The organism is Planomonospora antibiotica (assembly GCF_014647955.1).
Taxonomy (GTDB): Bacteria; Actinomycetota; Actinomycetes; order Streptosporangiales; family Streptosporangiaceae; genus Planomonospora; species Planomonospora parontospora.
Map to the genome: position 1 here is coordinate 55044 of NZ_BMQE01000024.1, position 57671 is coordinate 112714.

The window sequence follows — 57671 nt, forward strand, 5'->3', positions numbered from 1 at the left end:
TGGTGCTGCTGTTCGGCACCGCGCCCGGCTGGTGGGGCGCCTCCGCGGTCGCCTACCTGCTCCTGAGCCTGGCCGTGTTCGTCGCGCTCCATGCCTGGACGCCGTCGAGCGTGACGGTGGCACAGCGGGTCGTGAGCGTCCGATGATCGTCATCGATGCGGCCTCTCCGGTCCCGCCGTTCGAGCAGCTGCGGGCCCAGCTCGCCCGGCAGATCCAGGACCGCACGCTGGCCGTGGGCGCCCGGCTGCCGACCATCCGCCATCTGGCGGCCGACCTCGGCCTGGCCGTCAACACGGTCGGCCGGGCCTACCGGGAGCTGGAGGAGGCGGGGCTGATCGAGACGCGCGGGCGGGCGGGCTCGTTCGTGTCGGCCGCCGGCGAGGAGGGCCGGGAGCGGGCCCGCCGGGCCGCCGCCGACTACGCGGCCGTGATCGCCAGCGTCGGCCTCGACGCGGGTGAGGCGCTCCGCATCGTGCAGGCGGCCCTGGCGGCCGGCGCGGCGGCACCGGCCTCGTCGTGACCGCGCCCCGGCCGCGGGAGCCGCAGGAGTCCGCCGCGCCTGTCAGGATCGGCTCAGAGCGGGATCTCCAGGTGGACGGTCCGGAGGCGGGACCGATCACCGGCGGCGGGGGAGGACTCCTCGGTCAGGCCGGTGAGGGCGCGGGTGACGGGGTGGGAGGGATGGCGGAGCACCCGCTCGGCCGGGCCGTGCTCGACCAGGCGCCCCTCGTGGACGACCGCGACCCGGTCGGCGATCCGCACGGCCATGGGCAGGTCGTGGCTGATGACGATCAGGGTCAGGTCGAGGCCGGTGAGCAGGTCGAGGGTCTCCGCCTGGGTGACGGGGTCCAGCCCGGAGGTGATCTCGTCGCAGATCAGCACATCGGGGCGGGCGAGCAGGGCGCGGGCCAGGGCGGCGCGCTGGAGCTCGCCCCCGGACAACGCGTCCGGGCGTCGCAGCGCGGTCTCGTGGTCCAGTCCCAGGGAGGCCAGGCTCGCGAACGCCTCCTCGCGCGCGGTGGGAGCGGCCTGGCCGCGGAGCCGTACCGCGGTCCTGGCGACCTGCTCCACGACGGCGCGCCGGGGATCGAACGAGGCCCGGGCGTCCTGGAAGACGTACTGCACTCGGGCCAGGTCGGCGCGACCGCGTCTGCGGGGGGAACGCGGCAGCGGCCGGCCGGCCAGCCGTACGGTCCCGGACGTCCAGGGGCGCAGGCCGGCGATGCAGCGGGCGAGGGTCGTCTTCCCGCTGCCCGAGCGGCCGACGACGGCCAGCCGCTCACCGCGGGCGACGTCGAGGTCCACCTCGCGCAGGACCTCCGTGCCCAGACCCGCGACCTGAAGGAGCGGCAGCGGCTCCAGGCGGGGCTCCCGGCGGGGCTCCGTCCGGCCGGCGGGCGTGCGGGGCCGTGCGGCGACCAGCGCCCTGGCGTAGTCGCTGCGCGGGGCGTCCAGCACCGCGGGCCCGGACTCCACGACCCGCCCGTCCTTGAGCACGACGACCTGGTCGGCCAGCTCCCGCACCAGGTCGAGGTCGTGGCTGAGCAGGACGACGGCGACGCCGAGCCCGGACAGCTCGGCGGCCACCTCGGCCCGGGTGACGGCGTCCTGGCCGGTGGTGGGTTCGTCGGCGACGATCACGGACGGGCCGGTCAGCAGCGCGTGCGCCAGGACGAGCCGCTGCTGCTGCCCACCGGACAGCTGGTGGGGGAAGCGCCGCAGGAAGGCTCGGTCGCCGGGGAGCCGCGCCCGGTGCAGGGCGTCCTGGACGCCGCCGCCGTGCCGCGCCGCGATCCGGCGGAGCACGGTCCCGATGCGCAGCACCGGGTTGAGCACGGTGGAGGGGTGTTGCGGGATGAAGGCGACGGTCCCGGGCGGCGGAGGCTGCGCGGGGGTGACCTCGTGCCCGGCCACACTGACGCGGCCGGTGACGCGGGCGCCGGGCGGATGCTCGCCGAGCAGGGCGAGCGCGGTGGTCGTCTTGCCGCTGCCGGACGCGCCGACCAGGGCCAGCGTCTCCGCGGCGGGCAGGGTGAGGCTGACCCCGTCCACCAGGGTCCGGCCGGGGACGGCGACCGTCAGCCCGTCGACGTCGATCACGGTGCCGCCTTTCTCAACGCGCGGTCGGCGGTGAGGTTCAGTCCGACGGCGAGCATGACGATCAGCAGGGCGGGGGCGAGGACCGCCCAGGGGTTGAGGAAGAGGCCGCCCCGGTTGCGGTCGACCATCACCGCCCAGTCGGCGGCGTCCGGCGGCACACCGACGCCGAGGAAGCTCGCGGCCGCGACGAGGTACAGCGACCCGGTCAGCCGGGTGCCGGCGTCGGTGACGAGTACGCGGGCCATGGAGGGCACGACGAACCCGGCGGTGATCCGCCACCGGCTCTCGCCCTGCAGCCGCATGGCCTCCACGGCGGGCCGGGTGCCGATCTCCAGCGCGCAGGCGCGTACCAGCCGGGCGATGTCGGGCAGGTGGATCAGCAGGACGATCCAGACGAGCGCCCCGCCGGGGGCCAGGGCCGCCGTCACCAGGAGCAGCAGCAGGGAGGGCACCGCCATGAGCACGTCCAGCGGCCGCATCAGCGCCTCGTCGGCCATCCGGGGCGCACGCGCCGCGGCCAGGCCCCACCCGGTGCCCAGCAGATAGGCGCCGGCGGTGGCGAGCACGGCCGTCAGCACCAGGGACCGCCCGCCCAGCAGCACCTGGTGCCACACGTCGCGCCCGGCGAAGTCGGTGCCGAGCAGGCCCGCCCCGGTGTAGGAGACGCCGTGGACCACCTCGCCGGGGACGAACCACGGTCCGGCCAGGGCGATGGCCAGGGGGACGGCGAGCAGGAGGAGTCTCATGCGCGGGGAGCCAGCCGGAAGGCCGCGACGTCGGCGAGCAGGTTCACCAGGACGGTCGTGGCGGCGAACAGCAGCGCGAGCCCCTGCAGGACGGGAAGGTCGCGCTGGCCGACCGCGTCGGCCAGCGCGCTGCCCAGGCCGGGGATGACGAAGACGGCCTCCACCACGATGACGCCTCCGAGCAGCCAGTCGACGGTGCGGGCCAGGTGCTGGACGGCGGGTGCGAGCGCGTTGGGCAGCGCGTGCGCGAGCCGGCCGAGTCCCAGGCGCCGCGCGTGCCGCACGTACGGCGCGGCCAGCACGTCGATCAGCGTGGAGCGGATCAGCCGCCCGGTGGAGCAGACGGGCCGGACCAGCAGCACCGTCACCGGCAGCACCAGGGTGGCGGCGGTGAGCCCGCCGAGCCCGGTCGGCGGCAGCCACGCCAGCGCCACGCCGAAGACCGCCACCAGCACGATGGCCAGCGCGAACTCCGGGACCGCGTAGAACGCGGCGCCGGCGGCGGTCAGCGCCCGGTCCGGCAGGCTGCCCTCGCGCAGCGCGGCGGCCACCCCGAGCAGGACCGACAGCGGGATCAGGAGCAGCAGGGTGAGCCCGGCCAGCACGGCGGTGGGGGCCAGCGCGTCCAGCATGATCTCGGCGACCGGGCGGCCGGAGACGAGTGACGCGCCGAAGTCGCCCCGCGCCATCCCGGAGGCCCACGCGGCGAAGCGTTCGGCGAGGGGACGGTCCAGGCCGAGTTCGGCGCGGATCTGCGCGATCCGCGCCGGGTCCGGCTGGTCGCCCGCCAGCACCACCGCGGCGTCGCCCGGCAGCGCCTCGGTCATCAGGAACACCAGGCCGGTGACCGCGGCGACCTGCACGGTGCCCACGGCCAGCCGCCGCGCGGCGTAGCGGGTCAGGTTCACCCCAGTCTCACCTTGTCGAACCGAGCCCAGTCCAGGGTGTTGGCGGGTGCCGCCTGCACGCCGCTCACCTTCGGCGAGGTCGCGACGATCCAGTCGGCGAAGCCCCACACCAGCAGTCCGCCCTCGGCGTGCAGCATCTGCTGCATCTTCAGGTAGGCGGCCTGGCGGTCGGCGGCGTCGCGCGCCGAGACGGCCGTCTCGTAGAGCGCGTCGAACTCCGGTCGCGCCCACTTGGTGGCGTTGGTCGTGGAGGCCGACAGCAGCCGCTGCGCGATGTGGGTCTCGATCGGCATGGCCCCGGAGCGGAAGCTGGCGATGGAGCCCTTGGTGAGGATGTCGGCCCAGTAGGTGTCCTTGCTGCCGCTCGTGACGGTGGCCTTCAGCCCGGCGGCGCGCAGCTGGCCGGCGAAGACCGTGGCCGCCTCGACGAAACCGGCGGCGGCGGTGGAGGTGGTCAGCTCGACGGTGAGGCCGTCCGCGCCGGCCTTCCTGATCAGCGCCTTGGCCCTGTCGAGGTCGAACGCGCGCTGGGGGATGCCATCGGCGTAGTGCAGGTAGCCCTTGCCGAACAGGTCGTTGCCGATCTGCCCGGCACCGGGCATGACGGCGTCGACCAGCTGCTGCCGGTCGGTGAGCAGGAACAGCGCCTGGCGCAGGTCCCGGTCGTCGAACGGGGCGCGGTCGGTCTTCATCGCGAACGCCTGCATCGCGCTGTTGGGGGCGCGGACGACCGTGACGCGTCCCTCGTACTGGCGGGCGGAGGCCGGGCTGAGGTCGTGCGCGTACTCGACCTGCCCGCCCAGCAGCGCGTTGATCCGCGCGGACTCCTCGTTGGCGATGAGGAACTCCAGTTCCTCGATGTACGGCGCGCCGTCCCAGTGGTCGGGGTTGCGCCTGAGCAGCACGGAGCTGCCCGGCTTCCACGACACGAAGGAGAACGGGCCCGAGCCGACCGGCTCGCTGAAGTCCGTGGCCCCCTCGGGGACGATGTAAGTGCCGAACGCGGCCAGCACGTTGGGGAACTCCGCGAACGGCCGCTTGAGCCGGAACTCGACCGTGCGGTCGTCGACGGCCCGGCTGCCGGGCAGGTCGATGAGCGCGAGGCTGGACTTGGCGCGGAAGGTCTTGCCCGGGTCGGCGATGCGGGCGTAGCTGGCCAGCACGTCCCGGGCGCGCACCGGCCGCCCGTCGTGGAAGTGCGCCTGCCGCAGGGTGATCCGCCAGACGGTGAAGTCGGCGTTCGGCTCCCACTTCTCGGCCAGGCGGGGCTGCGGGGAGACGTCCGGGCCGAGATCGGCGAGCTTGTCGTAGAGGGCCTTGGCGCGTGCGGCCTCGTTGAACAGGTTGGCCAGGTGCGGATCCAGCACTTCGGTGGCGCCGCCGCCGGCGAACACGGCACGCAGTCTCCCGCCGGAGCCGCCGCCGGGGGACGCCGGGGATGTGGTGGCGGTGCCGGTGCCGCATCCGGCGAGCAGGGCGGCTCCGGCGGTCAGACCGAGGAAGCCGCGGCGGCTGAGATGGTCACGCATGGTGGGGGTCCTTCGCGAGTCGGGCGATGAGGTGGAGCCGGTCGGCGGACAGGGGCGGGCCGTCGTGCGGCTCCGCCCGGGGCCCTGGCCGGTCGAACAGGTCGAGGACCTCGAACCCGGCGACGGTCAGGAAGTAGGCGAGCTCCTGGGGGAAGAGCAGCCGCCAGGCGGAGTGCTGCTCCAGCGGCCCGCCGCCGGGCCATCGCCACCGGCGGCGGCGCCGCAGCAGCTGGGCGGCGTGGTCGAGCCACAGCTCCGTACGGGAGGTGTAGGTGACGCCCGCATGGGTGACTGTGCGGGTGAAGGGCGCCGGAACCGGGTGGGTGAGGAAGTGGGCACCGTTGCGCATCTCGGCGATCAGCAGCCCGCCGGGGCGCAGGTGCGCGCGGCAGCGGCCCAGGAACGCGGCCAGGTCGGCGTTGGTGTGGCAGTACAGCATCGCGCTGTCCAGGCACGTCACCACGTCGAAGCGGCGGCCGAGCGCGAAGTCGCGCATGTCGCCGCGGGCGAACACCGCCTTCGGGTGGTGCTCGCGCGCGTAGGCCAGCATCGCCTCGGACACGTCGATCCCGGTGGCGTCATAGCCGAGACCGGCCAGGTGGCCCGCGTCGCGGCCCGTACCGCAGCCGACGTCGAGGAGGCTTCTCCCGCCGCCGAAGCGCCGTACCTGCTCGTCCAGGAAACGGGCGGCCCTGCGGTCCGGATCGGGGAACTGCGCCTCGTACAGGGCGGGGTTGTCGGTCAGGAAGTTCACGCCGGCACCGCCGTACGCCGCTCCTGGACCAGCACGGCCGCCGCGCAGCCCAGCCCGATCGCCGCGCACACGGCGGCCCCGGCCGCGCCCGCCCAGCCGACCAGCGCGGTGCTGGCGGCGGCGACCACCCCGGATACCAGGTAGAACACGCCGAAGTAGGTGCCGGCCAGCGACTCGCCGCCGAAGTGGCCGATCCGCTCGTACACGAACGGCTGCGCCATCATCACGCCGAAGGCCAGCGCCAGTACCGCGACCAGCACCGGGACGATGCCCGGCAGCAGGGCGGGGGCGAGGAATCCGGCCCCCATCACGGCCAGGCCCGAGGCCATCGCGCGGCCCCGGCTCGTCGCCGCCTCCAGCCACCGGGTGATCCGCAGCTGGAAGAGCAGGGTCGCCACGGTGGACGCCAGGAACAGCAGCGCCACCGAACCCGCCGTGCCGGTCGCCTGCTCGGCGGCCAGCGGCAGTACCAGGTAGAGCTGGTTCTGCAGCGCGAACATGCCGCTGAGCGCGAGGGTGAAGGCGAGGAAGCGCCGGTCGGCCAGGCAGCGCCGCCAGTCCCCCAGCACCGACGAGCCGCTGGGCGGCACCTCGCGCGCGGGCAGGACGAGCGCCTGGGCGACGGTCAGGACCGCGAAGATCGCGGCCGCGGTGAGCGCGGCGGCCCGGAAGTCCACCAGCAGCAGCACGCCGCCCAGCACCGGCCCGCACAGCGCTCCCGCCTGAGCGAACACGTTGAACAGCGCGAACGCCCTGGCCTTGTCGGGAGCCGCCACGGCGACGTACGCGCGGACGGCCGGGTTGAACAGGGCGCCGGCCAGCCCGCTGAGCACGGCGGCCGCCAGCAGCAGCGGCACCGTGGCGCCGAACGCGAACAGGGCGAACCCGACGGTGCGCAGCGCGCAGCCCGCGATGATCACACCTCGGGCGCCGAGGCGGTCGGCGGCGGAGCCGCCGATGAGGAACAGTCCCTGCTGGCTGAGGTTGCGCACCCCCAGGATGACGCCGGTCACCGCGGCGGACAGGCCGAGGTTCCCGGTGAGGTGGCCGGCGAGGTAGGGCACCAGCAGGTAGAAGCCGGTGTTGACGCCGAACTGGTTGACCAGCAGCAGCCGCACGGTCCACGAGAGCTCTTTCACGCGGCCCGCACCCCCAGCCCGGGTTCCCCGCTCAGCCGCAGCACGCCGTCGTGCCCGCCGATGCCGGTCCACGGGTCCTCGGCGAGCAGCAGGTGCCCGTCCAGATCGGCCCAGCGGGCCGCCGGTGCCAGGTGCACGGCGGGTGCGATGCCCAGGCTGCTGGCCACCTGGCAGCCGAGCATGACGTGCAGGCCGTGGCGGCGGGCGAACTCGATGATCCGCCGGGCGGCCGTCGGGCCGCCGCACTCGGCGAGCTTGACGTTGACGCCGTGGACGGCGCCCCGCAGGTTCTCCACGTCCCGCAGGGTCCGTGCGTCCTCGTCGGCGACCACCGGGATCGCCGAGCGCGCCGCCACCCAGGCGAGGTCGTCCACGGCTCCGGGCGCGACCGGCTGCTCGACGGCCTCGATCTCCAGCGGCGCGACCTCGTCGAGGATCCGCACCGCCTGCTCGGCCGTCCACGCCCCGTTGGGGTCCAGGAGCAGCCGCGCGCCGGGGGCGGCGCGGCGGATCGCGCGGACCCGCGCGACGTCGTCTCCGCCGCCCAGCTTGATCTTGATCAGCTGGAAGCCCCGGTCGAGGACGGGGGCGGGATCCTGGCCGATGCCCACGGTGAAGGCGGTCGCGGTCTCGGACCACCGCCGTCCCCAGAGCGCGTGGACCGGCAGGCCGCGCCGCTTGCCGACCAGGTCGTGCAGGGCCGCGTCCACGGCGGCGAGCACGCCGGGGGCATCGGGCAGGAGACCGGGGGCGGCCGCCAGGGCCTCCTCCGGGCCGGGCAGCTCCTCCAGCGCCGGGCGCAGCCGCCGCAGCAGGCCCGTGATCAGCTCGACGTCGAGCCGGTGGTGGACGCTGGTCACCGCCTCCCCGTGGCCGCGCAGTCCTTCGTGCGCCACGGTGAGCTGGACGGCGTCCCGGCGGGCCATCACCGACCTGGAGATCCGCAGCGGTTCGCGCAGCACCAGTGGCGTCACGGTCCAGGTGAGCCTCACGCGGGCACCTCCGCGAGCAGGGGGTCGGCCACCGTGCGGCAGCGGGCCCAGCCGGACACCTCGACGGCGCGCGGATGCGCGATCTCCACGGGCTGGTCCTCGGGCCGCCCCAGCAGGCCGCGGGCCCGGCAGTACTCGTCGTCGAAGATCGAACCCAGGTAGCGGTCCGGCCCGTCGGGGAACACCGCGACCACGACGGCGCCGGCCTCCCGGCGTGCCGTCCAGGCGGCGACCCGGGCGACCGCGCCGGTGCTCCACCCGCCGGTGACGAAGGATCCGCGTGCCAGCCTGCGGCAGGCGTCGACGGCCTCGACCGGGCCCAGCCAGTGCACCTCGTCGAACAGCTCGTAGGCCACGTTGCGCGGGTGGATGCTGCTGCCCAGGCCGCGCATGAGCCGGGGGCGCGCGGGCTGGCCGAAGACGGTGGAGCCCACCGTGTCCACCCCGATCAGGCGCAGGCAGGGCCAGTAGCGGCGCAGGCCCTGGAAGATCCCGGCGCTGTGGCCGCCGGTGCCCACGCTGCACACCAGCACGTCGGCGTGGCCGAGCCGCTCGGCCAGCTCCCGCGCGAGCGAGGCGTACCCGTCGGGGTTGTCGGGGTTGTTGTACTGGTCGGGCCAGTACGCGCCGGGGAGCCGCTCCAGCAGCTCGCGCAACCGGTCCAGCCGGGCCTGCTGCCAACCGCCTTGCGGGTGCGGGCGGTCCACGACCTCCAGACGCACGCCGTACGCGCGCAGGAGGGTGCGCATGGCCGGCTCGAGCTCGTCGTCGACCACCAGCACCACGGGATGCCCCAGGCACTGACCGGCGAAGGCCAGCCCGATCCCGAGCGTCCCGCTGGTGGACTCCACGACGGGGGCGCCGGGGTGCAGCTCGCCGCGGGCTCGGGCGGCGGTGAGCATGGAGACGGCGGAACGGGCCTTCATCCCGCCGACGCCGGAGCCTTCCAGCTTCGCCCAGAACCCGCCGTGCGGGTGGGGCAGCGGGGCGGTGATCCGGGCCAGCGGCGTCCGGCCGACCAGGGACAGCAGGTCGTTCATGCCTGCTCCCGGTAGCGGAAGAGGACGGTGTCGCCGCCGTCGAGCCAGAAGAAGGGGTACGGCTCCGCCGATACCGCGGTGACGCCCGCGCCGAGGAAGTGCGGCAGGATCGCGCTGCCCGTCTGGGCGAACACCACCAGTGGCTTGCCGTGCACGCGGGCGTGGTCCAGGAGGCCGTCGAAGCTCCCGTTGCCCAGGGTCATCCCCGAGGCCAGCACGGCGTCGCAGCCGTCGAGGGCGGCGACGGCGTCGGCGGTCACCGGCTCGCCCCACTCGGTCGAGCCGCCTTTCAGGTCACACGGGACGTAGCGGACGCCCCGCTCACGCAGGCGGTGCAGCAGCGAGTTGACCACGCCGACCACGAGGACCCGGCGCGCGCCGTCGGGCAGCAGGTCGACCACGGTCGCGGCCCGGGCCAGGGATTTCTCCAGGGACGTCCCGGCCGGCAGGGTGACCCGCTCGCCCCAGTGGGGGCGGGCCGACATCAGGTAGGCGTCGAGCGCGGCCACGCGGACCGCCGGCGCCGGATGGGCCAGCAGGTCGGCGACGGCAGTGCCGGCGCACTCCTCGACGATCCCGTCCGCGACCTCGCCGGGCTCCACCGCGCAGGAGCCCACGGCCCGGCCGACCCGCAGGCTGACCACCTGGTTGCGGTAGGTGCGGCCGCGGGAGTCGTGCCGTGCCCCCTGCCGCGTGGTGAAGGCGGTGCTGACCCGCTCCCGGGCGGGGTCGGGGCCCAGCTCTCCGGTGAGCACCCGCTTGGTGAGCGTCGTCAGGTTCACCGCTCGTACTCGACCTTCAGGCCCGCGACCAGTTCCTGCGCCCGCGCCCCGGCGCCGCCGCCGGAGGTGTCGGTCACCATCACGTGGCCGAGGTAGTGGTTGTTGCTCGTGGGCTCGCCCGCCTGGTGCCCGGCCGGCTTGACGGACCAGTCGACGGCGTCCGGGGCGGCGGCGAGCCCGTCGGTGCCGTGCACGGCGGCGATCCGGCCCGCGTGTTCGGGCAGCAGGAAGGCGATGGCCGCGCTGCGCACCCCGGTGTCGGCAGGGGTCAGATCCGGTTGCTGTCCGGCGGCGAGCCTGGCGTGGGCCATCGGCAGGTCGATGCCGGTGATCTGGTTGCCCGCGGGGCACGGATTGACCTCGATCAGCGCCGGGCCGTCCGGGGTGAGCCGCAGTTCGGTATGGGCCACTCCCCTGTCCAGACCCAGCGCCTGCACGGCGGCCACCGCGGTCCGCTCCACCTGACCGGCCAGGTCGGCGTCCAGCGCGGCGGGGAACAGGTGGCCGCTCTCGACGAACCACGGCTCACCGGCCAGGCTCTTGCCGGTCACCCCCACCACGTGGACGTCGCCGTCCGCGCTGACCGTCTCGACGCTGACCTCCGGCCCGGTGAGCAGTTCCTCCAGCAGCACGACCGGTGTCCGCCGCTGGCCGCGCGCGTTGACGGGGAACTCCTTCAGGGCGAGGAAGGCGGTGCGCAGCTCGGCCGGGTCGCGCACCTTGCGCACGTACATCCCCGCGCACAGGTCGACCGGTTTGACGACCAGGGGATAGCCCAGACCGGCCGCGGCTTCCACGGCCTGCTCCCAGGAGGAGGCCGCGGCGAACCGCGGGCCCGGGACCCCGGCGCCCTGGAGGGCGGCGCGGGCGAGGTCCTTGCGGCAGGCCCGCCGCACGGCCTCCGGGGAGGGGCCGGGCAGACCCAGGTGTGCCGCGACTTCGGCCACGGCGGGCAGGTAGTAGTCGCAGGACGACAGGACGCCGTCGAAGCCGAGCGCGTCGTGCAACCGCTCCACCTGGGACAGCAGCGCGGACAGGTCGTTGGTCTCCGCGGTCAGCACGTTGTCGGCGGCCAGCAGCGGATGCGGGCGGGTGCTCGGCGCGGAGCGCAGGTAATGGTGCAGGTCGCGGGTGAGGAAGGTGAACCGGTGCCCTGCGTCGCGGATGGCGCGGGGCAGCAGCGTGCTCATCGCCCCCACCCAGCTCTCGATCACCAGCAGATGGGCCATGCCGCCCCCTTCGGCCGTGCATATCGATGGACCGGGGCGGCAGTCGGGTCGGAGGCCCTTTTTCATCGCTCCTCCTCGAGGAGAACGTGCTTGCGGATGACGGGGTCGTACTTGCGCAGGCGAGCCGGTCGGGACCGTTTCGCAGGTTCTCGCGGGTCACGCAGGCGCGGGCGGCGCCCGCGCCGGACCGGAGTCCGATCACGGGGCGGGGTGCGTTTCCGGCCGTGGGGCTCCTCTCGGGCGGCCGGGACGTGTAATGATAATGGCAATGGTTTTCATTTCGTCAACCCCTGCCGGACCGCATCCCCGCGGCGACCCCCGATTGCCCGACAAGATCACATGAGGAGATTTATAACGCTTTGCACTGAATTGACCCTTATGTCATCTTTATGGGTGATTCTTAACCCCTCCCCAGGAGCGATGCGGTGTACGGCGACCAGTTCCACGATCCCCGCGGGCCCCATCCGGTGCCCCCCGCACCCGCCGCCCCGGAGGCCGTGCGGCCGATCCGCGGTCTCGCGACCGCCGTGGTCGCCATGCTGGCCGTCAACGCCCTGGCCGACCTGGTCGCACTCGCGATCACCGTCGACCGCACCTTCCTGATCTCCGCCCTCATCGACTCCCCCGACACCGTCGACATGGGCGCGGTGGACGCCAACGACCGCCTCTACGGGATGTCCGGACTGGCGCAGACCCTCTCCTACGTCGTCACCGCGGTCCTGTTCGTGCTCTGGCTGCTGCGGGCCCGCTCCAACGCCGAGGCCATGCTGCCGGTCCCGCACCGCCGCCACGCCGCCTGGGCCGTCTTCGGGTGGGTCGTGCCGATCGTCCACCTGTGGTATCCCAAGCAGATCGTCGACGACGTCTGGACGACGTCCCGGCTGGGCGCGGCGGGCTTCCGCGGACCGGGCCACACCACCCTGCACACCGCCCGGCGTGCGGGGCTGGTCCGGGCGTGGTGGCTGTTCTGGCTGATCGGCATCGTGATGTCCGGCTTCGCCTACCGGACCTTCGCGGACGGCGACGACCTGGAGGCCTACCTCGTGGCGACCAGGATCGAGATCGGTTTCGCCGCCCCGACCCTGATCTGCGCCGCCCTGGCCGCCACGGTGGTCCTGAAGATCACCGCTTTCCAGACCCGGGGCGCCCGGGGCGGGGAGACGGCCCGGGTCGCGCCGATCCCGTAGGCGGACGCGGCGCCCCCGCCCGCCGCGCGGCCGAGGCCCGCACGGCGGGCGGGGGGCGCCGCGGTCAGGCCGCGTTCTTCCACGGCGTGACCCGCAGCATGTCGTCGATCCGCGCGGGCGGCACGGGCGGGGAGAACAGGTAGCCTTGGGCCAGCGGAGAGCCCATCTGCTGCAGCACGTCGGCCTGGTCGCGCGACTCGACGCCCTCCACGACGGTGCTGAGCCCCAGGCTGGCCGAGAGCTCCAGGATCGCCTTGGTGAAGGCGCGGGTCCGGTGGTGGTCGGCCTCGGTCAGCGGGGTGGTGAACGAGCGGTCGATCTTGAGGATGTCCACCGGCAGGGTGCGCAGGTAGGCCAGCGAGGAGTAGCCGGTGCCGAAGTCGTCCAGCGCGATGCTCACTCCGTGGGCGCGCAGCCCCGCCAGGACCTCGACGATGCGGCGGGTCTCGGCGGCGGTGGTGGCCAGCAGCATGCTCTCGGTGATCTCCAGGGTCAGCGCGTGCTCGGGCAGCTCGTGGCGGTCGAGCAGTTCCAGCACCGCGTCACTGAAGGTCTCGTCGCGCAGCTGGCGGCCCGAGACGTTGACGGCCACCGTGATGCCGTGGTCCTCGTGCCAGCGGCGGGCGTCGGCGCAGGCCCGCTCCAGGACCCACAGGCCGATGTCGATGATGAGGCCCGTCTCCTCGGCGATGGGGATGAACACGTCCGGACGGACCGGGGGCCCGCCTGCCGGGGTCCAGCGCAGCAGGGCCTCCACCTTTCGGATGTCACCGGTGGCCAGGTCGACGACCGGCTGGTAGACCAGGGCGAGCTCCTCCCGGGCCAGGGCGTGCCGCAGGCCGGTGGCGAGCCGGGTGTGCTCCAGCCGGGCCGCGCGCAGCGCGCTGTCGAACACGGTGACCTGGTTCTTGCCCGCGGACTTGGCCGCGTACAGGGCCAGGTCGGCGTCACGCAGCGCCTCCGAGGCGCCCTCCACCGGGACCTCGGCCAGCACGCCGATGCTGGTCGTCAGGTACAGCTCGCGCTCGCCCAGGCGGTAGGGGGCCTGCACGGCGGTCAGCACCTGCTGCGCCGTGGAGAGGGCCTCCTCGACGGTGGCGTCCGGCAGCACGACGGCGAACTCGTCGCCGCCGGGCCGGGCCAGGACCTGGTCGCCGGTGACCAGACCGCGCAGGCGGCGGGCCACGATGGTCAGGAGCCTGTCGCCGACCGGGTGGCCGTAGGTGTCGTTGACGTCCTTGAAACCGTCCAGGTCGAGCAGGAGCAGCGCGGGCGGGGGCGTGTCCGGCCGGGCGGCGTGGGCGGTGATCGCGTCCTGCAGGACCTCGCCGAGCAGGGTGCGGTTGGCCAGTCCGGTGAGCGGGTCGTGCGCGGCGCGGTGGGTCAGGCGGCGCTGGAGCACGTCCTGGCGGCGCAGCGCGGCCGACAGCTCGTCCGCCTGGGCGGTGAGCTGCTCGGCCTGACGGTCCAGCTCGACGGCGCGCGCCTCGGCCAGCCGGGCGACGAGGTTGAGGCGCACCACCAGCAGGACCGCGAGCAGGACGGTCAGCCCGGTGATCACCAGCTCGGCGTGGAACCGGCCGGGGAGGCCGTCGCCGGCCAGGCTGAGCCCCGCCACCGAGACCAGCGGGCTGATCACGGTCAGCGCCAGGAACGTGGCCACCCGCACCCGGTTGCCGACCTCGGGCGTCACGATCTCGGCGGCCCCCCCGAGGCTGGGGTGGAGCGCCGCGCTGCCGATCAGGACCGGCCAGGCCATCCAGGCGACCAGGGTCAGCGCGCCGTCCGGGCGGCCCGCGGCCAGGTTGAGCAGGTGGCTGCCGTCCGAGACGAACACCATGCCGTAGGCCAGGCTCATCAGGACCGGCCAGGCCGCCCGCCCCTTGCCGAGCGCCAGCCGCACCGCCAGCCCCAGCATGAACAGGTCGATGACGGGCGTGGAGACGGTGAACACCAGATCGGTGTCCACCCGGTGGACGCCGTGCAGCAGGGGGTGGAGCAGGAAGGTCCACGCGGGCATGGCGGCGCCCACGGTGATGATGCCCGCGTCGAGCAGCGCCGATCTGGGCGATCCGCCGCTGCGCCGGCTCAGCAGCACCAGGGCGGCGAGCCCGAGCAGGTAGGCGAAGAGGGTGAAGAGGTTGTAGAAGTGCAGCAACTGCGGGATCTTCAGCCATGTCCAGCCGACCGCCCAGCCCAGCGCGGTCGCCAGCCAGGCGGAGAGGGCGGCGACGATGACCATCCGCCACGGCCACAGGCGGCTCAGCCCGTGCCGCCGGATCATGACGACCATGACCAGCACCGTCGCCCCCTGCACCCCCACCTGGGCCAGTACGGCCGGCAGGGCGGGCAGCAGCGGGGAGGCCACGGCCAGCAGGCCGCCGGCCAGGAGGTACACCAGCCAGCCTCGCGTGGCCCGGCTTTCGGCACCGCCCCGGTGCGGGGATCGCCGGAGCGTCGAGCGCGATGGCTGGCGCATGGAGGTGGTCCTTCCGTGAGATCTGGCTCCCCCCTATCGGCACCTCGGTCCGGCAGTTGACCAAAGCGGGCGAACGAATCGAAGACCCTGAAAAAAGGGGTCGATCTCCCCCGTTTCGGACTAGATAGGTGATTTCACCGATGCATCACGACGCCTGACAGCGCGACAGTACTTCCTGTCAACGTTTCGAGGGGAACAGCGGGACCCCCCACGGCACGGAGCTGCCGCCCCCGGAGGCTCCGTACCGGACGGCTGCCGGCGCGGACGCCGTCACCCGGTTCCCCTCCTACGAGCAGGGAGCAACCGACGTGCAGTCACACCCCCCGACCCCCGTGAACCGCCGGGCCCGGACCTTCACCAAGCTGGCGCTGGCGCTGGCCCTCGCCGGCGGCGCCGGCGCGATCGCCCCCGCCGCCCACGCCGCCGCCGGTTACGAGCGCGGCCCGGACCCCACCAGCTCCAGCCTCGAATCCTCCCGAGGCCCGTTCAGGGTCTCCAGCACCACCGTCTCCTCCCTCGCCGCGAGAGGATTCGGCGGCGGGACGATCTACTACCCGACCGACACCAGCCAGGGCACCTTCGGCGGCGTCATCGTCGCGCCGGGCTTCACCGCGAGCAGGTCCACCATGGCCTGGCTCGCCGAGCGGCTCGCCTCGCACGGCTTCGTGGTCTTCAACATCGACACCATCACCCGCTCCGACCAGCCCGACAGCCGGGGCCGGCAGCTCCTGGCGGCGGCCGACCACCTGGCGGAGGAGAGCAGCCTCACGGTCCGCAGCCGGCTCGACGCCGGCCGCATCGGCGTCATGGGCCACTCCATGGGCGGCGGCGGAACCCTCGCGGCGGCCGAGAGCCGCCCGTCCCTGCAGGCGGCCATCCCGCTCACCCCGTGGCACACGGACAAGAGCTGGGGGAACGTCCAGGTCCCGACGATGATCATCGGCGCCGAGAACGACTCGGTCGCCCCGGTGGCCTCGCACTCCGAGCCGTTCTACAACAGCCTGTCCTCCGCTCCGGAGAAGGCCTACCTGGAACTCAACGGCGCCAGCCACTTCGCGCCGAACAGCTCCAACAGCACGCTCGCCAAGTACAGCATCGCGTGGATGAAGCGCTTCGTCGACGACGACCTCCGCTACGACCAGTTCCTGTGCCCCGCCCCGGGACGCAGCACGCAGATCGAGGAGTACCGCTCCTCCTGCCCGCACTAGGCACTCCCCCGAGACCTGCCCACCGGGGTCTCCGCCCGCGCCGGGCGGGACGCGTGACGACGGCGGCCGCCCTTCTCCGGGCGGCCGCCGTCCCCGTTCCCCGGGGCCCGTTCCGACACACCCGTTACCGGTGTTTTTGGTGATACCCGAGGGGCAATAGGGTTTGTGCCCTATGCCCGGGAACATAGATAATCAGCTGCGCAGGCCTCGTCTCTGGCTGCTCGTTTTCGGCTGCCTGTCCATGCTCCTGGCCGGCGGAAGCGCGGTCGCGGCCCTGCCCCTCCCCGATCCCGCCCCCTCTCCGGGGGCCCTGCCCGGACCGCCTTCCCCCCTTCCGGGAACACCGGCGCCCCCGGCCGCGGTGACGGTCCCACCGGCGGCACCGCCGACCGCACCGCCGACCGCGACGCCTCCGGTGGCCGTCACCCCCACTCCCCCGCCCGAGCCCGCCCCCGAGGCGCAGCGGACCCGCCTGCTGGCCAACGGGCGGCTGCAGCCGGAGAAGGTGCGGGTGCCCAGGGCCGCGAGCGGCCGGTACGCGGTCGTGCCCGGCGAGGCCGCGCCTCCGTCGCGGCGCAGGGGGAAGGTCGTCCGGTACGTCGTCGAGGTGGAGCGCGGGCTCCCGTTCGACCCGCAGGAGTTCGCGGACGAGGTGCACCGGATCCTCAACGACCCGCGGGGCTGGGGCTTCCGCTTCAAACGGGTGTCCCGCGGACCGGCGAAGCTCCGCGTCTCGCTGTCCAGCCCGGCCCTGACCGACCGCCGCTGCCTGCCGCTGCGCACCCACGGCGTGCTGTCCTGCTGGAACGGCAGGCAGGCGGTCATCAACGCGGTCCGGTGGAACCAGGGCGTGCCGGGTTACCGCGGCGACGTCGCCTCCTACCGCGAGTACGTCGTCAACCACGAGGTCGGCCACGGGCTGGGACACGGCCACGTGCCCTGCCCCGGACCGGGCCGGCGCGCCCCGGTCATGCTCCAGCAGACCAAGTCCCTGTACGGCTGCCGCCCCAACGCCTGGCCCTTCCCCAAGCGCTGACCGTCGCCCCGGCGGCCGGCCCCGCGGTGACGGGACACGGCGCGGGAGGGTGCGGGGGACCACGGACGGTCACGGGTGCCCTCCCGCGGTGACGGGACACGGCACGGGAGGACGCGGGCGGTCACGGACGGTCACGACACCGGACCACCGGTCGTCGGCACAGAGTCAGGCAAGGCACGGCGTGCTTCTCCGTTTCCCGCCGATCGTCGGCTATACGGTGCTCGCGTGACTGCATTCCGTGACGGTCTCCGTCGTATGGCCGGTGAGCGGCGCCCCTCGGCGCCCCGCAGACTTCACGAGCTGGACGCGCTCCGCGGTTTCGCGCTGTGCGGGATCATGGTGGTCAACACCTGGCAGCACACGTGCGACCGGATGGAGCACCCGGCGCGCAACTCCGTCGACTGGGTCGTCGACAGCCTCTTCCAGGCCAAGTTCTTCCCGATCTTCTCGTTCCTGTTCGGGATGAGCCTCGTGCTGTTCCTCCGCTCCGCCGAGGACCGGTCGGAGCACCCCCGCCTGATCCTGCTGCGCAGGCTGGCCGTGCTGGCCTGCCTCGGCGCGGCGCACCGGCTGGTGAACCCGGACGAGGTGCTCCTGCCGTACGCGGGTTTCGGTGCGATGGTGCTGCTGCCCGCGTCGTTCCTGCCGGACCTGATGGTGCTGCTGGCCGGGATCGGCGCCACCGTCTGGGGGGTCGGCCACGGCGGCGGCGGGGCCCTGGTCAGCGGGCTGTTCCTGCTGGGCATGGCCGCGATGGAGTTCCCGCTCTCCGAACGCCTGCTGGCGCCCGCCTTCGTGGTCAGCACGGTGCTGGCGGGAGGACTCGTCTACCTGTGGATCGCCTCCTCCACGGGAGGTCTCCTGTTCTTCCGGAGCGCGTACACCGCGAGCGGGGTGGCCTGCTCGGCGGCCTACGGCACCGGTCTGCTGCTGCTCCTGCGCACCCGTCTGCGCGACCTGCTGATGCGGGCCCTCACCCCGCTCGGCCGGATGGCCCTGACGAACTACCTGCTCAGTACGGCGGCCATCCTGGGCGCGCTGCCGCTGCTGGTCGCCGATCCGACCCGGTTGTCGGTGCCGGCGCTGGCGGTGGCGGTACTGGCCGCCCAGGTCGCCTTCAGCCGGTGGTGGCTGGCGCGGTTCCGGTACGGCCCGGTGGAGTGGCTGTGGCGGTGCCTGACCTGGCTGGAACGGGTCCCGAACCGCAGGTCTCCCGTGCCCGCCTGAGGCCTCGCCGCGGCGGGGACGGCGACGTTCAAGTCTTCCGGCTCAGGAATTCACCCGTTCCAGACGATGTCCCCGCCGGGGCCGGGTACCCGATCCCACATGCGCTATCACGCCCTGGCTTGTGACTACGACGAGACGCTGGCCGCCGAGGGCCGCGTCGACGACGGCACCGTCGCCGCGCTCGAGCGTCTCGTACGCTCCGGACGGCATCTGATCATGGTCACCGGGCGGGAGCTGGAGGACCTCCTGCGGGTCTTCCCCCGGCTGGACCTGTTCGACCGGGTCGTCGCCGAGAACGGGGCCGTGCTCTACCGCCCCGCCGACCAGACGAGCACGTCCCTGGCGGAGGCCCCTCCGGCGAGCCTCGTCGAGCTCCTGCGCGAGCGGGGCGTGGAGCCGCTCAGCGTCGGCTCGGTGATCGTGGCCACCCGGGAGCCGCACGGCGACACCGTCCTGCACGCGATCCAGGAGCTCGGCCTGGAGCTGCAGATGATCTTCAACAAGGGCGCGGTCATGGTCCTGCCCTCGGGCGTCAACAAGGCCAGCGGCCTGGCCGCCGCGCTGGCGGAGCTCGGCCTCTCGGCGCACAGCACGGTGGGGGTGGGCGACGCGGAGAACGACCACGCGTTCCTGGTCGCCTGCGAGTGCGCGGCGGCGGTGGCCAACGCGCTCCCCGCCGTCAAGGAGCGCTGCGACCTGGTGACCGCCGGGGAGCGGGGCGCCGGGGTGGCCGAGCTGGCCGGCCGGATCGTCGAGACCGACCTGTCCGAGGTCGACGTGGACCGGCACCACCTGCTGCTGGGCACCGTCGAGGACGGCGAGCTCCGGTTCTCCCCGTACGGCCTGCGGCTGCTGATCGCCGGCCCCTCGCACAGCGGCAAGTCCACCGTCACCGCCGCGCTGCTGGAACGCATCGCCGAGGCCGGGTACCAGTTCTGCCTGATCGACCCGGAGGGCGACTACATCGAGGGGATCGAGGGCGCGGTCGTGCTCGGCGACGGCCGCCGCGCCCCCACCGAGGACGAGATCGTCCAGGTGCTGAAGGAGCCCGGGGAGAGCGTGGTGGTCAACCTGCTGGGGGTGTCCCTCGACGACCGGCCGGGCTTCTTCGAGGGGTTCCTGCCCCGCCTGTCGGCGCTCCGGGCCCGCCACGGGCACCCGCACTGGCTGGTGGTCGACGAGGCCCACCACATGATGCCCGACGGGTTCGGCCTGGAGTCGGTGGGCCTGCTGCGGGAGGTGGGCGCGCTGCTGATGGTCACCGTGCACCCGGCGGCGGTCAGCGGACCGGTGCTGCAGACCCTGAACGCGATCGCCGTGGTGGGCGAGTCCCCCGGCGACGCACTCGGCACCTTCGCCGCCGCCACCGGCCAGATCCTGCCCCCGGAGGACTTCCCCGACCTGCCGACGGGGCACCTGCTGCTCTGGCAGCCGCCGGCCGATCCGCTCCGGGTGGAGCTGACCCCGCCCCGGCAGGAGCGCCAGAGGCACCGCCGCAAGTACGCGATCGGGGACCTCGGGGAGGCCAAGAGCTTCTACTTCCGGGGTCCGCACGGGGCGCTGAACCTGCGCGCCGAGAACCTCGCCGTGTTCTGCAGGCTCGCCGACGGCGTCGACGACGACACCTGGAACCACCACCTGCGCCGGGGCGACTACTCGCGGTGGATCGCCGAGCAGGTCAAGGACGAGGAACTGGCGGCGGAGGTGGCCGAGGTCGAGCGGGAGCCCGGCGACTCCGCGGCCGAGGCCAGGAGGCGGGTGCGGGAGCTCGTCGAGGACCGCTACACCGCCGCCGCCACCGGGCCGGGCTGAGCCGTCCGTTTCACCGGCCCCCACCGGTGGTGGTCACAACCGCTTGGCCAGGCAGGAGGTCGTGGGCACCTCGACGTACTTGCCGTAGGGCGGGATCGGCTCGTAGCCGCAGCTCCGGTAGAGCGCGAGGGCCTCCGGCTGCAGGTGCCCGGTCGCCAGGCGCAGCACCGTGCGCCCCTGTGACCGCGCCAGGTCCTCCAGCGCCTCCAGCAGCGAGCGGGCGACCCCGCGCCTGCGGTGGCCGGGGGCGACGTACATCCGCTTGACCTCGCCCGTCGCCTCGTCCACCGGCTGCACCGCGCCGCAGCCGACGGCGCGGTCCCCGCTCACCGCGACGAGGAAGCGCGCCCGCGGATGCACCCCGGACCGGCCCTCGGGACCGTACTTGGCGACCAGTTCCGCGAAGGCCGCGGCGACCAGCGCCGACAGGCCCTCGTCCGTCAGGGGCCGTTCTTCGATGATCACGGCCATATCGTAGTCAGCTCCGCGGGTCCGGCCGCAGGGCGCCGTCGACCAGGCCGTCCAGGACGAGCCCGCGGAGCAGCTCGCCCGTCTCACCGGTACGGCGGAGCGCGTCGGCGAAGAGGTCCAGCTCGCGGAAGACCTGCCCGTAGCGCCGCTGCTCGGCGAGGGGCAGCCGGGGCAGCCGCATCCGCCGCGCGTCCGGGCGGGAGGCGGACGGGGCGGAGCCCGCCGCCCGGGCGGCCGAGGCCCGCAGGAACCCGGCGACGAAGTGGGGATCGAAGGAACCGGGGTCCGGCCGGATGAGGAGCAGGTGGGGGCCGAGCGCCGTCTCCTCCTCGACCACCGCGGCGGCCGGGGTACGTCCCGTGACGGGGACGACGACGTCGCCGGGTCCGGCGACGACCAGGCCGGGCCCGTCCGCTCCCCTGCCCGTGGCGGCCCGTCCCAGGATCAGGTCCTCGGCGGTCAGCAGCGCGAGGTCGCCCCGGCCGGTCTCCATCCGCCCCGGCGTCTGGACGACGCTCAGCGCGCCCGTCCTCGCCAGCTCGCTCAGCGGGACGGCCGAAAGAGGCCTGTGCGGCGTCTCGGTGACCGAGGGGAGCAGCCGGGTCAGCTCGGCGACGGCCGACAGCAGCTCGTCCGCGGTCCTGCCGGCGCCGCCGGCGATCGCGGCGGGGCGGGCCAGGTGGCGGGCCGGGGTGAGGTCGACGTCCTCGTCGAGCAGGTCGATGACCGGGACGGCGCGGCTGCCGGACGTCTCGCGCCGCGGATCCTCCACGAAGGACCGCCAGGCCGGCACCGCCGAGTCCCGCGACTCGGTGGCGTCGATCATCAGCACGTGCGTCGGGACCGGGTCGCCGTCGTCGGGCCGGCGGAGCACCCACAGGTGGGGCGGCATCGCGGACTGGGGGGCCGACCCCGGCGGCAGGGCCACGATCGCGCGCAGCGCGCCCGTCCGGATGAACCGGGAGCGGATCCGGCGGCCGGACCTGCGGCCGGCCGCGGCGGGCGGCATCAGGACGATGACCTGCCCGCCCGGCCGGGCGTGGGCCAGGCAGTGCTGGACCCAGGCCAGCTCGGACTCCCCGCGCGGGGGCAGGCCGTACTGCCAGCGCGGGTCGCCCGCCAGTTCCTCGTATCCCCAGCCGCGCTCGCTGAACGGGGGGCTGCACAGTACGGCGTCGGCCTGCAGCAGCGGGAAGGCGTCACCGGTCAGGGCGTCGCCCCGCCTGATGTCGGCGGTGATGCCGCGCACCGCCAGCCGGGCGCCCGCCAGCCGGGCGGCGTCGCCGTCGCGTTCCTGCCCCACCGCCCGCACCGCTCCGGGGTCGCCGGCGGCGATCAGGAGTCCTCCGTGCCCGCACGACGGGTCGAACACCTCGGCGGCCCGGGGCTCGACGAACGCCGCCATGAGGCCGGCGACCTCCGGGGAGACCGCCTGGACGCGGCGCGCGTGGGCCTGGGTGTAGCGGGTGTAGAGGAACTCCACGGTCTCCTCGGGTCCGCGGACCTCGGCGAGCGCGGCGGCGGCGCGGATCAGCGGGACGTCCTCGTCGCCCACGACCAGGTCGGGCAGCGCGTCGGCGACCTCGGCGTCCCCGGCCTCCAGGAGCGTCCTGAGCCTGCGGTGGGCGACGGCCGCCGCGAGCCGGCTGACGAGGGAGAGCAGCCGCAGGTCGTCGGCCGAGTTGCGCACCTGCTGCCAGAGCAGCTCGTCTTCGGGGAACTCCTCCAGCCTGCCCTGCGCCCGAAGCCAGGCCTCGACCTCCGCCAGGGAGAACAGCGGGCTGGACGCGGTGCCGCCGACCGGCCCGGGGAAGTCCCCGAAACGGCGGCGCCAGTTGCTCACCGCGGCCCGGCCGACCCCCGCGAGCCTGGCGATGTCGCCCGAGGTCACCGTCGGACCGTCCTGCGTGGCCACTTCCCACCTCCCGCTGGGTCACCCGCCTCCCGGACCGGCGGCGCCCTGCGGTGCCACCGGCGTCCCGGCCGGCGGGGACGGCCGGGCACGCTCCCCCGCGCGTGCTTTCCGGTCCGTCCTACATCCGGAATGTACCGGTCCAGAATCACCCATGTTGCGGCATGAGGTACGGAATTCCGCCATTTCTCACCCGGTGGATTCCCCGCTACTTGATCGAACCCGCGGTCAGACCGCCGACGACCTTCCTCTCGATGAGCGCGAACAGGATGATCACCGGGATGGTGGCGATCACCGAACCCGCGAACAGGTTCTGCCAGTCCACCTGGTACTGCCCGATGAAGGAGTTCAGCGCCACCGTCAGCGGCTGGTTGGACGGGGTCGTGGTGAGCGTCAGGGCGACCACGAACTCGTTCCAGGCCGCGATGAAGGTGAAGATCAGCGCGGTCACCACACCCGGCATCGCCAGCGGCAGCGTCACCCGGAACAGGGCCCCGAACCGGCCGTTGCCGTCGATGAAGGCGGCCTCCTCCAGTTCCCGCGGGATGGAGGAGAAGTAGGCGTTGAGGATCCACACCGCGAACGCCAGGTTGAACCCCCCGTTGACGAGGATCAGCGACCAGACCGTGTCCACCAGGCCGAACTGGAAGAACTCCCGGTAGATGCCGACCAGCATGGCGGTGGGCTGGAACATCTGCGTGATCAGCACCAGGACCAGGAACGCCGTCCGGCCCCGGAACTCGTGCCGGGCCGTGTAGTACGCCGCGGGCAGCGCCACCAGCAGCACCAGGACGGTCGACCCGGCCGCCACCTGCAGGGTGACGCCCAGGTTCTGCGCCAGCCCGCCGGTCCAGAAGTTCGTGAAGTTCGACCACGCGAACGTCGTCGGCAGGAAGGTCGCCTCGCGCAGTTCCTCCTGCGGCCGGAGCGCGGTGAGGATCATCACCAGGTAGGGGAAGAGGAAGACGAACGCGACGAGGTAGGCGCTCGCCGCGACGATCACGGTCTTGACCGACGGCAGCCTGCGTGCCCGCACGGGGGCCGGGGCCGCCGCCGGCCGTCGCGCCGGTGCGGCCGGGGCGCTCTCGGTGAGGGTCATGAGACCTCCTTCGTCGGCCTCATGCCCCGGGGGCAGCGCCCATCGATGACCTCACGGTGTTCGGTCATGAGACCTCCTTCGTCGGCCTCATGCCCCGGGGGCAGCGCCCATCGATGACCTCACGGTGTTCGGTCATGAGACCTCCGTCCTCCACTTGCTGACCTTGAGGAAGATGATCGTCAGCACGATCACCATTCCGAAGTTGACGACGGACATGGCCGCCGACTCGCCGATGTCGGAGCCCTTGAGGATGTACATGAAGATGGTCGAGGTCGCGGTGGAGTAACCCGGCTGGCCGTGGGTCATCGCCCAGATGATCGGGAAGCTGTTGAAGACGTTCATCACGTTGATGAGCGTCGCCACGACCAGGGCCGGCCGCAGCAGCGGCAGCGTGATCGACCAGTAGGTGCGGAACCTGGACGCGCCGTCCATCTTGGCGGCCTCGTAGACGTCGGAGGGGATCGCCGACAGTCCCGCGAGCAGCGCGTAGGTGGTGAACGGCAGGGAGACGAAGACCGCGACGAAGACGAGCCACGGCATCGCGGTCGCCGCGTTGCCCAGCGGGTCGGCGTCGGCGCCGCCGAGCGCGTCCAGCAGGCCGAGGTTCCGCCGGATCATGTTGATCAGGCCGACCTCGGGGTCGAGCATCCACTTGAAGATGATCGCCGTCATCAGGACCGAGGCCGCCCACGGCGCGATCAGCGCCCAGCGGGCGAAGCGGCGGCCCGGGAAGCGCTGGTTGAACAGCTGCGCCAGGCCCAGGGAGAGCGTCACGGTGAGCACCACCACGGCGACCACCCACACCAGGCTCCTGGCCATGACCCCGCCGAAGTCGGGCTCGGCGAACAGCTTGGTGTAGTTGTCGAGCCCGTTCGATCCCTGGACCACGCCGAACCGGCTGATCTTCAGGAACGACGACTGGACCATCACCACGACCGGCCAGACGACGACGACGGCGATCAGGACCACCGCCGGGCCGATCCAGGCCAGCGGGGCCAGCGCGCGCACCACCCTGCCCGGGGTGAATGTCTGCTGCATGCGTCCTGCTTTCGAACGTGGGACCGGATGCGGCGGGCGCCTTCTTGCGCGCCCGCCGCACCCGGTCACCGGTGATCGGAGTCGGGATCCCGCGGGGGCTAGTTCGCGGTGGCCGTCTTCTGGATCGCCCCGAGGATCGCCTTCGGGTCACCGTCGATCGCGCTGCCGACGGTCTGCTTGATCTGGGTGTTCACCTCGGACCACTTCGGGTCCTGGAAGGGGTAGAAGGTCGCGTTGGGCAGCGCGTCCAGGAACGGCTTGAGCTTCTCGTCCGACGACAGCCTCTCGATGCCGGACTTGGTCACCGGGAGCAGCTTGTAGGTGTCGCTGATCTTCTGGGCCGCGGTGCCGCCGTAGAAGAAGTCGAAGAACTTCTTGATCTCCTCCTTGCGGCCGTTCTTGTTGAAGGCCATGATCCAGTCCTGGACGCCGAGCGTGGTGTCGAGCGGGCCGGTCTTGCCCGCGATGGGGGCGACGCCGAAGTCGGTCAGGCCGCCCTTCTCGAAGATCGGGATCGACATGGGTCCGCCGTTGACCATGCCGACCTTGCCCGCGGCGAAGTCGGCCCAGACGTCCTTGCGGTTCTTCGTGCCGGGGTTGGGGGTGGTCAGGCCCGCCTTCACCAGGCCCTTGAGATACTCGAAGGCCTCGACGTTGGCCGGGGAGTCGACCGTCCAGGCGCCGGAGGCGTCCTTGTAGCCGCCGCCGTTGCCCATGAACCACAGGAACGACTCGGCCTGGGCCTCCTCGTTGCCCAGCGGCAGGCCGAACGGCTGGGAGACGCCGGAGGCCTTCAGCTTCTCGGCGGCGGCCTTGAGCTCGTCCCAGGTCTTGGGCGCCTCGGCGATGCCGGCCTTGTCGAACAGGGCCTTGTTGTAGAACAGGGCGCGGGCGGAGGAGACGAACGGGATGCCGTAGCCGACGCCCTCGACCTTGCCGAACTCGGCGAACTTCTCCAGCAGGTCGGCGGAGGTGGCCGGCGAGAGGACCTCGTCGGTCTTGTAGAGCAGCCCGTCCTTGACGAAACCCGAGTAGTCGCCGGTCTGCAGGATGTCGGGCACCTGGCCGTTCTGGACCATGGTGGCGACCTGCTTGTCGATGTCGTTCCAGTTGATCACCTGGACGTCGACCTTGATGCCGGGGTTGGCCGCCTGGAACTCGTCGACGACGCCCTTCCAGAACTTCTCACCGCTGTTCTCGGCGGTGGGTCCGTCGCCGTAGTCGGCGGCGACCAGCTTCAGCGTCACCTCGCCGCCTGCGGCCTTGTCCCCGCCCGCGGCGGGTTCCTCGGAGCCGCAGGCGGTCATTACCAGTGCGGCGGCCAGGCCGAGCGTGACCGCGCCAACGAGCCTCTTGTTCACGTGCTTACCACCTTGGTCGTCGTACGGCCTCAGCTGGTCCGTACCAGTGGGGGATGCCGAGGAGCACCTCAGTGCACCGTTTTTCCGGCTCCGGAACGCCTCCGGCCGCCAGGCCGGGCCGGTCCGAGGCCTTCGTGATGCGGACCACGTTAGGTGGCGGGCATCCTCCGGTCCATACCGGCCGATATCGGTTTCACAACACCGGCCTTCAGGGCGCCGCACTGGTCTATACCAGCAAAGCGGATTCGGCGAACCCGTCGACGTGCTCGTTTATGACGTTTATTCTGATCCGGCGATCACAAACGATCAATATCCGACGGGGGATCCGGACTGGAGGACCCTCCGGGCCCGGCACCGGGAAACGGGGCGGCCGCGCATGTCACGACCCCTCCGCCACGCGGCGTCCTCCGCACTGGTAGAAAGAGTGGCTACCTGCCCTGAACCCGCAGGCGTGAGGAGCCGACCATGCTGTTCGAGCCCGATCGAGGCTCGGCGTTCACCCTCTCGTCCGAGACGCACGGGGATGCGATCGTCGTCCGCGCCGCCGGAGAGCTCGACTACCGCTCCGCGCCGGTGCTGCGCGAGCACCTGGGCCGAGTCTGGGCCACGCCCGGGATGGCGGCCCTCGTGGTGGACCTGTCCGAGGTCGCCTTCTGCGACTCGGTCGGCCTCAGCGAACTGGTCGACGCGTTGCAGCGCAGCGAGGCCGCGGACGTCCGGCTGATGCTCAGCGGCGTGCACGGCGTCCTGTCCCGGGTGCTGTCGATCACAGGGCTGCGCAAGGCCTTCGAGATCCACGACGACCCGGGCGCCGCCCTCCGGCGGGCCGGTGCCGACCGAACCGCCGGCCGGCCCGCCGACGGCGACCCCTGCCCGGCGCCCTGAGACCGGCCGGCCCCTTCTGACCTCACCCATGTGAACGCAGTACACTCGCACCCCGCCACGGATCGACCGGGTTTCGCGTTGTGGGATACGTTGGCGTCCACATATCCGGCGTGCGGGGACGAGACGATGGGGGTCGGCGATGCCAGGCGATGAGGCGACCGTCACCGCGGCCGACATCGCACGGATGGCAGGTGTCGGCCGTGCGGCCGTGAGCAACTGGCGGCGGCGGCACGAGGACTTCCCCGAACCCGTGGGAGGTACGGCGACCAGCCCGGCCTTCTCCCTCCAGGCCATCGAGGCGTGGCTGCTCGCGCAGGGCAAGGTCCAGGAGCTGCCGCTGCGCGAGCGCGCCTGGCAGCAGCTCCGGACCGCCGCCGACGACCTGCGGCTCGGCGAGGTCGTCGCGGAGGTCACGGAGATCCTGCGCGGCGAAGGAGAGCTCCGTCTCGTCCCGCCCGTCGCGTGGAAGCTCATCGGGCGGTACGCCGCGGAGGAGGGGACCGACCACGCCGTCCGGTTCCTCCTCGACCGCTACGCCGACGTGCACTCCCGGCGCCTGGTCGAGACCCCGGCCGAGGTCGCGGAGTTCATGGCCCGGCTGGCCGGCCCGGGACTGCGCTCGGTCCTCGACCCTGCCTGCGGCCTCGGCGTCCTCCTGGCAGCGGTGTGCGGACCGCCGGCAGGATCCGGGGCGACGGCGCCGCCCGGGGCATCGGAGACGTCCGGAAGGTCCGGGGCGGGGCGCGCCTACGGCCAGGAGAACGACCCCTCCCTCGCCCGGCTGGCGCAGTCGCGCCTGGCCGTGACCGGGACGGACGGCGAGGTCAGGGCGGGTGACTCCCTCCGGCGGGACGCCTGGCCCGGTGTGGCCGTCGACGCCGTCGTGTGCCATCCGCCGTTCAACGAACGCAACTGGGGATACGAGGAGCTGGCGGGCGACCCGCGCTGGGAGTACGGCCTGCCTCCCAAGACGGAGTCCGAACTCGCCTGGGTCCAGCACGCGCTCGCCCATCTGGAACCGGGCGGCGTCGCGGTGCTGCTGATGCCCGCGATCGCCGCCTCCCGCCGCTCCGGCCGCCGCATCCGCAGCAACCTGCTGCGGCGCGGGGCGCTGCAGGCGGTGATCGGCCTGCCGCCGAGGATGGCCACCGGCACCGGTCTGCCCGTGCACGTCTGGGTGCTGCGCAGGCCCGCGGGCGAGGGCCGTACCCCGTCGCGCGTGCTGCTGGCCGAGGCCGACCCGGGGAACTTCGACGCGGTCGCCGAGTCGTGGCACGCGTTCCGGGCGGACCCGGAGGCCGAGCTCGACCGGCCCGGCGAGAGCCGTACGGTGCCGATCATCGACCTGATCGACGAGGACGTCGACGTCACCCCCTCCCGCCACCTGGGAGCGGCGGACCAGGTGGCGGCGGAGGGCTATCCCGCCTTCCGCGAACGCCTCGCCGCGCGGTTCGGACGGCTCGCCGCACTGGTCCCCGAGGCCGTCCCCGGCCCGGGCCGGGAGATGCCGGCCGTCACGCTGTCGGAGCTGGAGCGGATCGGGGCGCTCTCGCTGCACCAGGCCGGGCGCTTCGAGATCGACGGCTCGGGAGAGCCCGTCCTGACCGACCGGCAGGTGTTCGACGGCGGCCGGGCCGAAGCGCTCACGCAGCCCGCGGACCGGACCAGGATCGAACCGGGGGACGTGGTGGTCGCCGCCCGGAGCGGCGGCCTGGCGGCCCGGGTGGTCGAGGAGTCCGGCCTGCTCCTCGGTCCGCGCCTCACCCTCCTGCGGCCGGATCCCGAGCGGCTCGACCCGTTCTTCCTGGCGGGGTTCCTGCGGACCCTGCCCGCCCCCTCGGCGTCCGGCACGCAGTCGGGTGCGGCCCGCTTCGACCCGCGCCGGGCCCAGGTGCCGCGCCTGGCCCCGGACGAGCAGCGCCGCTACGGCGACCTCTTCCGCCGGGTCTTCGCATTCGAGGCGGAGCTGCGGCGGCTCGTCCTGGACGGCGGCCTGGCCGCCTCCGCGATCGCCCGCGGCCTCGCCGGGGGAGCCCTCGCCCCGCCCTCGCCCGCCTCCGCGGACGCCGGCCGCCCCGGCCCCGGAGGCGCCGCGGACGGGAGCACCGCCTCCGGAGGCGCCGCGGCGGGACCGGCTCGCGCCGCCGGACTGCCTGCGGGCCCCGCCGTCTCCTGCGTGTTCGTCTGCCACGACGGCCGCGGCCGGATCCTGCTGGCCCGCCGGGGTCCCGGTGCGCGGGACGAGCCGGGCGCCTGGGACTGCGGGGCGGGCGCGCTGGAGTACGGCGAGTCGTTCGAGGCCGCCGTCGCCCGCGAGGTCCGCGAGGAGTACTCCGCCGAGGCGCTGGAGGTGGAGCAGATCGGGGTCCGCAACGTCGTCCGGCGGGACCCGCCCTCCCACTGGGTGGCGGTCGTCTTCGCGGTCCGCGTCGACCCCTCGGCCGTCGCGATCGGGGAACCGCACAAGTTCGACGGGCTCGGCTGGTTCGCCCCGGACGCCCTGCCCGGCCCGCTGCATTCGCAGCTCCCCGAGACCCTCGCGCTCTTCCGCGCCCCGCGGACCCGGTCGTCGCCGGACCTGTGACGTCCGCCGCGGCCGTGCCGGAGCGCGTCCGCGCGGCGGTCACGGGGGTCAGGACAGGCTGTCGGCCAGCTCGGGCCAGAGGAACGCCAGCGTGGCCGCGCCGGCGAGCAGCGCGTCGATCTCGGCCCGCTCGTCGCTGTCGTGCCAGCGGTCGGTCGGCAGACCGGTCCCGAAGAGGATGACCGGCGCGTCCAGGGCCGTGGAGAGCAGCTCGGCGGGACCGCCGCCGCCGTTGCGCATCCGCCCGGCCACCGGGACGCCGAACCCCCGCCCCATCGCCCGGCCCAGCGCCTCCAGCGCCGGATGCCCCGGCGGGGTGCGGTACGGCTCCTGGGCGGCCTCCAGCGAGATGTCCAGCTGATAGTCGACCTTGTCGCCGATCCGCTCGGCCACCCAGGTCCTCAGCTGCTCGGCCACCTCGGCGACCCTCTGCTCCGGCACCAGGCGCAGGTTCATGTCCACCGACGCCACCGAGGGGATCGCGCCGCGGGAGGCGCCCACCGGGTCGCCGCCGATGAAGGCGAGGATCTCCACCGCCGGGCGGGTCCAGACCCGCTCCAGCACGCTGTAGCCGTCCTCGCCGCCGACCGAGCGGGTCTCGGTGCGCTCCAGCCAGTCGGCGTCGCTGTAGGGCAGGGCGTTGATCTGCTCCCGCTCGTCGGGCGGCAGCTCCGCCACCCGGTCGTAGAAGCCGGGCAGCGTCACCCTTCCCCTCTCGTCGTAGAGCTGCGCCACCAGCTTGCACAGTTCGGCGCACGGGTTGGGCGCGGCCCCGGAGACCGCTCCGCTGTGCACGTCCCGGTACGGCCCGAACACCTGCAGCTTGGCGCTGAGCATGCCGCGCAGCCCGGTGCACAGCGCCGGGGCCTGCAGCGACCACAGCAGCGTGTCGGACAGTACGACCAGGTCGGCGGCCAGCTCGTCGCGGTGGTCCTCCAGCAGCGCGGCCAGGTGCGGGGAGCCGATCTCCTCCTCGCCCTCGACGAGCAGTTTGAGGTTGACCGGCGGCGCGCCGCGGCCGGTGGCGGCCAGATAGGCGCGCAGCCCCCACAGATGGGCCATGACCTGCCCTTTGGCGTCGGAGGCGCCGCGGCCGTATATCTTGCCGTCGCGCACCTGCGGCTCGAACGGCACCGACTCGCCCCAGGTGTCGGCGTGCACGGCGCGCACGTCGTGGTGACTGTAGACGAGCACCGTCGGCGCACCGGGCGCCTCGCACCAGGCGGCGTGGACCGCGGGCATGCCGCCTTCGGTCTGCCACAGCTCCACGGAGGGGAAACCGATCTCGCGCAATCGGCCGGTCAGCCAGTTGGCCGAGCGCAGCAGGTCCGCGCCGTGCTCGGGCACCGAGGAGATCGAGGCGATGCGCACCCAGTCGCCGAGCTCGCGCAGGAACTCCTCGCGGTACTCGCGCAGGAACCGGTGCACCGCCTCGTCTTCTACCGTCATGGCCGTGATGCTAAGGGCGCACGCGCCGCTCCCCACCGCGACCGTCCGCCGCTTTACCGGACGATCAGGAAACATGAGGGGCACCCGGGCGGATCCTCACCGAACCCGCGCGCCCCCGCAGCCGGGAGCTCCCGCAGGCGGTGCCGGCCACCCGAACGGCACGTCAGCGCTGCGGGGAGGGCACGGGCCTGCGTACGGCGGGCCGTACGGAGGCCATGACGAAACCGCTGGCCGGGCGGGCGGGGATGCGCCGCAGGGAGATGCTCAGGTCCTGGCCGGGGACGTCGTAGTCCAGCCGGGCCAGCCGGGCCACCAGGGCCTTCAGCAGCGCGACGGTGATGGCCTCGCCGGGGCAGCGGTGGCCGGTGCGCGGGTCCCCGCCGCCCTGCGGGATCAGGTCGAACTCGCCGATCTCCCGGCCGATGAAGCGCCCCGGGTCGAAGACGTAGGGGTCCTGCCAGAGCCGGGGATCGTGGTTCTGACCGTAGACGTCGAGCAGCACCAGCGCGCCGGCGGGAATGCGCTCCCCCCGCCAGGACAGGTCTTCGACCGCCCGGCCGCCCACCAGCGGCGCGAACGGGTAGAAGCGGCGGACCTCGTGCACGAAGGCCTCGGTGAAGACCTCGTCGCCGTCGCGCAGCGGCGCGCGGTGCCGCGGCCACCGGTGCAGGGCGTGGGCGGCGAACGCGACGAACCACGACACGGCGACCGTCGGGCGCACGATGTTGAGCAGTTCCACCGCCGCCACGCGGGGGTCGAGCAGCTCACCGCCGGCGTCGCGGTGGCGGGCGACGGCGTCGAGCGCGGAGTCCGGCGGCGCGGTGGCCTCGCCGCCGCGCACGTCCCGCACGAGGCCGCCCAGCCACGCCTCGCGGCGCGCACGGGCCCGCCGGGCCCGCCAGTGCCGGGGCCCCGCGGTGCCGAACCCGTCGACCAGCGCCACCAGGTCCGATGCCGCGGCCGGCACGTCGGCGTCGTCCAGGGGGATGCCGGCCCATCGGCACACCGCCCGGGTGATGACGCGGGCGGCCTCGTCGAAGAGCACGACCCGCCGCCCGTCGGCCCAGGAGGCGACCGCCTCGTCCCAGGCCGTCGTGGTGCGGCCGACGAGGTCGGCGATGCCCTCGTCCGTCATCAGCGACATGAACATCGCCTTGCGCACCCGGTGGTCGGCGCCGTCCAGGGTGTGGACCGCCCCGTGGCCGAACAGGGTGCTCTTGACGGGGCCGGGCAGGGCCGTGTGCCGCTCGACGTGGTCCTCGTCGTAGAAGAACCGCGCCGCGTCCGGCCCGCACAGCCCCACGGCGCGCTGACCCGCCACCCGGGTGTGCACGACCTCGCCGGAGGCGCGCCGCCGCTGGTCGGGCAGCCAGCCGTAGCCTTCGAGCAACAGCAGGAGTGTGTGATCCGCGATGGGCATGGCCTGTCGACTGCCCGCGGCTCCCGGCGCGAAACCACCCGGCCGTCCGAGCCGCGGCCCCGCCTCGGTGAAGGCGCCGGCGGAGAGCCGCGCCTTCACCGGGGCGGGGCCGGTCCCCCGCGTCCGGCAGCCGTCGGTCCTCACGCGAGATAAGCCGTCGGTCCTCACGCGAGATAAGGCGAGGACCGCTCATCACCACCGGCTTCCGCGATGCCCTCCAGGTGCGAACGCCCCTTTTCAGGGGAGATGCAGAGGGCTCCGTTAATTCAGAGGACTCATGGGGTGGGTGAGATGGCGGATCTCGGGGGACCGATCACCGTCGGCGTCGAGGAGGAGTTCCACATCGTGGACGTCGAGACCCGGCGCCTGGTGCCACGGGGCGGTCTGCTGCTGCAGCAGTTGCCCGAGGACCGCTTCACCCATGAGCTCCAGCGTTCGGTGGTGGAGGCCAACAGCAGCCCTTTCGCAGATCTGGAGGGCCTCGGGCACGAGCTGGCGGCGCTGCGCCGTACGGTGATCCGCGCCGCCGACGGCCTGGGCCTGGGCGTCGCGGCGGCCGGGACCGTGCCGCTGGTGGACCCGGAGGCGCTGAAGATCTCCCCCGACCCGCGCTACGAGCAGATGCTCGCCGACTACCAGCTGCTCACCCGCGAGCAGCTGATCTGCGGGACCCAGGTGCACGCCGAGGTCGCCGACCGGGACCTGGCCATCGCCGTGGCCCACCGCCTGGCGCCGTGGGCGCCGCCGCTCCTGGCTCTGAGCACCAGTTCCCCGTACTGGCTGGGGTCCGACACCGGCTACGCCGGCTACCGCCCACTGGTCTGGCAGCGCTGGCCCACCGCCGGCCCCATGGCCGCCTTCTCCTCCGCCGCGGAGTACGACCGGATGATCGACGAGCTCGTCCGCTCAGGAGTGATCACCGACCCCGGCATGCTCTACTTCGACATCCGGCCCTCGGCGCACGTCCCCACCGTCGAGCTGCGCATCTGCGACTCCTGCCCCCTGGTGAGCGACATCCTGCTGATCGCGGGGCTGTTCCGGGCGCTGGTGGCCCGGGAGCTGGAGGAGATCCGCAACGGCTCCGACCATCCGATCCGGCTGGAGGTGGTGCGCGCCGCGACCTGGCAGGCGGCCCGTTCCGGGTTGGAGGGCGAGCTCGTCGACCCGGTCGAGCGGGTGCCCGCACCGGCCGCCGAGGTGGTCCGGCGGATGGTCGAGGGCCTGCGGCCGCAGCTGGAAGCGGCCGGCGACCGGGAGCTCGTCACCTCCCTGGCCGAGGAGGCGCTGGCCCGGGGCAGCTCCGCGGCCCGCCAGCGCGCGGCGTTCGCCCGGAACGGCCGGCTGGCCGATGTGGTCGACCTCGTGCTCGCCGAGACCCGTTCCGGGTGACGGCGGACGCCCGCCGTCTCCGGCCGCACCGTCCGGAGAGGGCGCGGCATCGATTCTTATGGACCGCAAGAGATCCGAGAACACACGATTCCCCTGGGAGTGACAGAGAATGTGCGGACTGAGCGGTGAGATCCGCTTCGACGGACGAGCCGCCGACATCGGCGCCGTGGACCGGATGACCGGCACGATGCACGACCGCGGCCCCGACGGCTCCGGCCTGTGGTCACTGGGCCCCATCGCCCTCGGCCACCGCCGCCTGAAGATCATCGACCTGTCCGACAAGGCCGCCCAGCCCATGGTCGACGGCGACCTCGGCCTGGCCGCCGTCTTCAACGGCTGCCTGTACAACTACCGCGAACTGCGCACCGAACTCACCGCCGCCGGCTACCGCTTCTTCTCCACTTCCGACACCGAGGTGCTGGTCAAGGCCTTCCACCACTGGGGCGCAGCCTGCGTCGAGCATTTTGCGGGCATGTTCGCCTTCGCCGTCGCCGAACGCGACACCGGCCGGCTCACCCTGGCCCGCGACCGGCTCGGCATCAAACCCCTCTACCTGACCCACGACAGCGCCCGGCTGCGCTTCGCCTCCACCCTGCCCGCCCTGCTGGCCGCCGGCGGCCTCGACACCACCATCGACCGCACCGCCCTGCACCACTACCTGACCTTCCACTCCATCGTCCCGGCCGAGCGCACGATCCTGTCCGGCGTGCGCAAACTCCCCGCCGCCACCGTACGCACCGTCGAACCCGACGGCACCACGACCGACCGCCGCTACTGGGACCCGCCGCACACCCGCGCGGCCCTGCCCGGCGCCGCGGGGTGGTCGGCCGGCGAGTGGCGCCAGGCCGTGCTGGAGCGGCTGCGCACGGCCGTGCGCCGGCGCATGGTCGCCGACGTACCGGTCGGCGTGCTGCTCTCCGGCGGCCTGGACTCCAGCCTGATCGTCGCGCTGCTCGTCGAGGAGGGCCAGCGCGGCCTGTCGACCTTCAGCATCGGCTTCCCCGCCGCCGGCGGCGAGTCCGGCGACGAGTTCGCCTACTCCGACCTGGTGGCCCGCGAGTTCGGCACCGACCACCACCGCATCCTCATCGACGACGCCCGGCTGGTGCCCGGCCTGGAGCGGGCCGTGGCCGCGATGAGCGAACCTATGGTCAGCCACGACTGCGTGGCCTTCCACCTGCTGTCGCAGGAGGTCTCCCAGCACGTCACCGTGGTGCAGTCCGGGCAGGGCGCCGACGAGGTCTTCGCCGGCTACAGCTGGTACCCGCCACTGGCCGGTCTGCCGCGCGAGCGGGCGGGCGAGGTGTACGCCCGGGCGTTCTTCGACCGCCCGCACGAGGCGCTGGCCGAGATCCTGACCCCCGCCTACCGGGTGGACACCGACGTCAGCGGCGCGTTCGTCCGCGACCACCTGGCCCGGCCGGGCGCCGAGAGCGCGCTCGACGCCGTGCTGCGCCTGGACACCTCCGTCATGCTCGTCGACGACCCGGTCAAGCGGGTCGACAACATGACGATGGCCTACGGGCTGGAGGCCCGCACCCCGTTCCTGGACCACGAGCTGGTCGAGCTGGCCGCGGCCTGCCCGCCCGGGCTCAAGCTCGCCTCGGGCGGCAAGGGCGTGCTCAAGGACGCCGCCCGCGGGCTGCTGCCCGCCGAGGTCATCGACCGGCCCAAGGGCTACTTCCCGGTCCCGGCCGTCCGGCACCTGCACGGGCCGTTGCTGGAGCTGGTGCGCGACGCGCTGAGCGGGCAGGCCGCCCGCTCACGCGGCCTGTTCGAGCGGGCCTACCTCGACCGGCTGCTGGCCGCGCCCGACGAACACCGCACCACGCTGGGCGCCAACGCGTTGTGGCAGGTCGGACTCCTGGAGATGTGGTTGCAGACCCAAGGAGTCCGATGACGGAGATCCCGGACGCCTCCCCCGCCCGGCGACGGGGAGACGGCGGGGACGCGGGAGTACCACCCGTGCGCCCTATGCCGGCGCCGAACCGCTGCCGGGCTCACCCGCCTCCGGCTCCCGATCCGGCTCGCCCGCCTCCGGCTCCCGATCCGGCTCGCCCGCCTCCGGCTCCCGGTCAGGCCTGCCCGCCTCCGGTTCCCGGCCCGGCTCGGCGAGCTGCTCGCGCAGGTAGTCCCAGAGCACGGCGACCAGCGCGGCCGCCGGGACCGCGAGCAGGCTGCCGACGATGCCCGCCAGGCTGCCGCCGAGTGTGACGGCGAGCAGGACCACCGCCGCGTGCAGGCCCAGGCCGCGGCTCTGCACCATGGGTTGGAAGACGTTGCCCTCGAGCTGCTGCACCACGACGATGATGGCCAGCACGATGAGCGCGTCGGTCAGGCCGTTGGACACCAGGGCGATGAGCACCGCCACGAAGCCGGCGAAGAAGGCGCCGACGATCGGCACGAACGCCGCCACGAACGTCAGCACGGCCAGCGGAAGCACCAGGGGCACGCCGATGATCCACAGGCCCAGGCCGATGAGCACCGCGTCCAGCAGGCCGACGAAGGCCTGCGAGCGGACGAACGCCCCCAGGGTGTCCCAGCCGCGCGTGGCGACGGCCGGGACGTCCGTTGCGAACCGGCCGGGCAGCTGGCGGGCCAGCCAGGGCAGGAACCTGGGGCCGTCCTTCAGGAAGAAGAACATCAGGAAGAGGGCCAGCACCGTGGTGACGACGCCGTTGAGCACCGTGCCCACGCCGGTGACGGCGGCGTTGACGATGCCGCCGACGCTGCCCTGGATGCGGGCCACCGCCGTGTCGAGCCCCTTGGCGAACTGGGCGTCGCCGATGTTCAACGGCGGACCGGCGGCCCATTCGCGCAGCTGCTGGATGCCGTCGACCACGCCCTTGGTGAGTTCGCCGGACTGGGACGCGACCGGCACGGCGATCAGCACCACAATGCCCGCCGCCACTATGAGGAACAGCACCGTCACCACCGACGCGGCCAGGGCCGGGCGCCATCCGCGCCGGCGCAGGAAGCGCGCGGGCGGCCAGGTCAGCGTGGTCAGCAGCAGCGCGACGATCACCGGCCACGTCACCGACCACGTCCGGCCCAGCGCCCACAGCACCACGGCGATCATCAGCAGGACCAGGAGCAGTTCCAGGGAGATGCGGGCCGAGGAGCGCAGTGCCGCTCGGGTCTTCGTGGAACTCAGCGTGGCAGGCATGAGATCACCTTAAAGTGCCCGATGGGCGAACCGCTCGTCGCAGGCGGGCCGGCGAAGCCGGAAGCACCCGACCGGCGGCGGGATCCGCCCGCCGCCCCCTCCGGCATCGGCCGGGGAGGCGGCGGCCGGCGCCGGAGCCGCCGGCCCAGGCGTCGTCACCGGGCCACGGCGCCGCCGCGTGGCGGCGCCGGCGTCCTACTCGAAGAGGGACGGGTCCCCGGTGCCCCGGCGGAGGATCTCCGGCTCGTCCTGCGAGAGGTCGACGACCGTCGTCGGGGTGGCGCCGCACTCGCCGGAGTCGACGACGGCGTCCACCACGTGGTCGAGCCGCTCCTTGATCTCCCAGCCCTGGGTCAGGGACTCGGCCTCGTCGGGCAGCAGCAGGGTGCTCGACACCAGCGGCTCGCCGAGCTCCGCCAGCAGCGCCTGCACGACGACGTGATCGGGGATCCGGACGCCGACCGTCTTCTTCCGGGGGTGCAGCAACCGCCGCGGCACCTCCTTGGTCCCGGGCAGGATGAACGTGTAGCCGCCGGGGGTCGCCGCCTTGACCGAGCGGAACTGCGCATTGCTCACATGCACGAACTGGCCGAACTGTGCGAAATCCCGGCACACCAGGGTGAAGTGGTGGTCGCTGCCGAGATCGCGGATCTCCCTGATCCGGTCGATCCCCTCCTTGTTGCCCAATCGGCATCCCAGCGCGTAGCCGGAGTCCGTCGGATACGCGATCAGTCCGTCCGCCCGCAGGAGATCGGCCACCTGGCCGATCAATCGGGGCTGCGGGCTGTCCGGATGCACATCGAAGTATTTCGCCACACCCCAGAGCTTAGAGACACTCGCGGGCCGCCCCGTGCGGGCCGGGTCCGGATCCGCCGGTCAGGCCGGGCCCCACTGCGCCCCGACACCGGCGCCGGAGCGCACCTTCGCGGGCACGGTCGAGGGGTCGTCGACCGTGTAGGCGTAGTAGGTGCGCGGTTCGACGACCGTGCCCGCCGTCTCGGGCACGCCCGAGTTCACGTAGACGTTGTCGCGCTGGACGGCCCTGCCCGGCCCGCTGTCGGCGTAGCCGCTCGCCGAGACGAGCGGGTGCGGGACGTCCTGGAAGTAGTTGCCCTCCACCAGCACGCCGGCGTTCTCGGTGGAGGCCACGCCGTACAGCTCGTTGCCCAGGAAGTAGTTGTTGAAGACGTGCACCGGCTCGCCGAACCGGATGCGGGGGTGGCGCTGGCGGCTGTTGTCGAAGAAGTTGTGGTGGATGGTCACCTTCAGGCGGCCCACGTCGGTGCCCGCGGCGCCGTCGGAGTGGCTGATCAGCATGCTCTTGTCGGAGTGGTCGAAGTGGTTCCACGAAACGGTGACGTAGTCCGCGCCGCGCACCACGTCGATGGAGCCGTCGACCGCGCCGGAGAAGGTGTTGTGGTCGATCCAGATGTGGTGCGACTCACGGCCGACGTTGATCGCGTCGTCCTCGGCGGCGGTGAAGCGGAGGTTGCGCACGATCACGTTGTACGACCGGTAGAAGTCCAGGCCGCCGCCGGTGATGTGGCCCGAGGTCCCGACCCCGATGATGGTCTTGTTGGGCCGCACCCCCTGCTTGCTGGTGATGGCGATGGTGCCCGCCACCCGGATGACGAGGGTCTCCTTGCTGTCGATGTACTCCAGGAACTGCTCGGCGTCGGTGGCGGTGACCGTACGGCCTCCGGCGCCTCCGGTGGTGCCGTTCCGGCCGAGGGCGTCGACGGCGGCGAAGCCGACGGGGCCGTCGGCCGCCGCGGCGGCCGGGGTGTGCACGGCGGCGAGCGCGGGTGCAGGGACGCCGCCGGAGCCGAGCAGCGCGGCGAGGGCGGCGGCCGCGACCGCCCCGGCCGCCGTGCGGCGGCCGGGGCGGTTCGTGCGGGCGGTGGCGGTCCGGATCACGGGTCTGCCTTTCGGGTGGGGGGCGTCGCCCGCCGGCGGGTACCGGCGGGCGGTGGGCGGGTGGAGCCGCCGCGGGCTAGAGGCCGATCTTCCCGACGCCGGCGCCCGCGGTGACGATCGCCGGGACGGCCGCGGGGTCGTCGACCGTGTAGGGGTAGTAGGTGCGCGGTTCGACGACCGTGCCCGCCGTCTCGGGCACGCCGGAGTTCACGTAGACGTTGCCTCGCTCGACCACCCGGCCCGGCCCGCTCTTGTCGTAGCCGACGTGCACGGGGTGGGCGACGTTCTCGAAGTGGTTGCCCTCCACCAGCACGCCGGCGTTCTCGGTGGAGGCCACGCCGTACAGGGCGTTGTTCCGGTAGTAGTTGTTGAGGACGTGGACGGGTTCGGCGAAGCGCACCCGGGGGTGGCGCTGGTCGGTGCCGTCGAAGAAGTTGTGGTGGTAGGTCACCCGGAGCTTGCCGATGTCGGCGGTGTAGGTGTCGGAGTGGCCGAGCAGCGCCGCCTTGCTGTGGTGGTGGAAGCGGTTCCACGAGACCGTGACGAAGTCCGACTCCCGTTTGATGTCGAGCAGGCCGTCGTACCCGCCGGAGAAGTCGTTGTGGTCGATCCACACGTGGTGGGCCTTGTTGGTGACGCTGACGGAGTCGTCCGAGGCGCCGGTGAACCGGATGTTCCGGATGATCACGTTGTTGCCGGGCCGGGTGGTCGAGCCGAGCTGGAGTCCGCCGCCGGTGATCTCCGCGGTCGAGCCCACTCCCAGGATGCTCTTGTCGGCGATGACGGTGATCATGCCGCCGAGCCGGATGCGGCCGGAGATCCGGATGACGTGGGGGCCGCGCCGCCCCGCGTAGTCCTTCAGCTCCGCCGCCGTGGTGACGGTCACCGTGGGGCCGCCGGCGCCTCCGGTGGTCCCGTTCCGGCCGAGGGCGTCGACCGAGGCGAATCCCATCGGGGTGTCGGCGGCGCGGGCCGCACCCGCACCGGCCTGCGGGGGGTGCGTGCCCGCCTGGGCGGTGGCGCCCGCGCCGGTGAGCGCGGCCGCGAGGAGGGCGGCCGAGAGTGCCGCCGCCAGGTGCCGGAGACCGGGGAGGCGGTGGGTGCCGTTCGTCATCTGCATCAGATCTTTCCGACACCGGCGCCGGCGGACACGATGGTCGGCACGTCGGCGGCGGGGTCCGCGGTGTACGGGTAGTGGGTGCGCGGCTCGGTCACGGTGCCGCGGGTCTCGATGGGGTGGTTGCAGGCGACGAGGATGTTGCCCCGCTCGACCAGGCGGCCGAGGTCTCCGCTGAAGTCCACCCGTCCCGGGTTGTTGACGCTGTAGAAGTAGTTGTTCTCGACGAGGACCCCGGCGTCGTAGGTGGAGGCGATGCCGTAGCTGTTGTCCCGGTAGTAGTTGTTGTAGACGTGGACGAGGGCGGCGAAGCGCACCCTCGGGTGGCGCTGGTCGGAGGCGTCGAAGTAGTTGTGGTGGTAGGTCACGCGCAGCCGTCCGATGTCCTGCGGCCCGGCGTCCTCGTCGTGGGAGAGCAGCAGCGTCTTGTCGTGGTCGTGGAACCGGTTCCACGAGACGGTGACGAAGTCGGAGCCGCGCTTGATGTCCACCGCGCCGTCGTCCCCGTTGGAGAAGTCGTTGTGGTCGATCCAGACGTGGTGGCTGAACATCTGCACGTTGATCATGTCGTCGGTGGCGCCGGAGAAGGCGAGGTTCCGGATGATGACGTTGTGCACGGCGTTCGCGGGCGGTGCGGTGACGTCGTCGTCGACGCGCAGGCCGATGTTCAGCCCGCCGCCGACCAGGGCCGCGTCCGAGCCCAGGCCGACGACGGTCTTGTCCGAGGTGACGTCGTGCATGCCGTCGGTCCTGCCGGTCGGCAGGGTGATCCTGCCGGAGACCTGGATGACGTACGGACCCGGCCGGGCGATGTAGTCGAGGAACTGCGCGGTGGTGGTCACCGTGACGGTGGGTCCGCCCGCCCCGCCGGTGGTGCCGTGCTGGCCCAGGGCGTCGACGGAGGCGAAGCCGACCGGGGCGGCCGCGCCGTACGGGGCGGCCGCCGGGGCCTGGGCGGCGCTCGCCGGCAGCGCGGTCAGGGCGGTCAGGGCGGTGGCCGCTGCGGTGGCCAGTGCCACCACCCGGTTGCGGTACCGGATGCGAGCCCTCCCGGCGGCGGGGCCCGGGGGCCGGGGGGAGGCGGACGGGCTGGATGTCATGGGTCGCTCTGCTTTCTGCATGCACCGGTGGCGGGGCCTGCGGTGCCTCGGCGGAGGGGGCGTCGCGAGCGGCCGGCCCGTCCGCACCCGTCCCCGGGCATGAGCGGTACGTCGGTCGCGGTGAAGGACCGAGAGAGGAAAGCGCTTTCCTTGACTACGGTGAACGTACGTTAACAACACCGGTCAGTCAATGGTGAGAACGCCGCGGATCCCCCGCCCCCGGGAGCCCGTCCCCGCGCTCCACCCCCGTCGCCGCAATGCTCCGCCGCAGCCGGTCACCCTTCCGCCCCACCCGGAGCCGCAGGTCGCGGCCGGTCCGCCGGGTCGTCCGGTGAGCTCCGCCGCGGCGGCCCACCGTCCCGCCCGTCGGCGCGGCGGGATCACGGCGGACCGCCCCCCTTGACCCGCCCCGCCGCGTGGCGTACAAGTGCGGAGAGACCGGATAGCGCTTTCCCTGACTCCGTACCCGCACATCCGGCCGGGCCGAGGCATGCCCGGGCGGTGCCTCGGAACTGGAGGTTCCACAGTGCGAAGCAGGAAAGAGCGCAGCGCCGGTCCGCTGCTGACCGCGCTCGCGGCCGTCACCGCCACGCTGCTCGGGGTGCTGACCCTGGTGGCGGTGCCCGGCGCGTCCGCCGCGACGCTGCTCGGCGACGACTTCGAGGACGGCGACGCCGCCGGGTGGTCGAAGTCCGGCGGGAGCTGGTCGGTGGTCGCCGACGGCTCCCGCGTGTACCGGCAGGGCGGCACCGGCGCGGACGCCAGGGCCGTGACCGGCGCCGGCTGGTCGGACCAGTCCGTGCAGGCGCGGGTGAAGCCGATCGCGTTCAACGGCGGCGGCAGGTACGTCGCGGTGCTGGCCAGAGCCCAGGGCACCGGCGCCTACTACTTCCTCGGGTTGAGCAACACGGGCTCGGTCGTGCTCGGCAAGCGGAGCGGCGGCGCACCCGCGACCCTCGACTCGGCCCCGGCGACGGTGACCGCGGGCAGGTGGTACACGCTCAGGCTGGAGGCGTTCGGCACGACGCTGCGCGGCTTCGTCGACGGCGTGGAGGTCGTCTCGGCGACGGACTCCGCCTTCCCCTCCGGCAGGGCGGGCCTCGCGGGCCACTACGCGAGCGCCGCGTTCGACGACGTGCTGGTGACCGACGTCCCCGGTACGGGCGGGCCGTCGGCCAGCCCCACGCCCACCCCCACGGTCACGGACACGCCGCCCCCGGGGTCCTGCGCCACCTCCGGCGCGCCCGCCGGGTTCGCCTCGGTGAACGCCTGGGGCCAGAACGGCACCACGGGAGGCGCCGGCGGGCCCACCGTCGAGGTCGACACGGCCGGTGAGCTGATCACCGCGATCGGGCGGAGCGGTCCGCTGAACATCTGCGTGCGCGGGATGATCAACGTTCCGGCGGGGATGCACGACGTCGCCTCGGACAAGACCATCGTGGGCATCGGATCCGGTGCGGGCATCAGCGGCGGCGGGTTCAACATCGGCCTGCCCGCCGACGACGCGGTCACCTCGCCGCCCGCGGACGCCGTGCACAACGTCATCGTCCGCAACCTGACGTTCCGCGGCGCCACCGACGACGCGATCAACGTGCAGATGTTCTCCCACCACGTCTGGATCGACCACAACGACCTGTGCTGCGGCTACGACGGGCTGGTCGACATCAAGCGCGGCTCGTCCTACGTCACCGTGTCGTGGAACCGCACGCACGACCACACCAAGAACATGCTGCTCGGCCATGACGACGACAACGGCGCGCAGGACACCGGGCGGCTGAAGGTCACCTACCACCACAACTGGTTCGACCGCACGCCGCAGCGCAACCCGCGGGTGCGGTTCGGCGAGCCGGTCCACGTGTTCAACAACTACTACGTCTACAACACCGACACCGGGGTGGCCTGCCAGGCCGACGCCGGCTGCCTGGTCGAGGGCAACTACTTCGAGCGGGTCGAGGAACCGGTGACGAACCACTACGCCGGGCCGTCGGGCAGGTGCGTCGCCCGCAACAACGTGTTCGCCGACGACTCGGGCCAGCCCGACTGCAGCGGGACGGTGCAGGAGGCGAGCGCCTACTACGGCTACACCCTGGACGATCCGGCCTCGGTGAAGGCGATCGTCACCGCGGGGGCCGGGGTCGGGAAGATCGGCGGCTGACCCTCTGCTGAGGGGTCCCGGCGGGCGGCACGCCCACCGGGACCCCGTTCCGTTTCCGGGGGACGCCGCCCCCGGCACCCGCGCGGCCCCGGCCTCCGCGACCGGGCCTCCGGCGCCTCCGGGCGGCCGTACGGCACCGCGGCCGGACCGGAGAGCGCTCTCTAAATTTTTACCGTAGATATTGACCGGAATTAACGTTCGCGCAACAGTAGCGTTAATCGGTCTTCATGCTGCAGCGACGATCGACCGCCCCTCGCCCCCCCACCGAGAGAGGCCTCGAATGAGCCGTCCACGCATGAGAAATCGCTCTCTGAGATGGATCCCGGTCATCATCGCGGCGCTGACGCTGCCGATGGCCGCCGTCGCCGCCAACGCCGCCGTCCCGCCCACCCCCTCCGGCTGGTCCCTGGTCTGGAGCGACGACTTCGACGGCGGCGCCGGATCCCTCCCCTCCTCCGCCGACTGGATCGTCGACACCGGCCACTCCTACCCCGGAGGCCCCGCCAACTGGGGTACCGGCGAGATCCAGCGCTACACCTCCGACCCCGCCAACCTGAGCCTCGACGGCGGCGGCAACCTGCGCATCACCCCGATCAAGAACGGGGGCGAGTGGACCTCGGGCCGCATCGAGACCCGGCGCGCCGACTTCAAGCCCGCCGACGGCCGCATCCTGCGCATCGAGGGCCGGATCCAGATGCCCGACGTCACCGGTGAGGCCGCGCTGGGCTACTGGCCCGCCTTCTGGGCGCTGGGCGGCCCCTACCGCGGCAACTACTGGAACTGGCCCGCCATCGGCGAGTTCGACATCATGGAGAACGTCAACGGGATCAACTCCGTCTGGGCCGTGCTCCACTGCGGGGTGAACCCCGGAGGCCCCTGCAACGAGACCACCGGCCTGGGCGCCAGCCGTACCTGCCCCGGGGCGTCCTGCCAGTCGGCGTTCCACACCTACCGCTTCGAGTGGGACCGCTCGGTCTCCCCCGGCCAGCTGCGCTGGTACGTCGACGGGCAGCTGTTCCACAGCCTCGGCCAGAACCAGTTCGACGCCGCGACCTGGAACAACATGACCTCCCACCAGGGATACTTCCTGCTGCTCAACGTGGCGATGGGCGGGGCGTTCCCCAACGCGCTGGGCGGGCAGACGCCGACCGCGGCCACGGTCTCCGGCCGGCCGATGCTCGTCGACTACGTGGCCGTCTGGCAGAGCGGCTCCGGCCCCGAACCCACCCCGACGGTCACCCCCACCGGCGACCCCGGCGGGGTGGACGCCCGCTCGACCATCCAGGCCGAGGCCCACCAGGCGCAGTCGGGCGTCATGGTCGAGTCCACCACGGACGCGGGCGGCGGGCAGAACGTCGGCGGGATCGGCAACGGCAACTGGCTGCGCTTCGACAACGTGCGGTTCGGGAGCACGGCGGCCACCCAGTTCAAGGCCCGGGTCGCGTCCGGGGCGGCGGGCGGGGTCAGCGGACTGGTCCAGGTGCGCCTGGGCAGCCCGACCGCCGCGCCGATCGGCGACTTCGCCATCGCCGACACCGGCGGCTGGCAGAGCTGGCGCACCGTCCCCGCCAACATCACCCCGGTGACCGGGACCCACACGGTCTACGTCACCTTCAGCAGCGGGCAGCCCGCCGACTTCGTCAACCTCAACTGGTTCTCGTTCGGCAACTGATCCCGGCCGGGCCGGTCGGGTCGCCGCCCGCGGTGGCCCGGCCGCCCCGGAGACTCAGAGCCTCAGCGGCAGCCGGGCCAGACGCCACATGCCCGGCAGCGGCTGCCGCGGGAGGTCCCCGGGCGGCACGGCCAGGGCGAGGTCCGGGAAGCGGCGCAGCAGCGCCGTCAGCGCCACCTCGCCCTCCTGCCGGGCCAGCGCGGCGCCCAGGCAGTAGTGCAGCCCGTGGCCGAAGCCGACGTGGTCCTCCCGCCGCCCGTCCGGTTCGCGGGTGATGTCGAGACGGTCGGGGTCGTCGAACACGCGCGGGTCGCGGTTGGCCCCGGCCAGGACGGCCATCACCGCCTCGCCCCGGCGGACCGTCATGCCGCCGATCTCGACGTCCTCGGCGGCGTAGCGCGTCCGGGTCAGGTGGACCGGACCGCACCAGCGCATCAGCTCGTGGACGGCGCGGGGCATCAGCTCCGGCTCGCGGCGGAGCAGGGCCAGCTGCCCGGGATGGGCGAGCAGGGCCGCGGTCCCGTTGCCGATCAGGTGGGCGGTGGTCTCGTGCCCGGCCAGGACCAGCGTCAGGACCATCGTGACCAGCTCGGCGTCGCCGAGCCGGTCGCCGTCCTCGTCGTGGACGTGGACCAGCCCGGTGAGCAGGTCGTCGCCGGGGTCGGCGCGGCGCCGTACGATCAGCTCCTCGATGTGTCCCACCATGTCGCGCAGCACCGCGCCGAACCCCGCCGGATCCGGTGCGAACAGCGCGGCGCCCCACTCCCGCCACCGCGGGCGGTCCTCCTGCGGGATGCCGACCAGCTCGCAGATGACGGTGATCGGCAGCGGGTAGGCGAAGTGCTCGATCAGGTCGGCGACGCCGTCCTCGGCCGCGGCGGGAAGCCGGTCGAGGAGGTCCTCGGCGATCTCGGCGACCCGCGGGCGCAGTTCGGCGACCCGGCGCGCGGTGAAGGCCCGGGAGACGAGCCTGCGCAGCCGGATGTGGTCCTCGCCGTCGGCGTCCAGGATGCTGTCCAGCACGTACCGCGCGTACTCCGGGGGGATGCCGCGCGCCCGGATCACCTGCTCGCGGATGTTCTCCACCTCCCGCCCGGGGACGTGCGCCGGGTCGTTGACGAACCGGGTGTCGCCCAGGACCGTCTTGACGTCGTCGTAGCGGGTGACGAGCCAGACGGGGGCGGCGGTGCCGGGGACGGTGCCGCGCACCAGCGGCGCCCGCTCGCGCATCCGCGCGAACCCGCCGTGCGGATCGTCCAGCAGCGCGGGGTCCATCAGGTCGAACGCGCCGGTCGCGACAGGACCTGCCGGAGTGCTCATGGTCTCCCCCTCGTGGATGTCAGGGTGGGTGTCAGGTGAGTTTCTGGCGGACGATCTCCTCGTGCAGCCGGTCGTGCAGGCGCCGGCAGAGGGCGACGACCTCGGGCGCCGCCGCGCGCGCCGCCTCGGCACCAGCGGGCGTCTCGAAGGCCGAGCGCACGACCTCGGCGAGCATGCCCGCCCTCGCCTCGATGCCCGGCTCATCCCCCGGTGCCGCCGGCCCGCTCATCAGGAAGCCGGTCAGGACCGCGGCGAACGCGTGGCGCTGCAGCCGGAGCGGGGGATCCGCGCGCACCAGGCCGTGCGCGCGGAGCACCTCGAAATAACCGTCGGCGACCCGCTCGCCGGTCTCGACGAGATCCCCGGCCAGCGCGGAGGCGCTCCTGCCCAGTGACTCCAGGCTCTCGGAGTCGGCCGTGAGGACCGCCCGGGCGACGGGGTCGTGGTGGATCAGCAGGTAGGCCGAGCGGGCCAGCTCGCCGGGCAGGACCGCGGAGGGGTCCGCCCGCATGTCGTCGATGAGGCGCCCGGCCATCCGCCGCTGGGAGCGCATCAGCACCGTCAGGAACAGTGCCTCCTCCGTGGCGAAGTGCAGGCGGACGGTGCCCTTGCCCATCCCGGTGCGGCGGGCGACGTCCTCGACGGTGACCCGCCGGTATCCCCGGGCGGCCAGCAGCTCGGCGGCGGCGTCCAGGATCCGTTCGGCCCGCCGGTCGCGCGCGGCCTCGGCCGGGGTCATGGAGGTCGTGCCGAGAGGTGTGTCGAGTGGTGTCACGTCGCGGAGTCTTCCTGGTGCGTTCGTCGGCGGTGTCCGGCCCGGCGGCCGGACGGGGGATCCGGTCGCCCCGTCAACCCTAGTTGTGCCCCTCCCGACCGCGGGGAAGGCCGCGGTGCGGCGCCCGGTGACGGATCCCGTCCCGCCGGGCGGCCTCAAGAAGCCCCGCCCGGCGCCGATGGGACCTCCATGACCGAGCACGTTCAATCCCTCGACGCCCGGGACAGGACCCTGACCGGGCTGCTGGAGTACCCGCACGGACGCGTCGCGGCGCTGGCGCCCGACGGACTCCGTGTGCCGGTGCCCGCGGCGCTGGGTCTCGGCGCCGACCGGTTGGTCCCCGTGCCGGAGGACGGGGCCAACATGCTGGAGCTGCTGCACCCGGACGACGTGGTCGCGGCCCTCACGACGTGGGAGCGCGCGGGCAGGACCGGAGTGGCGTCGCTCGACGCCCGGATGCGCGACGAGCCGGACCGCCGCTGCAAGGTGACCGCCATCGACATGCGGCACCGCTACGGCGTGTTCGTCTGCGTACTGGTGGACCTCGACGGGCAGGGGACCGCATCCGGCGGCGCCTCGACCGAGCAGTCGCTGGCGTCCCTGCGCCCGCGCTCCGCCCGGATGCTCAAGAGGTTCGACGGGGTCATCGTCGACATCGACGACCGGGTGACCCGGATGCTCGGCTGGACCCGGCAGGAGATGATCGGTTCCCGGTCGACGCGGTTCTTCCACGAGGAGGAGGTGCACCGCTCCATCACCGCCTGGCTCGACATGCTGGGCACCAGGCAGGGTTCGCGGTCGCGGCTGCGCCACCGCTGCGCGGACGGCGGCTGGCTGTGGGTCGAGATCGAGAACACCTACCCGGAGGCGGCCGAACTCGCGGACGCCGTCATCGTCAGCCACATCAGCGACGTCTCCGAGGAGATGGCCGCCTACGAGGCGCTGGGCCGGCGCGAGCACCTGTTCCGCCGGCTCGCCGAATCCCTGCCCGTCGGCCTGCTGCAGCTCGGGCGGGACGGTTCCGTCGTCTACGCCAACTCCCAGCTCGCTGCGATGTTCGGCACCGGTGCGGCCGGGACCGCCCGGGAGCGGCTGGCGAGCGTCGTCGGCGACGACCGGGCGGTGCTGGACGCGGCGCTCGAGGACGTGCTGTGCGGAGGCCCCGACCGCGAGATCGAGGTCACCGTCGCGCCTCCCGCGGCCCGCGGGAGGCGGCGCCGTTGCGCGGTGACCCTGGTCGGCCTGTCGGACGAGGAGGGCGCGCCCGGGGCGCTCGTCTGCGTCCGGGACATCACCGAGAGCGTGCGCTCGCGCGAGGAACTGCGGATCAGGGCGACGTTCGACCACCTCACCGGCTGCCACAACCGCGCCTCCAGCCTGGCGATCCTCGACCGGGAGCTGTCGGAGCAGGGCCGGCACCTCACCGGGGTGATCTTCATCGACCTCAACGAGTTCAAGTCCGTCAACGACTCCCTCGGGCACGCGGCCGGCGACGAACTGCTCGTGCAGGCCGCGGACCGGATCAGGGGGGTGATCCGCAGCGACGACGTCGTCGGACGGATCGGCGGGGACGAGTTCCTGCTGATCTGCCCCCGGCTCGAAGTGGCCGCGGAGGTGGCCGGCATCGCCGAACGGGTCGGTGAGGCGCTGGAGGGCGAGGTCGCGTTGTCGGCCGGTACGGCGCGGCTCAGCGCGGCCATCGGTGTGACGTGCTCCGCGCCCGGCTCCACGGGCGACGCCCTCATCGCGCAGGCCGACACGGCCATGTACGAGTCCAAACGCCGGCGGTCCCGGCGGCCGGTGCCGTTCGGCGAGGCCCTCGCGGGGGCGGACGCCGCACGGGAGCGCCTCCTGCCCCCGCCTGCGCCCGGCCGCTGATCCGCGGCGCGGGGCCCGGGTCCGGGGCACTCCCGGGCCCGGCGGGAAGGCCTCACCTCCGCCCCGCGGGGCCGGCCGGACGTGAGAGGCGCCGTCTGGCGGGCAGGAGCCGCGCATGACTACGCAATCCTTCTGGATCGAATCGGCGGCGGGCCGGCCGTACCCGGTGCTCACCCAGGACCTCGAGGTCGACGTCGCCGTGGTCGGCGCCGGGATCGCCGGGCTGAGCACGGCCTGGGAACTGGCGAAGGAGGGCCTGTCGGTGGCGGTGCTGGAGGCCGGGAGGGTCGCGGAGGGCGTCACCGGGAACACCACGGCCAAGCTCTCGGCCCAGCACACGATGATCTACGCCAGGCTGGCCAAGTCCGCCGGGGCGGAGACCGCCCGGTTGTACGCCACCTCCCAGACGGAGGCGGTCGAGCACGTGGCGCGGACCGCCGCCGAGCTCGGCATCGACTGCGAACTGGAGCGCCTCCCCTCCTACACCTACGTGGAGTCCGAGGACGGCGTCGAGGAGCTCCGCCGGGAGGCCGAGGCCGCCGCGGAGGCGGGACTGGCCGCGGAGTTCACGACCTCCGCCCCCCTGCCCTTCCCGGTCGCCGGGGCGGTGCGGGTGGACGGGCAGGCGCAGTTCCACCCCCGCCGGTACCTGCTCGGCCTCGCCGAGGCGATGACCGCCCGCGATGTGCGGATCTTCGAGGGCACCCGCGTCGTGGCGCTCGACGAGGGCGAGCCGTGCACCCTGCGGACCGAGGGCGGGGCGACCGTCACGGCCCGGGACGTGGTGGTGGCCACCCACTACCCGGTGTTCGACCGCGCCATGCTGTTCACCCGGATGAAGCCCCACCGCGAGCTGGTCGTCGCCGCCCCGATCCCGGTCGGCGCCGACCCCCGCGGCACGTTCATCACCACCGAGCAGAACACCCGCTCCGTCCGGACGGCGCCGTACGGCGAGGGCCGGCGGCTGCTGATCGTCACCGGCGAGCAGTTCGAGCCGGGCGCCGGCGGGGTGGGCGAGCGGTTCGACCGGCTGGCCGCGTGGACGGCCGAGCGGTTCGGCGCCGCCGAGGTCGCCTACCGGTGGGCGGCCCAGGACAACCACACCACCGACGGGCTGCCCTTCATCGGGCCGCTCCACCCCGGTGCCCGCCACGCCTACGTCGCCACCGGGTTCGGCGGCTGGGGCATGAGCAACGGCGTCATGTCGGGCCTGCTGCTGACGGACCTGATCCGCGGGCGGCAGCGGTCGTGGACGCGGCTCTACGACCCCCGGCGGCTGCACCCGCTCCGGGAGGCGGGACCGGCGCTGAAGATGCAGGCGGCCGTCGCCGCCCACTTCGTCGGGGACCGGCTGGGCACCGGACCGGCCGACGCGCTGGAGGAGCTGGACCGGGGGCAGGGCGCGGTCCTCAAGGTGGGCGGGAAGCGCTGTGCGGTCTACCGCGACGAGGACGGGCAGGTCCACGCGGTCTCGGCGGTCTGCACCCACCTGGGATGCGTGGTGGGCTTCAACGACGCCGAGCGCACGTGGGAGTGCCCCTGCCACGGCTCGCGGTTCGGCGTGGACGGCGCGGTCCTGCAGGGGCCGGCCACCGAGCCCCTCGACCGGATGGAGCTGCCGGACGCCGAGACGGAGCGTGAGGCGGCCGGGTGACTCCCCCGGGTACGGCGGTGCGCAGGATCAGGGGTGACGGGCTCGACCTGGCCGTCTACGAGCAGGGGGATCCGGCCCGGCCGACCGTGGTGCTGGTGCACGGCTACCCGGACGACCACCGCGTCTGGGACCCGGTCGCGGCGGAGCTGGCGGAGCGCTGGCACGTGGTCTCCTACGACGTGCGGGGGGCGGGGGCGTCGGACCGGCCGCGCGGGCGGGAGCCGTACTCCCTCGCGCGGCTGGCTGCGGACCTGGCAGCCGTGCTCGACGCGGTGGCCCCCACCGGACCGGTGCACCTGGCCGGACACGACTGGGGGTCCATCCAGGGCTGGGAGGCGGTGTGCACGATGCCCGGGCGGTTCGCGTCCTTCACCTCGATCTCCGGGCCCTGCCTCGACCATGTGGGCCACTGGATGCGCGGCGCCCGGCGCTCCCGGGCCGCCCGCCAGCTGCTGGCCTCCTGGTACATCGGGTTCTTCCGGCTGCCGGTGCTGCCGGAACTGGCCTGGCGCTCCGGGCTCGCCGGGCGGCTGCTCCACCGGGCCGAACGGCACCGTCCCTCCTCCGTCCGCGACGCGGTGACGGGCCTGGCGCTCTACCGGGCGAACGTACCCCCGCGGCTGGGCCGCCCGCTGGAGCGTCGCACGCAGGTGCCGGTGCAGGTCGTGGTGCCGTCCGAGGACGCCTACGTGACGTGGGCCGCCGCCGAGGCGGCCTGCCGGTGGGTCCCGGACATCCGGGTGCAGCGGGTGCGGGCCCGGCACTGGGTCCCGCTGACCCGTCCCGGCCTGATCGCCCGCCTCGTCGCCGAACACGCCGAACGAGCGGAGCACACCGGACGAGCAGGGCAGGCCGAGCGGGCGGAGCGGACCTGAAGGGCCGGACCCGCCCCGCCGGGGTGAGCCGCGTCCGCGGGCGGAGGGCCCGCCTCGGCGCCGGGCGGCCGGTCCCGCCCGCTCACCTCGCCCTGGGGCGGCCGCCCCGTCCCGAGCCGCGGAACAGGTCCCTGCGCTGCAGGAGGTAGGCGAGCTTGGCGGCGGTGACGCGGACCGCCTCCTCGTGGCGGTGGCGCTTGGCCGGGACGGTCGCGGCCCAGCGTTCGAGCACGCGGGCCATCTCGTCGGCGACCTCGCCGATCACCCGGTAGCGGGTGCCGAAGGCGTAGAGGTCGCCGTGGACCTCGTCGACCAGGTCCTCGTCCACCCGGCGGGTCAGCGGTGCGATCCCCTTGAGGATGCCCGCCTCCATCCCCGGGGTCACCGGGGCGCGGCGGGTGTCGCCGTCCGGGACCATGACCAGCGCCCGGACCCGGGCCAGGGCCAGGGCCCGCTCGGCCTGCGGGGTGGCGGGATGCTCGGCGAGGTCCAGCAGGCGGCGCAGGGTCTCCTGCGTCTTGTCGTCGAACATGGAGGAACCCGTTCCCGTCGCGTGGTGTCGCGCAAATGCTATTCGACCGGGACGCGGCGGCGACCGGGGACGGCCGATGGTAGACGGTGGACCGCCGTACTTCTCCCCGTCCGTCGAATCCGGTATCGCTCAGTAGATCGTCCCCCTTGTCCGGGTTTACCGGGTTAAAGTCCAGCCTTGTCGATTGATGACCCCTTTCCGGAGGGCGGGGGACGAAGGTGACGGGCGGGCGTGGATCCGATAGGCGATGAACTGCTGGAAGTCGTGGTGGCGGAGCTCGGGTACCGGGAGCGCCCCGGGCAGCACACCAAGTTCGGCGAGTGGTACTCGACCGCCGTGGTCCGGGACCCCCAGTACCGCACGGCCCCCTGGTGCGACATGTTCATCGCCTGGGCGGCGGACAAGGCGGACGTGGCGGACTACGTGGGCCGGTTCGCCTGGACCCCCTCGCACGCCCGCTGGTTCGAGACCAATGGCGCCTGGAGCGCCGAGCCGGAACCCGGCGCCCTGGTCTTCTTCGACTGGTCCGGCGGCGACGACATCAAGGGCGTCGACCACGTCGGCATCGTGGAGCGCGTCGACGGTGGAACGATCCACACGATCGAGGCCAACGTCGACCGGGTCTGGCTGAAGCGCAAGGTCCGCGACCAGGAGAAGGTCGTCGGCTACGGACTGCCGCGCAAGGTCAGGGAGAACAAGGAGAACCTCGCCCGGAGCGCCGTGGAGGACGGGGCGGCGCCGGCGGGCAGACCGGTCGAGGTGCGCCCCGCGGACACCGCCTCCCTGACCCTGTCCGATGCCGGAGGTGCGCTCCCGGTGCTCCTGGAGCCCGCCCCGCTGACGGTGCTGGCCTGCCTGGTGCTCGGCTGGACCTTCCTCGTGGCCCGGTGGCGGCCGCGCCCCGCTCCGGCCGGACGGCACCGGCGCTCCGGGCGCCGCCGCGCAGGAGCGGAACGCCGTCAGGATTTGATCGATTAGGTTAGGCAAAGCTAAGTTGGTCATGCAACCTCCTGACAGAAGGCGACCCCATGACCGTGAACAGCGCCCCGGCTCCCGAGCAGGCCAGGGAGATCCCGGCCTACCGCTTCTTCCACGTGCGAGTCCTGCGCTCGCACCGGCTCAGCCCGAGCTTCGTGCGGATCACCCTCACCGGTGACGATCTGGCCGCCTTCGCCCAGTGCGGTTTCGACCAGCGGGTCAAGGTGGTCCTCCCGCTGCCCGACGGCACCTTCACCCCGCTCGGCGACGACGACTCCTGGTACGGGCGCTGGCGGATGCTCCCCGAAGCGCTGCGCAACCCGATCCGCACCTACACCGTGCGCGCCGTACGGCCGGCGCTGCGCGAGCTCGACATCGACTTCGTCCTGCACGGCGACACCAGCCCCGCCTCCCGATGGGCCGCCTACGCCGCCCCCGGCCACCGGCTCGTGGTGCTCGGCCCCAACGCGGAGTGCCCCGGCCCGGTCGGCGGGCAGGAGTGGGCGCCTCCGCCCGGGGCCGACCGGCTGCTGCTGGCCGGCGACGAGACCGCGGTCCCCGCGATCTGCTCGATCGCCGAGACCCTCTCCTCCGAGGTGCGGGCCCGGATCCTGCTCGAGGTCCCCCAGGCCGCCGACGCGCTCCCGCTCGACGTCCCGCCGGGCGTGCGGGTCACCTGGCTCCCCCGCGACGGGGCCCGCCACGGCGACCTGCTGATCCCCGCGGTGCGCGAGGCGGTCCGCGAGCTCGCCGCGCCGGAGGTCTCCCCCGGCGCCGGGACCGCGCTGGAGGACGTCGACGTGGACGCCGGCATCCTCTGGGAGGTCCCCCAGCCCACCGGCCCCGCCGCGGGCGGGTTCTACGCCTGGCTGGCCGGCGAGGCCGGGGCGGTCAAGCTGCTCCGCCGCCACCTGGTGCAGGAGGCCGGGATCGACCGCTCCTCGGTGGCCTTCATGGGCTACTGGCGGCTGGGACGCACCGAGAGCGACTGAACCCTGTTCGAAGTCCGCTGCGGCGTCCCCGCCGCTCCGAGACCCGTGCGCGAGCAGGGGACGCGCCGCAGTTTCGCGCCGTGCTGGAGCGCATCCGCGTCCCCCGGCTCGGACCCGGCCGTCCCCGCACCCGCCCGGACCGCATCCGCGCTGACAAGGCCCGGCACGCGGTCGAGTGTGGCATCAACCGGCTCAAGCGCCACCGGGCGGTGGCCACCCGCTATGACAGGCCCGCCGTCCGCTACGAGGCCACCCTCCATGTCGCAGTGATCGGCGAGTGGCTGTGAGCCGCCCGCTGCCGCCTTCGATCCGGCCCGGTGGCGTGCGATGCTGAGGCGTTGCTGACCAGACGGCCGCTGCGAGGACCTCCGCCATGAGCACCGGCTCACCGCCGAGACCGATCACAGCGATATCGCGCGCGAGGCCACCATCTGGATGGCCAGGCCGTACCGCGGCCGGTCACGGCAGCGATCTACCACCTGAACCGACCTCTGAAACAGACCCTGGTGCCGCATCAGCGAACGTTCGCCCTGTAGTGCCTCAGATCGCGGATGCCACAGGCCTCGACGAACGCGACGTCCGAAACCCGCCAGCATGCTCGCGGTCGGTCGGGCGAGAATCCGTTCGTGATCGCTGAAGCGCAGGGAAGAAGCGGTGCGTCAATTGGCGATCTTCACCGTCGGCAGGATGAACGACCTGTATCGGGCTCCAACGAGGCCACGATCGGTCCTCGCGCCGCGTGATGTCATGCCGGTCGGAGCGCCCGCATCCATAGATGCCACGGGATGTGGTGAGAAGTGCCGTCGGCTCGGAGCGTGACCGGCTCACGCAGTGCCTCGATGAGCAGCCCGGAGGCCTCCAGGGCGCCGGTGTAGTCGCTCAGCGGCTGGTCCCAACCGCTGAACACCATGGGCAGGCCGTCGCGCTCCACCTCCTGCCTGAACCGCCGACGTTCGAAGTAAGAACCGTCGAGCACGAACCTCTCACCGTCGAACCTGCCGGTGTCGGTGATCGGATGAGTGATGGCCGGCACCAGTCGGCCACCGGGAGCAAGGACCCGGGCCGCCTCACGGACCGAGCTGTCCAGGTCGTCCACGTCCATCAGGACGTTGTAGGCGACGACGAGGTCGAAGGCGCCGTCGTCGAACGGCAGGCCGGCGGCATCGGCCACCAGGTACCGGCCGTCCGGATGAGCCTGACGCGCTGCCTCCACGAGGATCGGCGAGACGTCCACCCCGGTGACACGGTGCCCCGACTCCGACAGGTCTCGGGAGATCCGCCCTTCACCGCAGCCGAGGTCGAGCGTGGCCGCTCCGGGCGCAGGCACCAACTCCAGGAACCGTGAGCGGTATCCCCAGTAGGAGTCGAAGCCGGGCCTGCGCGCCCACCTGATCCAGTTGTACGCCTGGCGCTCCCAGTCTTGCTCGGGTTTGACCGTGAGGTCATCCGTCATGATCGCGATCTTATGGGCCCCTCCGTCGGAGTCGGCGCAGGCGGATGATGCCGCACGCCAGGTCGAGCAGGCACTGATGGAGATCGGCGCGGTGCTCGTAGCCGGCGCGTAGCCGTTCGAACCAGTGCAGCCAGACGAAGGTCCGCTCGACCACCCACCTGGCGGCACCCAGCCCGGAGCCGTGCGGGGCGCCGCGGCGGGCGATGACCAGGACGATGCCGCGTGTGCGCAGGTGGCGGCCGTGCTACCGATGCCTGAACGGTGTGCGGATCGTGCCGCCCGGACCCTGGTACCTCTGATCGGCGAAGATCCGGACGCCGGTGCCGGTGAAGGTGTCGATCAGACCGGCCTGCCGGGCCGCGGCGAGATCGTGCCCCGCGCCGGGCAGCGCGGGCGAGGCCTGCCGCCAGGCGGCCGGCCGGATCGGTGAGGAACCGGCCGTTCACCCCGTGCCGATGGTGTTTTCCGGAGGAGTACGGCGCATCATCGGCCAGCCGGCCGATGCCGAGGAGCGTGCCATCCAGGACGGCACCGGCCAGGCGGGAAGCCTTCCGTGCGGCGGTGTGCACGGCGTCGCCGACACGGCCGGGCCGTCCACTGGAGGAGCCATGAAAACACCATGAAAACGATCACGGGCAGTGGTCCGCCTGACCAGGCCGGCATGATCGGACCAACGCTGCCGGCTTGACACGGCCCGCGCGCCAGGTGATCGTCAGGGCCCGGCCTCCCCTCAGGTCGCTCGCGAACCCCCCTTCACGGCAGGGAGACCCATGCCCGTACGGAAAACCCTCCTCGCCTTGCCGGCCGCGCTCGCCGTCGCCGTGGCGCCGGCCTGGTCCGGGGGGACCGGCGCCGCCGCGGCGCGGCAGGCGCCGCCCCTGGCCGCCGCACCCGGTAGCGCCACCGGGGGCAAGGGACTGCGGTGGGAGGCGTGCGCCGGGGTGAGCACGCCGGACCTGCGATGCGCACGGGTCACCGTCCCCCTCGACCACCGCCGCCCGCGTGGCCGCACCATCTCCGTCGTCATCTCCCGGCTGCCCGCCACCGACCCGGCGCGGCGCCGGGGCGTTCTGCTCACCACCGGCGGTGGACCCGGCGGGCCGGGCGTCCCGCTGCCCGCAAGCCTCGCCCCGGCGCTGTCCGCCGAGGTCCGCGCCCGCTATGACCTGGTCGGGTTCGACATGAGATTCGTCGAACGCAGCACGCCCATCGGCTGCGGGCGGCCCGAGGAGGAGCCCGGCGGGTTCTGGGTACGCCCCGCGGCCCCCGGACGCTTCCCCGCCGAAGCCGCCGAAGCCCGGCGCTACGCCGAAGAATGCGTACGGGCCTCCGGCTGGGCCCTGCCGCACGCCACCACCGCGAACGCCGCCCGTGACATGGACCTCATCCGCGCGGCCCTCGGCGAGGAGAAGATCTCCTACCTGGGCGGCTCGTACGCGGGACTGCTCGGCACCGTCTACGGCACGCTGTTCCCGCACCGCGTGGACCGGTTCGTCCTGGACAGCCCGGTGAACGCCGACACGATCTGGCGGCCCTACGAGATGGGCCGCACCCCTGCGTTCGAGGAGGGAACGGTGGCCCTCGCCGCCTGGGCCGCCGCGCGGCACTCCGAATACGGTCTGGGGGAGAGCACCGCACAGGTGCGCGCCACGCTCACCGGGATCCTCGACCGGGCCGCCCGAGCGCCCATCGTCATCGGCGGTCACGCCTGGACCGCCGGCGAGCTGGGTGCCCTGCTGGTGGCCGGGATCTACGACGAGCGCGCCTTCGGCGTCGTCGCCGCGGCCTTCGCCGCCGTCGCGGCCGGACGGGAGCCGTCCCTGCCGTTCCCCATCCGCCCTGCGCAGCCCGAGGGCGTGCCCGGCGTGCCCGCCGACCACCACACCGCCACCAACATCGCCTACCGCTGCGCCGACGCTCCCTGGCCGCGCGACCCGCGCGTCTACCTGCGCGACATCGCCTCCCAGCGGGACCGCCACCCTTTGTTCGGCCCGGTCAACGCCAACATCAACCCCTGCGCCTTCTGGCCGCCCGCAAGGGACGAACCGGTGCGGCTCGACGGCAACCGCGCGCCGGCCGCCCTGGTCGTCGCGGCCCTGCGGGACGTGGCGGTGCCGCCGTCCGTGAGCAGGGCCGTGGCCGCGCGCATCCGCGGGTCACGCCTGGTCACGATCGACGCCCACACCCACGCCCCGTTCCCGCACTACGGGAACGCCTGCCTCAACGCCACGGTCACCCGCTACCTCACCACCGGTGAACTGCCGGCCGCCGACACCGCCTGCTGACCCCGCCGTCCAGCGCACCCCCTCTC

47 protein-coding genes and 2 pseudogenes (1 of these 49 only partly in view) are annotated in these 57671 nt (G+C 73.3%); 20 read left to right on the forward strand and 29 right to left on the reverse strand.

The genetic code is table 11. From position 1 onward, the window contains the following. Positions 1 to 146, forward strand: the end of a protein-coding gene (locus IEZ06_RS21515; protein ID WP_189238501.1) for a hypothetical protein. 679 nt of this gene lie to the left of the window's left edge; the window shows 146 of its 825 coding nt (coding positions 680-825); the start codon falls outside the window, past its left edge; the stop codon is at positions 144 to 146. Next, positions 143 to 520, forward strand: a complete 378-nt coding sequence (locus IEZ06_RS21520; RefSeq protein WP_068897289.1) for a GntR family transcriptional regulator — start codon at positions 143 to 145, stop codon at positions 518 to 520. The genes IEZ06_RS21515 and IEZ06_RS21520 overlap by 4 nt, the downstream gene beginning before the upstream one ends. Before the next feature lie 53 nt (positions 521 to 573). On the opposite strand, the gene IEZ06_RS21525 is transcribed toward IEZ06_RS21520, so the two are convergent. The 10 genes from IEZ06_RS21525 to IEZ06_RS21570 are packed head-to-tail and all read right to left on the reverse strand — an operon-like array spanning position 574 to position 11219. Beyond that, positions 574 to 2100 carry an ABC transporter ATP-binding protein gene (locus IEZ06_RS21525; RefSeq protein WP_189238502.1) on the reverse strand — a complete coding sequence of 509 codons (1527 nt, stop codon included), beginning with the start codon at positions 2098 to 2100 and terminating at the stop codon, positions 574 to 576. Beyond that, positions 2097 to 2846: an ABC transporter permease gene (locus IEZ06_RS21530; protein ID WP_189238503.1), complete on the reverse strand. Its 750-nt coding sequence runs from the start codon at positions 2844 to 2846 to the stop codon at positions 2097 to 2099. Before IEZ06_RS21530 ends, IEZ06_RS21525 begins: the two co-directional genes overlap by 4 nt. Next, the gene (locus tag IEZ06_RS21535) at positions 2843 to 3754 is read right to left on the reverse strand and encodes an ABC transporter permease (RefSeq protein ID WP_203872059.1); all 912 of its coding nucleotides are present in this window, start codon (positions 3752 to 3754) and stop codon (positions 2843 to 2845) included. Before IEZ06_RS21535 ends, IEZ06_RS21530 begins: the two co-directional genes overlap by 4 nt. Then, on the reverse strand, positions 3751 to 5283 hold the full coding sequence (locus IEZ06_RS21540; protein WP_189238504.1) for an ABC transporter substrate-binding protein: 1533 nt from the start codon (positions 5281 to 5283) through the stop codon (positions 3751 to 3753). Before IEZ06_RS21540 ends, IEZ06_RS21535 begins: the two co-directional genes overlap by 4 nt. Beyond that, on the reverse strand, positions 5276 to 6037 hold the full coding sequence (locus IEZ06_RS21545) for a class I SAM-dependent methyltransferase (protein WP_203872058.1): 762 nt from the start codon (positions 6035 to 6037) through the stop codon (positions 5276 to 5278). The genes IEZ06_RS21540 and IEZ06_RS21545 overlap by 8 nt, the downstream gene beginning before the upstream one ends. Continuing rightward, the gene (locus tag IEZ06_RS21550) at positions 6034 to 7176 is read right to left on the reverse strand and encodes an MFS transporter (protein WP_189238505.1); all 1143 of its coding nucleotides are present in this window, start codon (positions 7174 to 7176) and stop codon (positions 6034 to 6036) included. The genes IEZ06_RS21545 and IEZ06_RS21550 overlap by 4 nt, the downstream gene beginning before the upstream one ends. Then, positions 7173 to 8168, reverse strand: a complete 996-nt coding sequence (locus IEZ06_RS21555) for a dipeptide epimerase (RefSeq protein WP_203872057.1) — start codon at positions 8166 to 8168, stop codon at positions 7173 to 7175. The genes IEZ06_RS21550 and IEZ06_RS21555 overlap by 4 nt, the downstream gene beginning before the upstream one ends. Beyond that, on the reverse strand, positions 8165 to 9208 hold the full coding sequence (locus IEZ06_RS21560) for a PLP-dependent cysteine synthase family protein (protein WP_189238506.1): 1044 nt from the start codon (positions 9206 to 9208) through the stop codon (positions 8165 to 8167). Before IEZ06_RS21560 ends, IEZ06_RS21555 begins: the two co-directional genes overlap by 4 nt. Further along, entirely contained in the window at positions 9205 to 9990 is a 786-nt protein-coding gene (locus IEZ06_RS21565) for a Rossmann-like domain-containing protein (protein ID WP_189238507.1), read from the reverse strand. Before IEZ06_RS21565 ends, IEZ06_RS21560 begins: the two co-directional genes overlap by 4 nt. Beyond that, positions 9987 to 11219, reverse strand: coding sequence for an ATP-grasp domain-containing protein (locus IEZ06_RS21570; protein WP_189238508.1), 1233 nt, complete (start codon positions 11217 to 11219; stop codon positions 9987 to 9989). The genes IEZ06_RS21565 and IEZ06_RS21570 overlap by 4 nt, the downstream gene beginning before the upstream one ends. Positions 11220 to 11644: 425 nt before the next feature. Here IEZ06_RS21570 and IEZ06_RS21575 point away from each other — a divergent pair, with 425 nt between their 5' ends. After that, complete coding sequence (locus IEZ06_RS21575) at positions 11645 to 12406, forward strand: DUF4328 domain-containing protein (RefSeq protein ID WP_189238509.1); 762 nt, start codon at positions 11645 to 11647, stop codon at positions 12404 to 12406. Between the two features lie 64 nt (positions 12407 to 12470). Here IEZ06_RS21575 and IEZ06_RS21580 read toward each other — a convergent pair whose 3' ends face one another. Beyond that, positions 12471 to 14885, reverse strand: coding sequence for a putative bifunctional diguanylate cyclase/phosphodiesterase (locus tag IEZ06_RS21580; protein ID WP_189238510.1), 2415 nt, complete (start codon positions 14883 to 14885; stop codon positions 12471 to 12473). Between the two features lie 308 nt (positions 14886 to 15193). On the opposite strand from IEZ06_RS21580, the gene IEZ06_RS21585 reads away from it, so the two are divergent. From IEZ06_RS21585 to IEZ06_RS21600, 4 genes are all read left to right on the forward strand, one after another. After that, positions 15194 to 16093, forward strand: a complete 900-nt coding sequence (locus tag IEZ06_RS21585) for an alpha/beta hydrolase family protein (RefSeq protein ID WP_189238511.1) — start codon at positions 15194 to 15196, stop codon at positions 16091 to 16093. Between the two features lie 172 nt (positions 16094 to 16265). Continuing rightward, complete coding sequence (locus IEZ06_RS21590) at positions 16266 to 17129, forward strand: DUF3152 domain-containing protein (RefSeq protein WP_229798503.1); 864 nt, start codon at positions 16266 to 16268, stop codon at positions 17127 to 17129. Between the two features lie 225 nt (positions 17130 to 17354). Then, a complete protein-coding gene (locus IEZ06_RS21595) occupies positions 17355 to 18356 on the forward strand; it encodes a DUF418 domain-containing protein (protein ID WP_229798504.1) in 1002 nt (333 codons plus the stop codon). A gap of 99 nt (positions 18357 to 18455) precedes the next feature. Further along, positions 18456 to 20168, forward strand: a complete 1713-nt coding sequence (locus IEZ06_RS21600; protein WP_189238512.1) for an HAD family hydrolase — start codon at positions 18456 to 18458, stop codon at positions 20166 to 20168. A gap of 33 nt (positions 20169 to 20201) precedes the next feature. Here the strand turns inward: IEZ06_RS21600 and IEZ06_RS21605 are convergent, their stop codons facing one another. The 5 genes from IEZ06_RS21605 to IEZ06_RS21625 all read right to left on the reverse strand — a co-directional run bounded on the left by IEZ06_RS21605 (position 20202) and on the right by IEZ06_RS21625 (position 26049). Then, positions 20202 to 20633, reverse strand: a complete 432-nt coding sequence (locus tag IEZ06_RS21605; RefSeq protein WP_189238513.1) for a GNAT family N-acetyltransferase — start codon at positions 20631 to 20633, stop codon at positions 20202 to 20204. A 13-nt stretch (positions 20634 to 20646) separates the two neighbouring features. Continuing rightward, positions 20647 to 22554, reverse strand: coding sequence for an N-6 DNA methylase (locus IEZ06_RS21610; protein WP_203872056.1), 1908 nt, complete (start codon positions 22552 to 22554; stop codon positions 20647 to 20649). A gap of 205 nt (positions 22555 to 22759) precedes the next feature. Next, the gene (locus IEZ06_RS21615; protein ID WP_189238514.1) at positions 22760 to 23650 is read right to left on the reverse strand and encodes a carbohydrate ABC transporter permease; all 891 of its coding nucleotides are present in this window, start codon (positions 23648 to 23650) and stop codon (positions 22760 to 22762) included. 132 nt (positions 23651 to 23782) lie between these two features. Then, positions 23783 to 24688 carry a carbohydrate ABC transporter permease gene (locus IEZ06_RS21620; RefSeq protein ID WP_189238515.1) on the reverse strand — a complete coding sequence of 302 codons (906 nt, stop codon included), beginning with the start codon at positions 24686 to 24688 and terminating at the stop codon, positions 23783 to 23785. A gap of 98 nt (positions 24689 to 24786) precedes the next feature. After that, complete coding sequence (locus tag IEZ06_RS21625; protein ID WP_229798505.1) at positions 24787 to 26049, reverse strand: extracellular solute-binding protein; 1263 nt, start codon at positions 26047 to 26049, stop codon at positions 24787 to 24789. A 465-nt stretch (positions 26050 to 26514) separates the two neighbouring features. On the opposite strand from IEZ06_RS21625, the gene IEZ06_RS21630 reads away from it, so the two are divergent. Further along, entirely contained in the window at positions 26515 to 26934 is a 420-nt protein-coding gene (locus IEZ06_RS21630; RefSeq protein ID WP_189238516.1) for an STAS domain-containing protein, read from the forward strand. A 139-nt stretch (positions 26935 to 27073) separates the two neighbouring features. Beyond that, positions 27074 to 29518, forward strand: coding sequence for an N-6 DNA methylase (locus IEZ06_RS21635; protein ID WP_189238517.1), 2445 nt, complete (start codon positions 27074 to 27076; stop codon positions 29516 to 29518). A gap of 48 nt (positions 29519 to 29566) precedes the next feature. Here IEZ06_RS21635 and IEZ06_RS21640 read toward each other — a convergent pair whose 3' ends face one another. Both IEZ06_RS21640 and IEZ06_RS21645 read right to left on the reverse strand, forming a co-directional pair. Beyond that, positions 29567 to 30967, reverse strand: coding sequence for a M20/M25/M40 family metallo-hydrolase (locus IEZ06_RS21640; protein WP_189238518.1), 1401 nt, complete (start codon positions 30965 to 30967; stop codon positions 29567 to 29569). 163 nt (positions 30968 to 31130) lie between these two features. Continuing rightward, positions 31131 to 32357 (reverse strand): cytochrome P450, encoded by a 1227-nt coding sequence (locus tag IEZ06_RS21645; RefSeq protein ID WP_229798506.1) that lies wholly within the window; start codon positions 32355 to 32357, stop codon positions 31131 to 31133. Between the two features lie 321 nt (positions 32358 to 32678). Between IEZ06_RS21645 and IEZ06_RS21650 the strand changes: the two genes are divergently transcribed. Together IEZ06_RS21650 and IEZ06_RS21655 are read left to right on the forward strand one after the other, a co-directional pair. Beyond that, on the forward strand, positions 32679 to 33776 hold the full coding sequence (locus tag IEZ06_RS21650; RefSeq protein ID WP_189238520.1) for a carboxylate-amine ligase: 1098 nt from the start codon (positions 32679 to 32681) through the stop codon (positions 33774 to 33776). A gap of 109 nt (positions 33777 to 33885) precedes the next feature. Next, a complete protein-coding gene (locus IEZ06_RS21655) occupies positions 33886 to 35676 on the forward strand; it encodes an N-acetylglutaminylglutamine amidotransferase (RefSeq protein ID WP_189238521.1) in 1791 nt (596 codons plus the stop codon). A 72-nt stretch (positions 35677 to 35748) separates the two neighbouring features. Here IEZ06_RS21655 and IEZ06_RS21660 read toward each other — a convergent pair whose 3' ends face one another. The 5 genes from IEZ06_RS21660 to IEZ06_RS21680 form a co-directional block, all read right to left on the reverse strand. Then, positions 35749 to 36942, reverse strand: coding sequence for an AI-2E family transporter (locus IEZ06_RS21660; protein WP_189238522.1), 1194 nt, complete (start codon positions 36940 to 36942; stop codon positions 35749 to 35751). Between the two features lie 195 nt (positions 36943 to 37137). Beyond that, the gene (locus tag IEZ06_RS21665; protein ID WP_189238523.1) at positions 37138 to 37758 is read right to left on the reverse strand and encodes an L-threonylcarbamoyladenylate synthase; all 621 of its coding nucleotides are present in this window, start codon (positions 37756 to 37758) and stop codon (positions 37138 to 37140) included. A gap of 60 nt (positions 37759 to 37818) precedes the next feature. After that, a complete protein-coding gene (locus IEZ06_RS21670) occupies positions 37819 to 38859 on the reverse strand; it encodes a pectate lyase family protein (RefSeq protein ID WP_203872055.1) in 1041 nt (346 codons plus the stop codon). A 76-nt stretch (positions 38860 to 38935) separates the two neighbouring features. Beyond that, on the reverse strand, positions 38936 to 39979 hold the full coding sequence (locus IEZ06_RS21675) for a pectate lyase family protein (RefSeq protein WP_203872054.1): 1044 nt from the start codon (positions 39977 to 39979) through the stop codon (positions 38936 to 38938). Continuing rightward, on the reverse strand, positions 39979 to 41076 hold the full coding sequence (locus IEZ06_RS21680; protein ID WP_189238524.1) for a pectate lyase family protein: 1098 nt from the start codon (positions 41074 to 41076) through the stop codon (positions 39979 to 39981). The genes IEZ06_RS21675 and IEZ06_RS21680 overlap by 1 nt, the downstream gene beginning before the upstream one ends. A gap of 526 nt (positions 41077 to 41602) precedes the next feature. Between IEZ06_RS21680 and IEZ06_RS21685 the strand changes: the two genes are divergently transcribed. Continuing rightward, positions 41603 to 43231: a pectate lyase family protein gene (locus IEZ06_RS21685; RefSeq protein WP_229798507.1), complete on the forward strand. Its 1629-nt coding sequence runs from the start codon at positions 41603 to 41605 to the stop codon at positions 43229 to 43231. Positions 43232 to 43526: 295 nt separating this feature from the next. Next, positions 43527 to 44903 carry a glycoside hydrolase family 16 protein gene (locus IEZ06_RS21690; protein WP_189238526.1) on the forward strand — a complete coding sequence of 459 codons (1377 nt, stop codon included), beginning with the start codon at positions 43527 to 43529 and terminating at the stop codon, positions 44901 to 44903. A gap of 54 nt (positions 44904 to 44957) precedes the next feature. On the opposite strand, the gene IEZ06_RS21695 is transcribed toward IEZ06_RS21690, so the two are convergent. Together IEZ06_RS21695 and IEZ06_RS21700 are read right to left on the reverse strand one after the other, a co-directional pair. Continuing rightward, on the reverse strand, positions 44958 to 46223 hold the full coding sequence (locus IEZ06_RS21695) for a cytochrome P450 family protein (RefSeq protein WP_189238527.1): 1266 nt from the start codon (positions 46221 to 46223) through the stop codon (positions 44958 to 44960). A 31-nt stretch (positions 46224 to 46254) separates the two neighbouring features. Beyond that, complete coding sequence (locus IEZ06_RS21700) at positions 46255 to 46998, reverse strand: TetR/AcrR family transcriptional regulator (protein ID WP_229798508.1); 744 nt, start codon at positions 46996 to 46998, stop codon at positions 46255 to 46257. Positions 46999 to 47187: 189 nt separating this feature from the next. On the opposite strand from IEZ06_RS21700, the gene IEZ06_RS21705 reads away from it, so the two are divergent. From IEZ06_RS21705 to IEZ06_RS21715, 3 genes are all read left to right on the forward strand, one after another. Further along, positions 47188 to 48876: a diguanylate cyclase domain-containing protein gene (locus tag IEZ06_RS21705; protein ID WP_189238528.1), complete on the forward strand. Its 1689-nt coding sequence runs from the start codon at positions 47188 to 47190 to the stop codon at positions 48874 to 48876. 115 nt (positions 48877 to 48991) lie between these two features. Continuing rightward, positions 48992 to 50530 carry an FAD-dependent oxidoreductase gene (locus IEZ06_RS21710; protein ID WP_189238529.1) on the forward strand — a complete coding sequence of 513 codons (1539 nt, stop codon included), beginning with the start codon at positions 48992 to 48994 and terminating at the stop codon, positions 50528 to 50530. Beyond that, complete coding sequence (locus IEZ06_RS21715) at positions 50527 to 51405, forward strand: alpha/beta fold hydrolase (RefSeq protein WP_203872053.1); 879 nt, start codon at positions 50527 to 50529, stop codon at positions 51403 to 51405. The genes IEZ06_RS21710 and IEZ06_RS21715 overlap by 4 nt, the downstream gene beginning before the upstream one ends. An 82-nt stretch (positions 51406 to 51487) precedes the next feature. On the opposite strand, the gene IEZ06_RS21720 is transcribed toward IEZ06_RS21715, so the two are convergent. Further along, the gene (locus IEZ06_RS21720) at positions 51488 to 51937 is read right to left on the reverse strand and encodes a hypothetical protein (RefSeq protein WP_189238530.1); all 450 of its coding nucleotides are present in this window, start codon (positions 51935 to 51937) and stop codon (positions 51488 to 51490) included. Positions 51938 to 52168: 231 nt separating this feature from the next. Between IEZ06_RS21720 and IEZ06_RS21725 the strand changes: the two genes are divergently transcribed. The 3 genes from IEZ06_RS21725 (at position 52169) to IEZ06_RS21735 (ending at position 54194) form a co-directional block, all read left to right on the forward strand. Beyond that, positions 52169 to 52915: a CHAP domain-containing protein gene (locus tag IEZ06_RS21725; protein ID WP_189238531.1), complete on the forward strand. Its 747-nt coding sequence runs from the start codon at positions 52169 to 52171 to the stop codon at positions 52913 to 52915. A 50-nt stretch (positions 52916 to 52965) separates the two neighbouring features. After that, positions 52966 to 53907 carry a siderophore-interacting protein gene (locus tag IEZ06_RS21730; RefSeq protein ID WP_189238532.1) on the forward strand — a complete coding sequence of 314 codons (942 nt, stop codon included), beginning with the start codon at positions 52966 to 52968 and terminating at the stop codon, positions 53905 to 53907. 80 nt (positions 53908 to 53987) lie between these two features. Beyond that, positions 53988 to 54194, forward strand: coding sequence for a hypothetical protein (locus IEZ06_RS21735; RefSeq protein ID WP_203872052.1), 207 nt, complete (start codon positions 53988 to 53990; stop codon positions 54192 to 54194). A gap of 458 nt (positions 54195 to 54652) precedes the next feature. Here IEZ06_RS21735 and IEZ06_RS21740 read toward each other — a convergent pair whose 3' ends face one another. The 3 genes and pseudogenes from IEZ06_RS21740 to IEZ06_RS37860 form a co-directional block, all read right to left on the reverse strand. Next, positions 54653 to 55360 carry a class I SAM-dependent methyltransferase gene (locus tag IEZ06_RS21740; RefSeq protein ID WP_189238533.1) on the reverse strand — a complete coding sequence of 236 codons (708 nt, stop codon included), beginning with the start codon at positions 55358 to 55360 and terminating at the stop codon, positions 54653 to 54655. Positions 55361 to 55370: 10 nt separating this feature from the next. Beyond that, positions 55371 to 55598: pseudogene (locus IEZ06_RS21745) on the reverse strand (IS5/IS1182 family transposase); the annotation flags it as partial. Between the two features lie 9 nt (positions 55599 to 55607). After that, positions 55608 to 55941 (reverse strand): annotated as a pseudogene (locus tag IEZ06_RS37860) (transposase family protein); the annotation flags it as partial. Between the two features lie 189 nt (positions 55942 to 56130). Here IEZ06_RS37860 and IEZ06_RS21750 point away from each other — a divergent pair. Continuing rightward, on the forward strand, positions 56131 to 57645 hold the full coding sequence (locus IEZ06_RS21750; RefSeq protein ID WP_189238534.1) for an alpha/beta fold hydrolase: 1515 nt from the start codon (positions 56131 to 56133) through the stop codon (positions 57643 to 57645). Positions 57646 to 57671: the final 26 nt, after the last annotated feature.

What these genes read in the sequence shown, in the direction of transcription:
- IEZ06_RS21520 (WP_068897289.1), top strand. Translation starts at nt 143, where the DNA reads ATGATCGTCATCGATGCGGCCTCTCCGGTCCCGCCGTTCGAGCAGCTG.
- IEZ06_RS21530 (WP_189238503.1), bottom strand. Translation starts at nt 2,846, where the DNA reads ATGAGACTCCTCCTGCTCGCCGTCCCCCTGGCCATCGCCCTGGCCGGA.
- IEZ06_RS21540 (WP_189238504.1), bottom strand. Translation starts at nt 5,283, where the DNA reads ATGCGTGACCATCTCAGCCGCCGCGGCTTCCTCGGTCTGACCGCCGGA.
- IEZ06_RS21560 (WP_189238506.1), bottom strand. Translation starts at nt 9,208, where the DNA reads ATGAACGACCTGCTGTCCCTGGTCGGCCGGACGCCGCTGGCCCGGATC.
- IEZ06_RS21570 (WP_189238508.1), bottom strand. Translation starts at nt 11,219, where the DNA reads ATGGCCCATCTGCTGGTGATCGAGAGCTGGGTGGGGGCGATGAGCACG.
- IEZ06_RS21580 (WP_189238510.1), bottom strand. Translation starts at nt 14,885, where the DNA reads ATGCGCCAGCCATCGCGCTCGACGCTCCGGCGATCCCCGCACCGGGGC.
- IEZ06_RS21590 (WP_229798503.1), top strand. Translation starts at nt 16,266, where the DNA reads ATGCCCGGGAACATAGATAATCAGCTGCGCAGGCCTCGTCTCTGGCTG.
- IEZ06_RS21600 (WP_189238512.1), top strand. Translation starts at nt 18,456, where the DNA reads ATGCGCTATCACGCCCTGGCTTGTGACTACGACGAGACGCTGGCCGCC.
- IEZ06_RS21615 (WP_189238514.1), bottom strand. Translation starts at nt 23,650, where the DNA reads ATGACCCTCACCGAGAGCGCCCCGGCCGCACCGGCGCGACGGCCGGCG.
- IEZ06_RS21620 (WP_189238515.1), bottom strand. Translation starts at nt 24,688, where the DNA reads ATGCAGCAGACATTCACCCCGGGCAGGGTGGTGCGCGCGCTGGCCCCG.
- IEZ06_RS21630 (WP_189238516.1), top strand. Translation starts at nt 26,515, where the DNA reads ATGCTGTTCGAGCCCGATCGAGGCTCGGCGTTCACCCTCTCGTCCGAG.
- IEZ06_RS21635 (WP_189238517.1), top strand. Translation starts at nt 27,074, where the DNA reads ATGCCAGGCGATGAGGCGACCGTCACCGCGGCCGACATCGCACGGATG.
- IEZ06_RS21640 (WP_189238518.1), bottom strand. Translation starts at nt 30,967, where the DNA reads ATGACGGTAGAAGACGAGGCGGTGCACCGGTTCCTGCGCGAGTACCGC.
- IEZ06_RS21650 (WP_189238520.1), top strand. Translation starts at nt 32,679, where the DNA reads ATGGCGGATCTCGGGGGACCGATCACCGTCGGCGTCGAGGAGGAGTTC.
- IEZ06_RS21655 (WP_189238521.1), top strand. Translation starts at nt 33,886, where the DNA reads ATGTGCGGACTGAGCGGTGAGATCCGCTTCGACGGACGAGCCGCCGAC.
- IEZ06_RS21660 (WP_189238522.1), bottom strand. Translation starts at nt 36,942, where the DNA reads ATGCCTGCCACGCTGAGTTCCACGAAGACCCGAGCGGCACTGCGCTCC.
- IEZ06_RS21675 (WP_203872054.1), bottom strand. Translation starts at nt 39,979, where the DNA reads ATGCAGATGACGAACGGCACCCACCGCCTCCCCGGTCTCCGGCACCTG.
- IEZ06_RS21680 (WP_189238524.1), bottom strand. Translation starts at nt 41,076, where the DNA reads ATGACATCCAGCCCGTCCGCCTCCCCCCGGCCCCCGGGCCCCGCCGCC.
- IEZ06_RS21690 (WP_189238526.1), top strand. Translation starts at nt 43,527, where the DNA reads ATGAGAAATCGCTCTCTGAGATGGATCCCGGTCATCATCGCGGCGCTG.
- IEZ06_RS21695 (WP_189238527.1), bottom strand. Translation starts at nt 46,223, where the DNA reads ATGAGCACTCCGGCAGGTCCTGTCGCGACCGGCGCGTTCGACCTGATG.
- IEZ06_RS21705 (WP_189238528.1), top strand. Translation starts at nt 47,188, where the DNA reads ATGACCGAGCACGTTCAATCCCTCGACGCCCGGGACAGGACCCTGACC.
- IEZ06_RS21710 (WP_189238529.1), top strand. Translation starts at nt 48,992, where the DNA reads ATGACTACGCAATCCTTCTGGATCGAATCGGCGGCGGGCCGGCCGTAC.
- IEZ06_RS21720 (WP_189238530.1), bottom strand. Translation starts at nt 51,937, where the DNA reads ATGTTCGACGACAAGACGCAGGAGACCCTGCGCCGCCTGCTGGACCTC.
- IEZ06_RS21730 (WP_189238532.1), top strand. Translation starts at nt 52,966, where the DNA reads ATGACCGTGAACAGCGCCCCGGCTCCCGAGCAGGCCAGGGAGATCCCG.
- IEZ06_RS21740 (WP_189238533.1), bottom strand. Translation starts at nt 55,360, where the DNA reads ATGACGGATGACCTCACGGTCAAACCCGAGCAAGACTGGGAGCGCCAG.
- IEZ06_RS21750 (WP_189238534.1), top strand. Translation starts at nt 56,131, where the DNA reads ATGCCCGTACGGAAAACCCTCCTCGCCTTGCCGGCCGCGCTCGCCGTC.